Annotated in this window: 46 protein-coding genes and 17 pseudogenes (2 of these 63 only partly in view); 31 read left to right on the top strand and 32 right to left on the bottom strand. The window is 69.1% G+C overall.

Annotation, left to right across the window (positions count from 1 at the left end; all coding sequences use genetic code 11):
- From IE177_RS19605 to IE177_RS19590, 4 genes are all read right to left on the bottom strand, one after another.
- Positions 1–1,412 carry the 5' portion of an MBL fold metallo-hydrolase gene (locus IE177_RS19605; protein ID WP_190016635.1) on the bottom strand. Its footprint begins 19 nt before the window's first position, so 1,412 of the gene's 1,431 nt are visible here — the first part of the coding sequence; the start codon lies at positions 1,410–1,412; its stop codon lies off the left edge, out of view.
- Positions 1,413–2,642: 1,230 nt separating this feature from the next.
- Positions 2,643–3,530: a KPN_02809 family neutral zinc metallopeptidase gene (gene ypfJ / locus IE177_RS19600; RefSeq protein ID WP_190016634.1), complete on the bottom strand. Its 888-nt coding sequence runs from the start codon at positions 3,528–3,530 to the stop codon at positions 2,643–2,645.
- Between the two features lie 94 nt (positions 3,531–3,624).
- Positions 3,625–3,750 (bottom strand): hypothetical protein, encoded by a 126-nt coding sequence (locus IE177_RS35470; protein WP_268253176.1) that lies wholly within the window; start codon positions 3,748–3,750, stop codon positions 3,625–3,627.
- A gap of 235 nt (positions 3,751–3,985) precedes the next feature.
- Positions 3,986–4,204 (bottom strand): hypothetical protein, encoded by a 219-nt coding sequence (locus IE177_RS19590; protein ID WP_190016632.1) that lies wholly within the window; start codon positions 4,202–4,204, stop codon positions 3,986–3,988.
- Between the two features lie 412 nt (positions 4,205–4,616).
- Between IE177_RS19590 and mscL the strand changes: the two genes are divergently transcribed.
- Together mscL and IE177_RS19580 are read left to right on the top strand one after the other, a co-directional pair.
- A complete protein-coding gene (gene mscL, locus IE177_RS19585) occupies positions 4,617–5,060 on the top strand; it encodes a large conductance mechanosensitive channel protein MscL (RefSeq protein WP_190016631.1) in 444 nt (147 codons plus the stop codon).
- A 331-nt stretch (positions 5,061–5,391) separates the two neighbouring features.
- Positions 5,392–5,646: pseudogene (locus IE177_RS19580) on the top strand (transposase); the annotation flags it as partial.
- 15 nt (positions 5,647–5,661) lie between these two features.
- On the opposite strand, the gene IE177_RS19575 reads toward IE177_RS19580, so the two are convergent.
- The gene (locus IE177_RS19575; RefSeq protein WP_190016630.1) at positions 5,662–6,093 is read right to left on the bottom strand and encodes a hypothetical protein; all 432 of its coding nucleotides are present in this window, start codon (positions 6,091–6,093) and stop codon (positions 5,662–5,664) included.
- Between the two features lie 137 nt (positions 6,094–6,230).
- A pseudogene (locus tag IE177_RS19570) lies at positions 6,231–6,317 on the bottom strand (IS5/IS1182 family transposase); the annotation flags it as partial.
- 53 nt (positions 6,318–6,370) lie between these two features.
- Here IE177_RS19570 and IE177_RS19565 point away from each other — a divergent pair.
- Positions 6,371–6,673 (top strand): annotated as a pseudogene (locus IE177_RS19565) (ATP-binding protein); the annotation flags it as partial.
- 16 nt (positions 6,674–6,689) lie between these two features.
- On the opposite strand, the gene IE177_RS19560 reads toward IE177_RS19565, so the two are convergent.
- Entirely contained in the window at positions 6,690–6,932 is a 243-nt protein-coding gene (locus IE177_RS19560; RefSeq protein ID WP_190016629.1) for a hypothetical protein, read from the bottom strand.
- Between the two features lie 246 nt (positions 6,933–7,178).
- Between IE177_RS19560 and IE177_RS19555 the strand changes: the two are divergent.
- The 3 genes and pseudogenes from IE177_RS19555 to IE177_RS19545 form a co-directional block, all read left to right on the top strand.
- A pseudogene (locus tag IE177_RS19555) lies at positions 7,179–7,427 on the top strand (carbonic anhydrase); the annotation flags it as partial.
- A gap of 183 nt (positions 7,428–7,610) precedes the next feature.
- Positions 7,611–8,846, top strand: a complete 1,236-nt coding sequence (locus tag IE177_RS19550) for a PP2C family protein-serine/threonine phosphatase (RefSeq protein ID WP_190016856.1) — start codon at positions 7,611–7,613, stop codon at positions 8,844–8,846.
- A 432-nt stretch (positions 8,847–9,278) separates the two neighbouring features.
- Entirely contained in the window at positions 9,279–10,589 is a 1,311-nt protein-coding gene (locus IE177_RS19545) for a PP2C family protein-serine/threonine phosphatase (protein WP_190016628.1), read from the top strand.
- A gap of 139 nt (positions 10,590–10,728) precedes the next feature.
- Here IE177_RS19545 and IE177_RS19540 read toward each other — a convergent pair whose 3' ends face one another.
- A complete protein-coding gene (locus IE177_RS19540; protein WP_190016855.1) occupies positions 10,729–12,219 on the bottom strand; it encodes an alpha/beta hydrolase family protein in 1,491 nt (496 codons plus the stop codon).
- Positions 12,220–12,885: 666 nt separating this feature from the next.
- Positions 12,886–13,256 (bottom strand): annotated as a pseudogene (gene tpg / locus IE177_RS35060) (telomere-protecting terminal protein Tpg); the annotation flags it as partial.
- A 261-nt stretch (positions 13,257–13,517) separates the two neighbouring features.
- Here tpg and IE177_RS19535 point away from each other — a divergent pair.
- The 3 genes and pseudogenes from IE177_RS19535 to IE177_RS19525 form a co-directional block, all read left to right on the top strand.
- Positions 13,518–13,940, top strand: coding sequence for a TipAS antibiotic-recognition domain-containing protein (locus IE177_RS19535; RefSeq protein WP_190016627.1), 423 nt, complete (start codon positions 13,518–13,520; stop codon positions 13,938–13,940).
- A gap of 127 nt (positions 13,941–14,067) precedes the next feature.
- A pseudogene (locus IE177_RS19530) lies at positions 14,068–15,158 on the top strand (IS630 family transposase).
- Between the two features lie 106 nt (positions 15,159–15,264).
- A pseudogene (locus tag IE177_RS19525) lies at positions 15,265–16,060 on the top strand (winged helix-turn-helix domain-containing protein); the annotation flags it as partial.
- A 161-nt stretch (positions 16,061–16,221) separates the two neighbouring features.
- Here the strand turns inward: IE177_RS19525 and IE177_RS19515 are convergent.
- Both IE177_RS19515 and IE177_RS19510 read right to left on the bottom strand, forming a co-directional pair.
- Entirely contained in the window at positions 16,222–16,713 is a 492-nt protein-coding gene (locus IE177_RS19515; protein ID WP_190016626.1) for a DUF4259 domain-containing protein, read from the bottom strand.
- A 179-nt stretch (positions 16,714–16,892) separates the two neighbouring features.
- The gene (locus IE177_RS19510) at positions 16,893–17,414 is read right to left on the bottom strand and encodes a hypothetical protein (RefSeq protein WP_190016625.1); all 522 of its coding nucleotides are present in this window, start codon (positions 17,412–17,414) and stop codon (positions 16,893–16,895) included.
- Here IE177_RS19510 and IE177_RS19505 point away from each other — a divergent pair.
- The 4 genes from IE177_RS19505 to IE177_RS19490 all read left to right on the top strand — a co-directional run bounded on the left by IE177_RS19505 (position 17,391) and on the right by IE177_RS19490 (position 18,811).
- A complete protein-coding gene (locus tag IE177_RS19505) occupies positions 17,391–17,627 on the top strand; it encodes a transposase (protein ID WP_190016624.1) in 237 nt (78 codons plus the stop codon). The two genes, IE177_RS19510 and IE177_RS19505, sit on opposite strands and share 24 nt — an antisense overlap.
- 10 nt (positions 17,628–17,637) lie before the next feature.
- Positions 17,638–18,075 (top strand): SMI1/KNR4 family protein, encoded by a 438-nt coding sequence (locus tag IE177_RS19500; RefSeq protein ID WP_190016623.1) that lies wholly within the window; start codon positions 17,638–17,640, stop codon positions 18,073–18,075.
- A gap of 212 nt (positions 18,076–18,287) precedes the next feature.
- Positions 18,288–18,434: a hypothetical protein gene (locus IE177_RS19495; RefSeq protein ID WP_190016622.1), complete on the top strand. Its 147-nt coding sequence runs from the start codon at positions 18,288–18,290 to the stop codon at positions 18,432–18,434.
- Positions 18,434–18,811: a transcriptional regulator gene (locus IE177_RS19490; protein ID WP_190016621.1), complete on the top strand. Its 378-nt coding sequence runs from the start codon at positions 18,434–18,436 to the stop codon at positions 18,809–18,811. The genes IE177_RS19495 and IE177_RS19490 overlap by 1 nt, the downstream gene beginning before the upstream one ends.
- Positions 18,812–18,845: 34 nt before the next feature.
- Here IE177_RS19490 and IE177_RS19485 read toward each other — a convergent pair whose 3' ends face one another.
- Positions 18,846–19,244 carry a MarR family winged helix-turn-helix transcriptional regulator gene (locus tag IE177_RS19485; RefSeq protein ID WP_190016620.1) on the bottom strand — a complete coding sequence of 133 codons (399 nt, stop codon included), beginning with the start codon at positions 19,242–19,244 and terminating at the stop codon, positions 18,846–18,848.
- Positions 19,245–19,278: 34 nt separating this feature from the next.
- Positions 19,279–19,590 (bottom strand): hypothetical protein, encoded by a 312-nt coding sequence (locus tag IE177_RS19480; RefSeq protein WP_190016619.1) that lies wholly within the window; start codon positions 19,588–19,590, stop codon positions 19,279–19,281.
- A gap of 288 nt (positions 19,591–19,878) precedes the next feature.
- Here IE177_RS19480 and IE177_RS19475 point away from each other — a divergent pair, with 288 nt between their 5' ends.
- The 3 genes from IE177_RS19475 (at position 19,879) to IE177_RS19465 (ending at position 22,948) form a co-directional block, all read left to right on the top strand.
- On the top strand, positions 19,879–20,499 hold the full coding sequence (locus IE177_RS19475) for a hypothetical protein (RefSeq protein ID WP_190016618.1): 621 nt from the start codon (positions 19,879–19,881) through the stop codon (positions 20,497–20,499).
- A gap of 622 nt (positions 20,500–21,121) precedes the next feature.
- Positions 21,122–22,096 (top strand): GlxA family transcriptional regulator, encoded by a 975-nt coding sequence (locus tag IE177_RS19470; RefSeq protein WP_190016617.1) that lies wholly within the window; start codon positions 21,122–21,124, stop codon positions 22,094–22,096.
- 138 nt (positions 22,097–22,234) lie between these two features.
- On the top strand, positions 22,235–22,948 hold the full coding sequence (locus IE177_RS19465) for an MBL fold metallo-hydrolase (RefSeq protein ID WP_229816186.1): 714 nt from the start codon (positions 22,235–22,237) through the stop codon (positions 22,946–22,948).
- Positions 22,949–22,957: 9 nt separating this feature from the next.
- Here the strand turns inward: IE177_RS19465 and IE177_RS19460 are convergent.
- Positions 22,958–23,797: pseudogene (locus IE177_RS19460) on the bottom strand (IS110 family transposase); the annotation flags it as partial.
- 1,473 nt (positions 23,798–25,270) lie between these two features.
- On the opposite strand from IE177_RS19460, the pseudogene IE177_RS19450 reads away from it, so the two are divergent.
- From IE177_RS19450 to IE177_RS19425, 6 genes and pseudogenes are all read left to right on the top strand, one after another.
- Positions 25,271–25,540: pseudogene (locus IE177_RS19450) on the top strand (helix-turn-helix domain-containing protein); the annotation flags it as partial.
- Between the two features lie 464 nt (positions 25,541–26,004).
- Positions 26,005–26,628 carry an RNA polymerase sigma factor gene (locus IE177_RS19445; protein WP_190016615.1) on the top strand — a complete coding sequence of 208 codons (624 nt, stop codon included), beginning with the start codon at positions 26,005–26,007 and terminating at the stop codon, positions 26,626–26,628.
- Positions 26,621–27,937 carry a DUF5667 domain-containing protein gene (locus IE177_RS19440; protein ID WP_308431578.1) on the top strand — a complete coding sequence of 439 codons (1,317 nt, stop codon included), beginning with the start codon at positions 26,621–26,623 and terminating at the stop codon, positions 27,935–27,937. Before IE177_RS19445 ends, IE177_RS19440 begins: the two co-directional genes overlap by 8 nt.
- A 202-nt stretch (positions 27,938–28,139) precedes the next feature.
- Positions 28,140–28,424, top strand: coding sequence for a hypothetical protein (locus IE177_RS35785; RefSeq protein WP_190016614.1), 285 nt, complete (start codon positions 28,140–28,142; stop codon positions 28,422–28,424).
- Positions 28,425–28,472: 48 nt separating this feature from the next.
- Complete coding sequence (locus IE177_RS19430) at positions 28,473–28,907, top strand: hypothetical protein (protein ID WP_190016613.1); 435 nt, start codon at positions 28,473–28,475, stop codon at positions 28,905–28,907.
- 36 nt (positions 28,908–28,943) lie between these two features.
- Positions 28,944–29,717, top strand: a complete 774-nt coding sequence (locus IE177_RS19425; RefSeq protein ID WP_190016612.1) for a GNAT family N-acetyltransferase — start codon at positions 28,944–28,946, stop codon at positions 29,715–29,717.
- 635 nt (positions 29,718–30,352) lie between these two features.
- On the opposite strand, the gene IE177_RS19420 is transcribed toward IE177_RS19425, so the two are convergent.
- Complete coding sequence (locus IE177_RS19420) at positions 30,353–30,628, bottom strand: hypothetical protein (RefSeq protein ID WP_190016611.1); 276 nt, start codon at positions 30,626–30,628, stop codon at positions 30,353–30,355.
- Positions 30,629–30,872: 244 nt separating this feature from the next.
- Between IE177_RS19420 and IE177_RS19415 the strand changes: the two genes are divergently transcribed.
- Positions 30,873–31,481, top strand: coding sequence for a recombinase family protein (locus IE177_RS19415; protein ID WP_308431582.1), 609 nt, complete (start codon positions 30,873–30,875; stop codon positions 31,479–31,481).
- A 501-nt stretch (positions 31,482–31,982) separates the two neighbouring features.
- On the opposite strand, the pseudogene IE177_RS35050 reads toward IE177_RS19415, so the two are convergent.
- The 3 genes and pseudogenes from IE177_RS35050 to IE177_RS19405 all read right to left on the bottom strand — a co-directional run.
- Positions 31,983–32,182 (bottom strand): annotated as a pseudogene (locus tag IE177_RS35050) (telomere-protecting terminal protein Tpg); the annotation flags it as partial.
- A gap of 12 nt (positions 32,183–32,194) precedes the next feature.
- A pseudogene (locus IE177_RS19410) lies at positions 32,195–33,202 on the bottom strand (DUF8841 domain-containing protein); the annotation flags it as partial.
- Between the two features lie 208 nt (positions 33,203–33,410).
- Complete coding sequence (locus IE177_RS19405) at positions 33,411–37,184, bottom strand: nSTAND1 domain-containing NTPase (RefSeq protein ID WP_190016610.1); 3,774 nt, start codon at positions 37,182–37,184, stop codon at positions 33,411–33,413.
- A gap of 607 nt (positions 37,185–37,791) precedes the next feature.
- On the opposite strand from IE177_RS19405, the pseudogene IE177_RS35780 reads away from it, so the two are divergent.
- The 4 genes and pseudogenes from IE177_RS35780 to IE177_RS35775 all read left to right on the top strand — a co-directional run.
- A pseudogene (locus tag IE177_RS35780) lies at positions 37,792–37,953 on the top strand (DUF4158 domain-containing protein); the annotation flags it as partial.
- Positions 37,954–38,617: 664 nt separating this feature from the next.
- Positions 38,618–39,325 carry a site-specific integrase gene (locus IE177_RS19395; protein WP_229816145.1) on the top strand — a complete coding sequence of 236 codons (708 nt, stop codon included), beginning with the start codon at positions 38,618–38,620 and terminating at the stop codon, positions 39,323–39,325.
- Between the two features lie 22 nt (positions 39,326–39,347).
- Positions 39,348–39,833, top strand: a complete 486-nt coding sequence (locus IE177_RS19390; RefSeq protein ID WP_190016609.1) for a hypothetical protein — start codon at positions 39,348–39,350, stop codon at positions 39,831–39,833.
- Between the two features lie 151 nt (positions 39,834–39,984).
- Positions 39,985–40,416 (top strand): annotated as a pseudogene (locus IE177_RS35775) (Tn3 family transposase); the annotation flags it as partial.
- On the opposite strand, the gene IE177_RS35035 reads toward IE177_RS35775, so the two are convergent.
- Complete coding sequence (locus IE177_RS35035) at positions 40,339–40,863, bottom strand: hypothetical protein (protein ID WP_229816144.1); 525 nt, start codon at positions 40,861–40,863, stop codon at positions 40,339–40,341. The pseudogene IE177_RS35775 and the gene IE177_RS35035 overlap by 78 nt on opposite strands.
- A 119-nt stretch (positions 40,864–40,982) precedes the next feature.
- Here IE177_RS35035 and IE177_RS19375 point away from each other — a divergent pair, with 119 nt between their 5' ends.
- The 3 genes and pseudogenes from IE177_RS19375 to IE177_RS19360 all read left to right on the top strand — a co-directional run.
- The gene (locus IE177_RS19375; RefSeq protein ID WP_190016607.1) at positions 40,983–41,852 is read left to right on the top strand and encodes a DUF2975 domain-containing protein; all 870 of its coding nucleotides are present in this window, start codon (positions 40,983–40,985) and stop codon (positions 41,850–41,852) included.
- Complete coding sequence (locus IE177_RS19370) at positions 41,852–42,112, top strand: helix-turn-helix domain-containing protein (RefSeq protein WP_190016606.1); 261 nt, start codon at positions 41,852–41,854, stop codon at positions 42,110–42,112. The genes IE177_RS19375 and IE177_RS19370 overlap by 1 nt, the downstream gene beginning before the upstream one ends.
- A gap of 147 nt (positions 42,113–42,259) precedes the next feature.
- Positions 42,260–42,459, top strand: a pseudogene (locus IE177_RS19360) (IS5/IS1182 family transposase); the annotation flags it as partial.
- 17 nt (positions 42,460–42,476) lie between these two features.
- Here IE177_RS19360 and IE177_RS19355 read toward each other — a convergent pair.
- From IE177_RS19355 to IE177_RS19335, 6 genes and pseudogenes are all read right to left on the bottom strand, one after another.
- Positions 42,477–42,785, bottom strand: a pseudogene (locus IE177_RS19355) (transposase); the annotation flags it as partial.
- A 286-nt stretch (positions 42,786–43,071) separates the two neighbouring features.
- A complete protein-coding gene (locus IE177_RS19350) occupies positions 43,072–43,788 on the bottom strand; it encodes a response regulator (RefSeq protein WP_190016850.1) in 717 nt (238 codons plus the stop codon).
- A gap of 225 nt (positions 43,789–44,013) precedes the next feature.
- Positions 44,014–45,444 (bottom strand): annotated as a pseudogene (locus IE177_RS35465) (SAV_2336 N-terminal domain-related protein); the annotation flags it as partial.
- A gap of 4 nt (positions 45,445–45,448) precedes the next feature.
- Positions 45,449–46,441 (bottom strand): AAA family ATPase, encoded by a 993-nt coding sequence (locus tag IE177_RS19345; RefSeq protein ID WP_190016605.1) that lies wholly within the window; start codon positions 46,439–46,441, stop codon positions 45,449–45,451.
- A complete protein-coding gene (locus IE177_RS19340; RefSeq protein ID WP_190016604.1) occupies positions 46,438–48,603 on the bottom strand; it encodes a VMAP-C domain-containing protein in 2,166 nt (721 codons plus the stop codon). The genes IE177_RS19345 and IE177_RS19340 overlap by 4 nt, the downstream gene beginning before the upstream one ends.
- Positions 48,603–48,917 carry a trypco2 family protein gene (locus tag IE177_RS19335; protein ID WP_190016849.1) on the bottom strand — a complete coding sequence of 105 codons (315 nt, stop codon included), beginning with the start codon at positions 48,915–48,917 and terminating at the stop codon, positions 48,603–48,605. The genes IE177_RS19340 and IE177_RS19335 overlap by 1 nt, the downstream gene beginning before the upstream one ends.
- Before the next feature lie 1,102 nt (positions 48,918–50,019).
- Between IE177_RS19335 and IE177_RS19330 the strand changes: the two genes are divergently transcribed.
- Complete coding sequence (locus IE177_RS19330; RefSeq protein WP_229816143.1) at positions 50,020–50,454, top strand: hypothetical protein; 435 nt, start codon at positions 50,020–50,022, stop codon at positions 50,452–50,454.
- Here the strand turns inward: IE177_RS19330 and IE177_RS35030 are convergent.
- The 7 genes and pseudogenes from IE177_RS35030 to IE177_RS19295 form a co-directional block, all read right to left on the bottom strand.
- Entirely contained in the window at positions 50,451–50,927 is a 477-nt protein-coding gene (locus IE177_RS35030) for a hypothetical protein (protein ID WP_229816142.1), read from the bottom strand. The two genes, IE177_RS19330 and IE177_RS35030, sit on opposite strands and share 4 nt — an antisense overlap.
- A gap of 337 nt (positions 50,928–51,264) precedes the next feature.
- On the bottom strand, positions 51,265–51,489 hold the full coding sequence (locus IE177_RS35770) for a YozE family protein (RefSeq protein WP_190016603.1): 225 nt from the start codon (positions 51,487–51,489) through the stop codon (positions 51,265–51,267).
- 158 nt (positions 51,490–51,647) lie between these two features.
- Positions 51,648–52,025 carry a hypothetical protein gene (locus IE177_RS19315; RefSeq protein ID WP_190016602.1) on the bottom strand — a complete coding sequence of 126 codons (378 nt, stop codon included), beginning with the start codon at positions 52,023–52,025 and terminating at the stop codon, positions 51,648–51,650.
- 98 nt (positions 52,026–52,123) lie between these two features.
- Positions 52,124–53,820: pseudogene (locus IE177_RS19310) on the bottom strand (putative type IV secretion/conjugal transfer ATPase); the annotation flags it as partial.
- A 621-nt stretch (positions 53,821–54,441) separates the two neighbouring features.
- A complete protein-coding gene (locus IE177_RS19305) occupies positions 54,442–54,786 on the bottom strand; it encodes a hypothetical protein (RefSeq protein ID WP_190016601.1) in 345 nt (114 codons plus the stop codon).
- Entirely contained in the window at positions 54,783–55,328 is a 546-nt protein-coding gene (locus IE177_RS19300; RefSeq protein ID WP_373305121.1) for a conjugal transfer protein, read from the bottom strand. The genes IE177_RS19305 and IE177_RS19300 overlap by 4 nt, the downstream gene beginning before the upstream one ends.
- Positions 55,329–55,731: 403 nt before the next feature.
- Positions 55,732–56,695, bottom strand: partial view of an MFS transporter gene (locus IE177_RS19295; RefSeq protein WP_190016600.1) — the 3' portion only. Its footprint extends 41 nt past the window's final position; 964 of the gene's 1,005 nt are visible here — the last part of the coding sequence; its start codon lies off the right edge, out of view; the stop codon is at positions 55,732–55,734.

The raw sequence follows: 56,695 nt of genomic DNA, 5'->3' as shown, positions 1-56,695 counted from the left end.
TGACCGAGCCGGGAAGACTCCGGCAGGACCAGACGACGGGCCTGCCGGACGTTGGAGGAAGATCTGGACAGGACCGTCCCGTAGTGCAGGACGGGAAGCATCGACAGTCGCCAGGATGTGAGGTCTACGTTGCGCACGGATCCCCGTGCGTCGAGACCGTCGTGGGCAGAGCCGAGGACAGACGCCTCCAGGAAGCGGATGTAGTCGGCCTGGGCGCGAAGCTCCCGGGCGGAGGCGACCGGCCCGTGCCCCGGTACGAAGATCGCGTCCGGGTACCGCTCGGCCAGTTCCTCGGCCGAGGCAGCCCAACCCTGCAGATCGGCTCCGCCCCGGCCGGTGTCGAAGAACGGGTAGTGGCCCACGCAACCGATATCGCCGACGGCCACGATCTCGCGTCCGTTCCGCTGGAGACGAACGGCCAGATCACCCGAGGTATGGCCGCGTCCCAGGCTGTGAATCGCTACCTCCTGGTCACCGACTCGGAGCGTGCGGGTACCCGTGACCGTGTTCTCCCCACGCGGCACGCCGTCAGGGTGCCTACGCCAGAACCCACCGTCCCGTTGGTGCATGAGATCGGGAACGCCGGTCTCGGCGACGATCCTGGCCTCAGGGTGTTCGACGTTGCCGAAGGTGTGGTCGTAGTGGTGGTGGGTGTCGATCACCATGGTGCACGGCGCACCAAGCTCGCGGCTGATCCAGCGACGGAGCATGCCGCTGAACGGCGGACACTTGGGATCGACGACGAGCACCTGCCCCTTCGACTCGACCAGCAGGGAATTGCCGCCTCCGCCGATCACCGCCCAGACGCCCGGAACCAGTTCTTGGTGGCTCATGCGCAGTACGTCCGCCGCGCCGAGCAGATCGCGTGCCGCAGCCAGCGGCCGCCACCGGCGCCCGGGCAGGGTGACAGGGTCGAGCCGGCCATGCTGCCGGAAGCGGGCCTCCAGCAACCGGGCGCCCTGCAAGGACGCGTTCTTCACGAAGGTGAAGTGAGCGAGCCAGAAGGACCTCATGGTCCGAAAGGCTGGACCCGACGCCTGCTCCCAGGAGGAGAAGCGGCAGCGACCGGGCCCCGTCTCCTCGATGGTGTAGGTGTGCCGGGCCAGGAAGCCGGGAAAAGCGGTGACCTCCCAGGTCACCTGCCGGCCTTCGGTCACCTCCACGAGGGTGGCCGCGGCGGGCATCCGATAGGGATACCACCAGCGCAGCGGTTCGAACGCCCAGACGAGCCGACCGCCCTTGACCAGGGAGGTCGTGCCCACCCACGCCATGCACGCGTTCCAGCACGGCCAGAGATCAGGGCGTCGGAAGACGTCCCACAACACGTCGGCCGGGACTGCCACCTCGACCGTGCCCTCGATGGGTCGCATGTCGTCGGCACGGGCCTTGGTGTGTGGAGAGTACCTCTCCATGGGTTCTACTCCCTCGGCTGACTGTCGTCCCTTGGCCGGCCTCCGCTCCGCAGGTGTTCCTCAGGCCGGGAGACCAGGCGAGAACGTCCTGGAGGTACACGTCCCAGAGACGGCCCACGAAGAACTGGCCGAATCTTCCCGGTGCGGCCAGCCGGCCCCTGACCGTGTCCGACCGAAGGTCAGGGTCAGGTGAGGCAACCCCCAGTCCGAACCCAGTCGCTGCGCCGCCCCGCGCATCGCCCCGGTTTTCGGCGTGCTCCGGTGGGGCTCGTGCTTGTCGGGTGGGGCTGGGCCACCAGCGCCCTCTTGACCCGCTCGTCGTGCGGAACCAGTTCCTCGGAGCTGATCGGCAAGTACTCGCCGCTTCCCGCTGCCGAGTCGTCGCGAGCGAACCCAGTCTCGGGTTCGCGCAGCAGGGCGTTGGCATACATCAGTGACCCGCCACCAGAAGTCTCCGCGCAGGACCAACAAACGTTCACGCCCTCTCATTTTCACGCAGCCAGTCGCGGCGCGCACGTCGAGCAAGCGCCCACGCCCAAGGCCTGAGCGCTTTCCGACTGAACTCTGAGCTGGCCAGGCGCAAGTGACGATGGCTGGACGACATTCGTGATGCACGTGGTCTAGCAGCGGATCTTGCGCAGAAGTACCGCCGCCTGAGGCGGCACCCGACCCTGAGGACGCCCGCTGAACCCCCCAGGACCGCCACGCCCTGTCGTGTCGGTGATCTTGTAGCGCAGGAGAACCTTCCACAGTGGGTGAGACGCCAACGCCGGTCACTCACGGTGAGCGGCATTTGAGCTACGTCGATGTCTGTGCGGACGCGGTGTGCCCGAACAGGGTGTCGCCACCGCCCGGCCGCATCCCGGGCTACGTCGACAGTCACCTCCGTCACGATGCCGGGCTGCACCAGCTGCACGTCCAGGGCTCGCTGCGCCCCGCACCCCGCGCTGAACGTCCACCCCTCCCACGGATGCGCACTCGCGGCCACGGGAGGGGTGATCAGCTCGGCGAGGGCGCAGCCGGCGGTCTGGGACCCCCGCCTCGGCGGGGGGTGCTCCGTCCCCCCGGTACTTGCCGAGGACTCGGGCAGGCCATGTTGGGCCCGTCGGCTCCATCGAGGCCGCAACAGGCACCGCCGCGTTTCTCAGGAAGCAGCCCCGGGCATGCTGTCGCGATCTGCCCAGCAGCGGCGGCCCACAGCCGGGCGTCGTGCCGTGGTTGTCAGTGCGGTCAGCTGAACGTGTTGCAGCTGGCAACGCGGCCGGAGCGGTAGCCGGTGGAGAACCATTGCTGGCGCTGGCTCGCGGAGCCGTGGGTCCAGGTGTCGGGTGTGACCTTGCCCTGGTAGCGCTGCTGAATACGGTCGTCTCCGACGGCGGCGGCAGCGTCCAGCCCGCGGTTGATGTCGTCCTTCGTCAAGTTGGTGATCAGTGGCTTACCGCTCTTGGGGCCGGGGGTGGTGGTGGCGTGGTGGGCCCACACTCCGGCGTAGCAGTCCGCCTGCAACTCGAGTTTCACCGAGCCGCTGTTCTGGCCCTCTCCGCTGCCGCGGGAGATCGTTCCGCTGAGGTCCTGGAAGTGGTGGCCGTATTCGTGCGCGATGACGTAGGACTCGGCGAACGGGCCGCCCTTGGCGCCGAACCTGCTGCTCAGGTCGTTGAAGAAGGCGAGGTCGAGATAGACCTTGTCATCGGCTGAGCAGTAGAAGGGGCCGACGTCGGAAGTCGCGTTCCCACAACCGGTGTTCACACTGCCGGTGAACAGGAACGTCGGGGCCTGCTGGTAGGGCTTGCCGGCGGCTGTCTCCGTCTGCTTCCAGAATGCCTGCACGCTGTCGACCACGGCGACGATCCGGCACTCCTCCTTGCGGTTGGCGTCGGCACCGGTCCGGCAGTCCGCCGCGAGGTCAGCGGCTGACTTGCCGGACGAGGACGTGTCGCTGCTACCCGAGCCGAAAATGCCGGGGTCGACACCCAAGAGCACGGACGCGACCAGCACCACGAGCCCGACCAGTCCCCCGCCGATGGTCTTCCCGCCGCCCGGGATCCCGCCCAGCGCACCTCCCCGACCGTCCTCGACCTCGGACGTGTCCAGAGCAGCATCGTCGTCGAATTGCATACGTTGACCCTCCCTCGAGCAGCGCGCCGGGCCGCCCCGCGTCGTCCAGCTCGCCTACCCCGTACGAGGACATCCCCATCCCGTCCTCTTCCTGCTAGCCAAGAGCCGGGACGAAGACGGGACCGGCAAGGACCCTCTCGTGCTGCATGCTGGTCACCATGAGTACGACCAGTACGGCAAGCACGGCGGCCGCGGCGTCGAGGACGTCGGCGACCAGCATCTGCCGGAGGACATGCCGCCGGCTCACCACCCCTCGGACGCTGTCGTACCGTCATTCCGCCGCCCGGTCGGCCAGGAGCGGGACGATCCACAGCGTCCACCAGGACTTGACCTGGGTGCCCCGCGGGCTGAAACGGGTATCTGTCGGCTGTTCGGGCACACGAGACGTCATGCACGGACTACATGCGCGTCCCACAGCCGAGACACCGCCGCCCGGTCACGATGGCGCCAAGCACTCACGCCGAGGCCGGCGCACCGGCCGCCTGCGCCGCCGCGTCCTCGTCTACCGGGCAATCGACTTCCTGTCCACGCACATCCCGGACGAACCCGGCCCGGGCGACGAATGCCTGCTCCTCGTGCACACCCGCCAGGTCGTCGGCCAGGTCCGGTACCGGATCTGCACTGACTGCGCCCAGGGTGTCATCACCGCGGTCGTCATCGACGAGCGCTTCCACAGCACCGGCCTGGGCACCCGCGCGCTGTCACACCTACGCTCCCGCCATCCGGGACTGACCTGGCTCAGCACGCTGCACAAGCGCACCACCCGTGATCTCCTGCGCCGGATGCGCATTCCCACAACCACTTCTGCCACGCCCTGCCCCCACGCTCACCAGACACTCTCTGCTTCGGCCGGCCCGATACTCACCAGCGGCTGACCTCAACGCTCAGCGGTCACAGCGAACCTGCAGCGCAGCAGGTCATGGATGGTTGGCCGTCGTCGCGCCACTTGGTGAACTGGTACATCACCGCGCCGCGCGGCGGAGCCGGCATGGGTGAGGAGCGGCAGGGCATCCGAGGTGCAGGTGGTGGGCTGACCGCGCTTTCGGTGCCGCCCGTCGACGTCAAGAGCCTCTTAGGGGTGAGAAGGTGAAGGGTTTCCGCAGCTTCATCCTGCGCGGCAACGTGGTCGACCTGGCCGTCGGCATCGTCATCGGGGCAGCGTTCACCGCCGTGGTGAACGGCTTCGTCAGCGCCTTCCTGACACCACTGGTCGGGCTGGCCACCGGCGCCACCGGCGACGTGAGCCGCAAGACCTTCACCGTAGGCGCCACCAAGTTCCCCTACGGCGCCTTCGTCAACGCGGCGATCAGCTTCCTCCTCCTCGCCAGCGCCCTGTACTTCCTGGTCGTGCTCCCGATCAACAAGCTCCACGAACGCCTTGCCCCGCACCAGGACGTCCAGGCTCCCAAACGAGACTGCCCCGAATGCCTCAGCCCCGTACCAGCCCAGGCCCGACGCTGCGCCTCCTGCACCGTCTCCCTGCCCGCCGTACCCGCTCAGGCGGGGGAGACAACCCAGCGCGCCGGGTGACTCGACCTCCATGGCCCGGCGTGGGTTGCCGGGCCCGTCGCGGGCACGTCCGTGTGACCGGAGTTACCGGCGGTGTCCGATGCCGAACCGGCTGCGTGGCTTCACGGCCGGCGCTACGGCGACCGCGCTCGCCGACGAGAACTGACGTCGCTGACATCGAGCAGCAGGGCTGCCCTGCCCGGACCCGGCGGCCAGCGAGCTCCTGCCAGACGGCACCGAGGTGAAGCTCGGGGGAGCGGGTTCGGGGGCACTGAACGGCGAGGCCGAGTGGAAGGCAAAGTTCACCGAACTCGCTGCGGCTCTGGACACCTTCGTCCCCGAGCCGATCCGCTACGACCACAACATCTACCGCGATCACGGCCGCGAACGTGGCTACGGGCCAGCCATCGCCCGCCGTGGAACACGGCACGGCACCGGACTGGGCACCTACCGCTGGGGGATCGGGAGAAGCTTCGCGTGGCTGCACGGCTTCCGGCGCCTGCGGATCCGATGGGAAAGCAGAGCCGACATCCAGGAAGCGTTCCTCAAACTCGCCTGCTGCCTGATCACACACCGACAACTCAGCTCATTGCGTCAGCCGTTGTGAAGGAGACGGGAGTGGCTACCCCGGAGGCAGCGCGCGCTCCCTGCGGTTGCGCTTCTCGATAGCCGCTCCCACCCAGATGCACCAGGCGACGCAGCTTGCCAGGAGGAGGAAATAGGTCATGAATCCGATGCCGTCGCCGACGAGCACCAGCGCCAGTGCGGGGGGCCCGAAAACGATCAGCGGGCCGATGACCCACCAGGTCAGATATGTGCGCAGGATCTCCCCACCGACCAGCGGCGTCTCCTCGTGCACCGCGTAATGGGTGACCGAGGTACTGCCGTTCCCGTACTGTGTGTAGGACGAGTCGCCGACGGTCAGGCGATGCCGACGCAAGGGGATCACTGGCAGAAAGAGCAGCACGGCCCACTGGGTGGCGTGGTGGCTGCCGTCACGATTCGGGTAGCTGAAGCCCCGATACGTGGTGCCGAATCCGTTCCACGTGGACATCCTTCGCATCCTCCTCGCCGTCTCCGGCCTGAACTGTCTCACGTGTGGTGGGATTTGGGGATCGGATCAGACGTGATCCGTACGTCGTCGGACCTGTCCAAGAACCCTCGGGAGAACCGGCGGAAGGCCAAGTACGCCGGCGGGATCGCGTCGAGTAGGGGCATCAGCTGGGTGACGCCGTTGCGGTTGCCGCAGGTCAGTAGGAACGCGAACGGGCTGTGTCCGGCAACGGCGTGCGGCCCGGACACCGGAAGCGGCGCTCACGCTGCGGCAGCACCTCACCCAGCTGGTGGTGAGCGAGCTGGTCACCAACGCCCGCAAGTATGCCCCCGGCCCAGTGCTGCTGGACCTGCGGATCACCGATGGCGCGGTCGAGGTCGTGGTGTGGGACTCGGACCCTCAGCTGCCCATCGCCCGGGCCGCAGACGTCGGCCGGGTCGGACAGCACGGCCTGGAGATCGTCATGGCCATCGCCCAGAGCTTCGAAGCGCACCGCGAGGCGGTCGGCAAACGCATCACCGCCCGCATCACCCTGGCCGACGACCCCGGCGGCGTCATTGCCGGACACCGGCCCCTGTAGAACGCCCGGCCTCGCCTCATGGCGCCTCGATGTCCTGCGCGCACCGGCCGTCGTGCACACAAGCACCTTGCTTGATGGCGATCCAGCGGATGCCGAGCCAGAGAGCCGTCAGGCCCGCCCCGGATGCGACCATGCGCAGGCCCCACACCCACCACCGCGATCCCTCCCGAAGCGCTGCCCAGGCCACGAGCAGCAAAGTCAGCGGTATCCCGAAGAACAGTCCTAACGTGATCAGGAAGCCCCAGCCTTCAGGCGCCATGCCACCTGCATCCCCCGGTCATCTCATGGTCACCCCACACTGCGCGGCGAGGCGCTCTCGGCAGTGGAGGAGACCGGAGAGAGCGCGAAATCGTGGTGCGGAGCCGTGGTGCGGCGCCCTGCAAGTGATGTGGTCGCCGTGATGTCATGGGCGTGGCCAGGGTCTGGCTCGTCCGCTGTGCTCCGGGCGATCCTGCGTCACCGGCTCGACCGCGGCCTGAGCGACTTGTTCGTCGTGCGCACCGCGGACGTTGTCGAGCGGGTCACTGCGAGCGTGCTGGCAGCCCGCGCCGCCGGACGCGACCAGGCCGAAGAGATCCTGGCCGAGCACATCGAGCACACCGTGGACTTGCTGCTGGAACGTTCCCGCGTCCTGGCCGAGATGGCGGCCGCCGGCTGCCTCGGCGTGGTGGGGCCGTCCTACCGGCTGGCCGACGGCAGCGCACAGGTCGTCGCCTCTCACGGCCTGGATGCGGCGGTACCCGCCGCATCCTGACCGCTCCCGGCCGTGGCTGATCAGCCGATGAAGGGGCCGCGGCCGCAAGGCCATCCTCCACTCAGGGCTGAACCCAGTGGCAGCCGCAACGAGCTGCAGGCTGCCGGGAGCGCCGGTGCACGGTAGAACGGAGGGGTGAGGGACGAGGACCTCCCCGGTGAGGACGCGCGGCCGCAGCGTGTGGTGGGGCCGGCGATCGACTACGAGGCGTTGTTCGCCGCTACTCCCAGTCCCTATATGGTGCTCGGCCCGGACATGGTGATCGTCGCTGTCAACGAGGCAGCGTGCCGGGTGACCGGTCGCACGCGGGAGGATCTGCTCGGCCGGTACCTGTTCGACGCTTTCCCCGAGAATCCGGCGGACCCGGAGGCCGAGGGGGTGCGGAATCTTCACGGCTCCCTGCAGTGGGTGCTGCGCTGGAAGCAGCCGGACACGATGGCACCGCAGAAGTACGACATCCCCGTGGCAGGCCAGCCCGGTGTGTTCGAGGAACGGTGGTGGTCCGCGATCAACACCCCGGTCCTCGGGCCGGACGGGCAGGTGAGGTGGATCATCCACCGGGGCGAGGATGTGACCGCGTTCATCCTGTCCCATCGCCGCCCAACGGAAGGCAGGGCGCACGGCGACAGGGAGGCGATGGAGGTCGAACTCTACGCGCGGGCCCGCGAACTGCAGCGACTGAACGAGGAGCTGCGCCAGGCCCATGCCCGGGAACGCCAGGTCGCGGTCACCCTGCAGGAGGCCACGCTCCGCTCACCTCATCTGGCCCGGCACCAGGACATCGCGGTGCGCTACCTGCCCGCGACCGGGTCGCTGAACGTGTGCGGCGACTGGTACGAGGTGGTCGACCTGCCCGAAAACAGATTCGCCGTCGCGGTCGGCGACGTCGTCGGCCACGGCCTGGAGGCCGCAGCCGTCATGGGCATGCTGCGCAGCGCGCTGTCCGCCTGCACCCGGGCCGTGGACGGCCCCGCCCGTGCTCTGGACGTCCTGTGCCTGTACGCACGCGATGTGGAGGACGCGCTGGCCACCACCGCGGTCCAGGCAGTCGTCGACCCCCACGCCCGCCACATCACCTACAGCAGCGCCGGCCACCCGCCCCCCGTCCTGCTCCACCCGGACGGCACCTGCGACGTGCTCGACCAGGCCACGGACCCCCCGCTGGGCGCCCGCCCCGAACACCTTCCCCGCCCCCAGGCGAGCCTGTCCTACACCCCCGGTGACACCCTCGTGCTCTACACCGACGGCCTCATCGAACGCCGTGACGAGGACATCGACACCGGCCTGCACCACCTCATCAACGCGCTTGCCCGACGTCCCCGCTACAGCCCTGAACGCCTCGCCGACGCCCTCCTCGCCCATCTCGGTGTCAGCAGCGGCGCCCGCGACGACATCGCCCTGGTCGTCCTTCGCCTCTGACTCTGCGTCGGGCACTCCCTCCCCAGCTGTGACCGCCGCAGGTTGCCGGGCCGGCCGGATGCTTCCGGCTGGACAGGCCATGCGCCCGGTGACAGGGCTGTCCGGCTCTATCACCGGATCGAAGTGACGAGACTGGTGGGGGAGCGGAGGAAGCCCCATGAGCGACCGCAAGGTTCAGGCAGAGTGGCTGATCGATGAGTTCTTCGCCGGCAGAGTTCCGGGAGGAAGCGACGACCAAGGTCTTGATCGGGTCTGCTGATCAGGCCGCCAGGCCCACCTCGCTGTTCTTCCTCGCCGGACGGGTCAGAGGCGGTCAGCCAGCGAGACGATCAAGGTCTGCGCATTCTGGACGGACGCCATCCCGGGGCCGCCCTGTCGCGCCCTGTCGCGCCGTGTCCGGTCCTTTGTGGGCCTGGTGGGAAGGAGGGGGGTATGGACGATTTCGAAGTGGACCAGGTGGTTCAGCGGGCACTGGACCGGCTGACTCTTCTGGCGGAGACCACTACCGCCATGACCAGCACGCTCGATTCGTATGCCGCGGTCCGTCGGGTGTGCCGCATCCTGGTGCCCCAGCTGGCCGACTGGTGTGCGGTCGACCTGCTCGACGAAGAGGGCCGCCCCCGCAGGGTCAGCGTCGTCCACCGCGATCCCGGTGTACTGCCGGTCGGCGGCTTGACCGGTGTGCTGCCCGACGTCCCGGAAGTTCCGGCCGGTCCGCTCTCACGCGTGCTCCTCGGCGCCGGCCCCCTGCTGGTGACCGCAGCCGACATCCCCAGCCCCGACATGGCCGCCGACCCGCTGCACGCCCGTCAGCTCGAGATGTTCGATCAGCTCGAAACCCATACCGCCGTCGTCGCCCCGGTACGCGCTCGCCGACAGGTCCTCGGCGCTCTGACCATCGGCCGCTCTGCCGACCGCGCGCCTCTCACCTACGACGACCTCGCCATGGTGGAGGACCTGACCCACCGCATCGCTCTGGGTGTGGACAACGCCCGCCTGTACCGCGAGACCCAGCACATCGCCGAACGCCTCCAGCGCTCCCTCCTGCCCACCCTCGCTCAAACCGGCCCGCTGCAGCTGGCCGCCCGCTACGCGCCCGCCGCCACCACCGCCGAAGTCGGCGGCGACTGGTACGACAGCTTCCCCCTGCCCAACGGCAGCACCACCATGATCATGGGTGACGTCACCGGTCACGACCTACGCGCCGCGATCACCATGAGCCAGCTGCGCAACATGCTGCGCGGCATCGGCTGCGACCGCCAAGAGCCCCCCGGGCACATCCTGCGCCGCCTCGACCTCGCGCACGACGCCCTCTACCCGCAGGCCACAGCCACCTGCCTGTACGCCGTTCTCGACGAGAACGGGCGCGAAGGCTGGAAGATCACTTACTCCAGCGCCGGGCACCCGCCGCCCTTGCTGGTCACCCACGAGGGCGACACCCGCTACCTCGAAGGCGGCCGCGGTCTCCTCCTCGGCGTCGACCCTTCTCTCCCGCGCCACCACGCGACCGAGACTCTGCCCGCCCGCTCCACCGTGCTCATGTACACCGACGGCCTCATCGAACGCCGTGGCGAAGACCTCCATCACGGCATGACCCGCCTACGACAGCACGCCGCGGCCCTCGCCCGCGAAGACCTCGACACGTTCTGCGACGAACTCATTGCCGGCATGGCCACCGACCACGCCGACGACATCGCCCTCCTCGTCGCGCGAACACCCGCCACGTCACAGCCACCCAGGTGACCCCCTAGCCGGTCGTCTTCGCGTCACGCCAGGACGGCCGCAACCCTCGACGAGGCCGCTCGGCCAGCGCTGCGAAAGCCTCTCATGCTGTCGAGATTCGCCGAGGGGCTGGGCCAGCGGCTGCTTGCTGCCCGGCTGATCAGCGGCTGTTGTCCGGGTGGTAGACGCTGAGGTCGCCGTAGGCCGACAAGATGTCAGCCATGTCACCGGGTTCGTGCCGCAGGGTGGTGTCCAGGAAGGCCAGAGTGGTTGCGGCGACAACGTGTGGGCTCTCGGTGCGGCCCAGGGAGCCGACTATCGAGGGCACAGGCGGCAGGTACAGGGGGCCGTCCATGAAGGTGAGGTGTGCGGCACCGGGGATGGTGAGCCGGTAGCCCGTCGCGGTGCTGAGCTTGAGAGCCTTGCTGAGGCGGGGTAGGTACCGTGGGTCGGTTGACGGGGTGATGGCCTGGGTGAGCGCGAGCGTCGGCTGGTGCAGAGAGGGGGAGGTGGGGCCGTGAGGGTAGCCGTCCAGATCGATGACGGCGTCGAACCGGCGGTCCTGCCGTGCTGCCTGCAGAGCGGCGGCACCACCTATGGAGTGGCCGGTGACCGCGACCCGACCGGTGTCCAGGCGTCCGGTCAGCGGGCCGGTGATCTCACCTCGGTCCATACGGTCCAGCTGGGTGAGAACGAAACCGAGGTCGGCGGCCCGGACAGCCGTCCAGCCAACCGCCAGTTCCTCGTCCTTGTCCCGATGCCCGGTGGAGGCGATCTGGGAGTGGATCGTTCGGCCGTTGGCAAGGACGACGGCGGCGGAGTCGTATGGGTGGTCGAGGGCGGCGACCACATAGCCGTGGCTGGCCAGTTCCTCCGCCCAGGCGGTGTTCTGGGTACGCACTCCGCCCGACCCGGGAGAGAACAGCACGACCGGGAACCGTCCGCCCCCGCCGGCCACCGGGGCGTTGAAGACCGAACGGCTGTGGGCACGCGTGACACCGCCGACCAGGAAGCCAGGCAAGCCGACCTGGCGGGCGAGGGCAGCGGAAACGGTGCGCGCCTCAGGCTCCGTGCGTCCGAGGTACTGGGCCCGCTGCGCGCCTTGGGGGCTCTTCTGCGCGGGATACCAGAGCTGGACCACGACCGTGCGCCGGTCGTGGGGATCGGTGGTGAAGCTCTCGGGGCGGCGCTGGTCGGTCCACTGCACCACGCGGGTGCCGACCGCGAAACGGCCCGACGGCTCGGGGAAGACGGGTACGGGAAAGGCCCAGGCGGTCACCGGAGCCGTGGCAATCAGACCGACGCAGGCCACCGACCCCGGCAACGCCAGCCACCATCGGGCCCGCCACGCCGGCCGGCCGGTACGGTGTCGCAGCAGCGGAGCGAGGGCGAACGGCAACGCGAGTGCGGCGCCTGCCAGAACCGGCAGCATCTGCCAGCGGATCCCCACCACAAACAACACGATCGCGGACAGCAGCAGAACCGTCCCTGCCGCGATCGTGACGCGTGGGCGGGCAGCGGCAGGAAGCCAGCGCGCCACCACCAGTGCGACGGCACACAGCAAGGCGAGAAGCTCCAGAGGGGACATGTACAGCCCCGCGACGATCTCGGTCACCTGGCCATCCTCAGGGCGTGACACGTGAGGCCACATCGATCCCGGGTCGCCATCGCATACGACTGAAGTCGCAATCCAAGGCATGTTCAGGTGCGACCACAGTCGCACCCAGGCATCTCACACGGGCCCGTTGTTCCGGGAATCCCTTCGCGCCGCCGAACAGCGACGCACCACACGCCACGACTCACGCCGTGACGCCCACAGCACCGGTCGGATGGCCTGTGGCCGATACGGTGCCGCCGGTGACGGCGACTCTGACCGGCGGACTGTTGTCGGCCGATGCGGCCGACGCGCGCCCCGGTGAGCATGCCGTGCCTGTGCAGTCGCGCACCTCCTCTCAGCTGAGGCGCTCTGCCGGGCGGATTCCCGCGCGACATCCACCCCTATCGCGAACGCGGCGTCCAGCCACACCGCTGGTAGTTCGCCGCGCTGCTCAGCCGATGGCGCCGACGGCCGCGATGACGGTGGTGCCGGGCTTGCCCAGTTACCCGAGGAAGCGGGCCACCCGCTGGGGAGTCAGTCGGACCACCCTGCTGGATCCGCACAGTGGCGAGGCGGTGCTGACCGCACCACAGGCTGCTGCGAACCCTCGGCTCCGTACTCGCCGATCGGCAGACGGCTCGATGAACGCCCATTCCTCGTGCGCCTCGCGCTCGCCCCCGCGGTCGCGTCGCCGCCCGCCACGTCCTGCTCCGTGCCCGGTTAAAGCTCGAATTCGAGGATGATCAGGTCGGTGAGTTCGACTTCGAGGCCGTGGGCGCGGGGGCCGTTGTCGCGGAAGCAGACCCTCGCCGAGGGCTTCGGCGGCGATGCGGCGGAGCCGGTCCTCGGTGGCGCCTTCCTCCCCGGCCGTGAAGAGGCGGGCGGCGTGTTGTGGGGGGCAGGGCGAGGGGGAGGTGGCGTACGCGGGCGTCGTCGGTGCAGCTGGGGGCGGCGGTGCAGCCGAAGCGGCCCTGGACATTGATCACGATGCCGCTCGTGGTGGCCGCGGCCTGCTTGGCGTTGGCCCAGATCTGCGGCTGCCGGCGGTTGCGGACCTCGCGTTCGAGGCGGTCGGCGAGTTCGGGGCGGGGGGTTTGTTGGCGCGCGAGGTCGCCGCGGGAGTCCGGGCCGCGCGGTCGAGTGGCTGGACGCCCCGCTCATGGCTCGCCGTTCGAGCCGCGCCTTTCCGCCGCCGGCTGACCGGGACGGAGCGCCGCAGGGTCCAAGAAATGGTTTGCCGACCCAGTGGCTGTGTGTCACCGTTCGGCCTGGACCGGCAGTTGATCATCGGCGGCCGGTCGATGTCGACATGTCGGCGGCCTCTCGTGGATCCACCGGAGAGGTGACGAACGATGGGAACCGGTGCCGTGGGGAACAGTTACGAGGACGAGTGTCGCCGGTCGTTGGCCCAGGAGCAGGCGAAGAGCCTTGCCGAAACCAACGACTGGGAACATGTGGACAGGGAGCGGGTCCACCAGGACTGGGACGTCCTGTACCGGGAGATCACGGCTTTCCTGGACGGCGGCTCCCTGCCTGGGGATCAGCAGATCCAGGAGCTCGTCCGCAGGCACTTCGACATCGTCAGCCGGTTCTACACCCCCTCCAGGGAGGCTTACGTCGGCATGTCGCTCTTCTACGCCGAGGACGAGGCCATGAGGGCGTTCCACGATTCCTACCACCCCGGGTTGGTGGAGTTCCTGGGCGCCGCGATCAAGGTGTTCGCCGAGCAGGGGAGTGGGTTCGCCCCCAGGGCAGGGGCCGAGGCTTCGGCGTAGTTGGGCGACACGGCCAGGACATGCATGGGCGGGTGCTGTCCGGACCGGGGTCCGGGCAGCACCCGCCGAGGGGTGAGGCGGGGTTCAGGCCTAGTGACCTGAGTCAGAGATTGGTCGTTAGTCGGGTATGAGTCGTCCGGGTCCGAAGATTCCGCCGTTGTTGGTCACCGATGCGCAGCGTTCGGTGCTGGAGGGTTGGTTACGTCGCCGTACGACGGCTCAGGCTCTGGCTCAGCGGTCGCGGATCGTGCTGGAGTGCGCCGAAGGGCACTCGGTCATGGAGGTGTCCCGCCGGCTGCGGATTGCTCCGGACACGGTCCGCACCTGGCGGCGCCGCTTCATCGAGCGGGGATTGGACGGCTTGTGCGACGACCCGCGGCCCGGCGTCCCCCGGAAGATCACCGATGCCGACGTCGAGCGGGTCATCGTCAAGACGCTCGAGGAGACGCCGAAGAACGCCACCCACTGGTCGACGAGGTCGATGGCCGCGGCCACGGGAATGTCGCAGTCGACGGTCTCGCGGATCTGGCGGGCGTTCGCCTTGGCCCCGCACCGGTCGCAGACGTTCAAACTGTCCGCCGACCCGCTGTTCATCGACAAGGTCCGCGACGTCGTCGGGCTTTATCTCGATCCGCCGGAGAAGGCCCTGGTGCTCTGCGTGGATGAGAAGTCCCAGATCCAGGCCCTGGACCGGTCTCAGCCTGTCCTGCCGATGATGCCTGGCGTCCCCGAACGTCGCAGTCACGATTACGTCTGGGCTGGCACCACGACCCTCTTCGCCGCCCTCGAGGTCGCCACCGGCAAGGTCATCGGCTCCCTGCACCGCCGCCACCGAGCGGCCGAGTTCAAGAAGTTCCTCGCGAAGCTGGACAAAGAAATCCCGGTTGACCTGCAGGTTCATCTGATCCTGGACAACTACGCGACCCACAAGACGCCCGACATCAAACGGTGGCTGCTGGCCCACCCGCGGTTCCACCTGCACTTCACGCCGACCAGCGCATCCTGGCTGAACCTGGTCGAGCGATGGTTCGCCGAGCTGACCCAGAAGAAGCTCAAACGCGGCGTCCACCGCTCCGTCCAAGCCCTCGAACGCGACATCCGGGCCTGGCTCGCCGACTGGAACGAGCAGCCCAGACCCTTCGTCTGGACGAAGACAGCCGACGAGATCCTCGACAAAGTCGCCGCTACTGCCGACGAATCTCTGACTCAGGTCACTAGTAGTGCTTCGTTAGGTTCTGGCTCTGGTTCTGCTTGTGGTTACTGACCTTCAAAGCGTGGTGTCGTAGGGGCTGACGCCTCATGATCCCTGCGGTATGCCGACCGCATGAGGTATGTGCAAGGGGGCGGACTGACCGACGAACGGCGGGCCTTCCGCGAGAAGTTGAGGATGGAGGCGGCCGAGCGGTTCAGGCAGGGCGACGAGAACCCGATCATCGCTCACGACCTTCCGGTCAGCGTCCGGTCGGTTCAGCAGTGGCGCAGAGCCTGGTCGCAGAACGGGTCCCGGCCTCTGGCCTCCAGGGGTCCGGCATCGCTGCCGCTGCTCAGGGACGAACTGTTTGCCGGGCTCGAGCGGGAGCCGGCCAAGGAGCCGGTGGCACACGGCTGGCCGGACCAGACCTGCACCCTGTCGCGGATCAAGACGCTGATCGGGCGCCGTTTCCACAAGAGCTACACCGTGCAGGGAGTGGCCGCCCTGCTCAAAAGGCACGGCTGGAGCCGCCAGGTCCCCGCCCGGCGGGCGATCGAGTGGGACGAGAACCTGGTGGCCGCTGGGTGAAGGAGACCTGGCCGAGTGTGGAAGGACCGTGGCGGCGCTCGACGCCTGGCTCGTCTTCGAGGACGAGGCCGGATTCTCGATGACGCCGCCGACCACCCGCCCCTGGTCCCGCCGCGGCCACACCCCGGTGATCCGCGTGCAGGGCCGCTCCCGCCGCCTATCGGTGGCCGCCCTGGCCTGCTACAAACCCGGCGAACCCTCGCGGCTGATCTACCGGCCCTGCCAGGACGCCCGGCCCGACGGACGCAAGAGCTTCTCCTGGAAGGACTACCGCGACCTGATCCAGACCGCCCACCAGCAGCTCGGCGGCCCGATGGTGCTGGTCTGGGACAATCTCAACACCCGACAGCGCCCGAACGCCGGGAGTCTAACGACCGGTGATCAAGGGACGGACCGCTTCTGCCGCACTACGGTGGCACCCCACCACGGCGACGTCATTTCTCGTGAGCATCTGCAGCACTAAGATCACCAACCGTCGCCCAAACTGCTGATCAAACGCTGCTACTTCACGGGTTCTGGCACAACTTCTGTGGTCTGTAACTGTGGGTCACCGGTCAGATGTCGAATAGGGCTTCTTCTTGTGGCGGGAGTCGGGGGGTCGAGGACGTCACGAAGGCGAGTGACATCTCGGCGCCATTTCGGCCCGTCTGCAGCCTCGTCCCACAGCTCTGCGCTCTCAGACCGGTCTGCGACCACTCGGTCCAGGGCGTCGACGGCAAGCGTTCGAAGGTCGGCAGGCAACACCGGCAGCGGCTCCGACGGGCCGTAGTTCGAGCACGCGGGCTCGCCGTCAGGGTGCTGTGCGACTACCAGGGCTGCTGCGGCCACTGCTCGCTCGGCGTCCGGGGTGATCAGGTAGTCCGCGGGTTCGGCAGCGCGTTTGAGGACTCTGCGGATCATGGCCTCGCGTTGTTCCATGGGCGCCTCGTCCAGGTCGCCAGCGAAGTCGGCGGCTGTGTCGTTGTCGAAGGGACCAATTCCCCAGGTGCCCATTGGCTTCGCCTTCCGGTTGTTGACGCGGGGATCGTCGCACCCACCACCGACATTGGGTCGCTAGGAGAGCAGGACGCGCTTGCGTAGGAGGCTGAAGCCGGCGCGGCCGAACTTCTGGCGCTTGAGCATCTTGATCCTGTTGACATGCCCTTCGACCACACCCGAGTTCCAGGGCATGGTCAGGCCAGCGATGACGGCGTCCGGTCGCGGTCCAGTCTTGCGGCGAGGGTGTGGAGGCTGGGGAGGTCGTCCTGCCGGACGGCGTCGAGCCAGTCCGGCAGACGTTCGCGCTGGCGCTCGGTCAACATGGTCGCGGACGACCGAACATGGCAGGTGAGGCGGCGATCTCGGGGCAGTTGGCCGAGACGGTCTTGAGCTGGAGCTGTTTCGGACTCGCTGAGCTTCTCGGGGCGGCGGAGGATCCATCCGGCAACGGAGCGGGGCGAGGGCGGCCGGGCTGCCACCGGCCGTGGCGATGTCCGCTTGAGCTGCAGGTAGGCACGAACGCGCCCGTAGCTCCCCTTGTAGCCGAGGGGAACGATCTCCTCCCACAGCTTCCAGGCATTGGTGCAGCCCTCGCTCCAGCGGTCGTCGAGGTAGGGCTTGTACTCGTCCAGGATCGCGGCCCGGTTCTGCCCCAACCCCGCGCGGCACACACGACGTTCAAGGACGTCGTCATGACCGTCACGCTCCGAGTCCACCGCGCCCGCAAGACTCGCTCCCTCCGTTACACCGGCCGCATGGGCCGGCACCGCTGGGTGGTCGAGCACCTCATGTCCTGGCCGAACGGGTGTCGTCGCCTGAACCGACGCTACGAGCACAAGGCCGAACGCTTCCTGGCCTGCGTCGGCATCGTCGGCATGCTCATCTGCTACCGCCGGTGCGGCACAGGGGCCCTGAAGCTGGTCGGCTAAGCTCCGGATCATGTGGAGACAGGCAGCGACAGCGGTCTTTCCCGACGTGGGCTTTCGGAGACCGGTCCAGGCATCCGAGCTCGTCGCGGCGCAGACGCGACTCAGGCGAACGCTGCCGGCCGAGCTCAGGCAATTGCTCCTCGAAAGCGATGGGGTAATCGGACACCTTCACGTGGATACCATCTGGCCCCTCGATCAGATCGTCGAGAGGAACCTGCTCTTCTGGTCCGACCAGACGTTCACGCAGCTTTACATGCCGTTCGACGCCCTTCTCTTCTTCGGGGACAACGGAGGCGGTGACCAGTTCGCGTTCGTGCAGAAGCCCGAGCGTCCAGACATCTTCGTCTGGGAGCACGAGAGCGACAGTCGTCGGTGGGTCGCGAACAACCTGCAGGACTACCTCGGCCGTTCGCTGCGAGCCGGCGGCGACGACTGGTATCAGCAGTAAGGCGGCAGGCCTCCGGCGACTACAGCTTCAGTCGTCGGACTCGAAGCCCGAAGTCCCCGCACGGGCAATGATGTCGCGGACGGCCTCGGGGCTCGTGATGACAAATGCAACGGCCGTCTTGAGTAGCGCGGGTCGGCGATCTCCGTAGCGACTGCATCTGCCGACCCACCCGGGACCCGGGGACCGCTCCACCCAATGGGGCAGTAAGCGCGATGACCTGCACGCCGCTCGATGCGCACGTGCCGTACTGGCACACCCTCGTGGGCCTGGTGGTGCTGACCCTCGCCGTACTGGTGTCGCGCAAGACGACCGTCCTGCAGCGACGGCTGCCGGGGGCGGCATCCAAGGGGGAGGCGTGATGGCCGACGCCGCCATCGACCCGCTGCTGGTCGACCCCACCCGTCTGTCGATCGTGTCGCTGCTGTCCTCCTCCCGGTGGGTGGAGTTCGGATTCGTCCGCGACACGGTCGCTCTGTCCGACTCGGCGCTGTCCAAGCAGATCAGTAAGCTCTCCGATCACGGTTACGTCGAGGTCGAGCGCGGCTACGTCGGTAAGCGACCCCGTACCTGGATCAGCCTCAGCGAGGCCGGAAGGGCAGCGCTGCTGGACCACGTGGCCGCCCTGCAGGCCATCGTCGACCGCTCGCAACAGGCCGGCGAGTCCCGCGACGAGGGAAGGTCACCCCCACGGGCCCCCGGTCCGCCGCGCCCCGCCGGTCGCCCGGCGCCCGCTTGAAAGCGCAGCCGGGCAGGGCAGGGACGACAACCTTTCAGCGCTCCGCGGGAGCCTCCACCACTGTTTCGCAGACGTCGGCAAGCGCCTGCAGCTGTTCGCGCGAGAGAACGTCGACGAGCAGGCGACGCACACGGGCCACGTGCAGGGGCGCGGCCTTGCGGACGGCCTGCAGGCCCTCAGGGGTGATGATCGCGAAGGCGCCGCGGGCGTCGGTGGCGCACTCTTCCCGGCGGACCAGTCTGCGGCTTTCCATCCGGCGGACCTGGTGGGACAGCCGGCTCTTCTCCCAGTGGGCGCGCGAGGCCAGGTCCTGCATGCGCAGACGGTGGTCCGGCGCCTCGGAGAGCGGGGCGAGCACGCGGTAGTCGGCCATGGAAAGACCGATGTCCATGCGCAGCCCCCGGCTGATCTCGGTGTCCAGAAGCTGACTCATGGCGATGTACGCCCGCCAGGCACGGTCTTCCAGATCATCCAGCCATGGGGGTTCGCATTTGGTAGGTGCCGTCGGTGATCCAGAACAGCCGATCGCGGATCTCCTGCACGAGGTAGCCCTTGGACCCGATCTGCGGGCCTCGGGCGGTGGACGGCACGGGGGCGAAGGTGCCGCCGGCCGCCGGGGCGTCTGCGGCCGAGGCCGTCCCGGACCCCAGCAGCGGCTGGAGCAGGGCGGCGCCGGCGGGGACCGAGGCGGCCAGAGCCGAGTACTTCAGGAGCGTCCGCCGGTTCGGCCGGGCGGCCGAGGGGGTGACGCGAGCGCTCTGCTCGTCAGGGGTGGACATCAGGGGCTCTCCTTGTGGCGACGAGGCGCGCGCCTTTGGTTGACGCATCACCTAGTGGTGCAAGACCGTAGACCTGTGAAGTTGAAGCGTCAACTAATAAGCGCCGGGCGCCGCGCGGGCGGCGGCCCCTGAAGCCCCGACATGCGGCGAGCGGTAGTGGGTGGACCGACGGGGCCGACGACATCATGGGCAGGTCATGGGAGTCCCATCGAGGAAACTGGTGGTCTTACGGGCACCGACGGGAACATGAGAGCCGGTTCACGCGACGGAGGGCCGAGGCAGGCCGCCGTGTCCTTCGTGACGACCGAGCACTTCACCTTGCAGGGAGCACGGGCGGCGACGATCGCCGAGTCGACCAGCCGGGCAACGCTCTTCCTCGGCACGATGTCTGCCGGGATGGTCGCTCTGGGGCTGGTCGCCACAGCGACCGCCATCGGCGCCGCGTTCTACACCTTCGGGCTGATCTTGCTGTCAACGCTGTCCTTCATCGGCTTCGTCACCTTCGACCGGGTGCTCCAGTCCGGGATCGAAGACCTCCGGTACGCCCGGCGGATCGAACGGTTGCGTTCGTACTACCTCGACGTCGCACCCGAGCTGGCCGACTACATGGCCAGTGTTCCGCCCTCGCGACGGCTCGCCCTGCAAGGCCTGCACGGCGGAGGCTGGCAGGTGTTCCGGACCGTCGCGGGAATGATCGGCGTGGTGACCTCCGTGCTGACCGGCTCGGCTGCGGGCCTGCTCGCCGTGCTCGCCTCCGGCCGTTCGGTGGTCGTCGGATTCGCCGCGGGCGGGGCGGTGGGACTGGCCGTACTGGCGACGCTGATGCTGTATCAGTACCGGACGTGGGGGACGGCCGGGCAGGAGCCTCCCTCCGGCCGGGAAGCGGGAGGACCGCAGGCGGACCAGTAGGCCTGCACTCCTCGACGCTCCGGCGAACACCGGATCCAAGCCCGGTCGTAGTGGCACGGGCCTTCGCGCCGTTGCCCGCGCTCTGCCGATGCCCGGCGGTCGCGGGCAGGCGGCCGGCGACGGTGTCCGCGCGGATGGGAGGGGAAACCACGAGTTGCCGGTGGTCTGCCCAGGGGACGGCGGCCACCCCCCGAGCGGGTCGTAAGGCCGCTCCCTGCCCGGGGTGACGGCCGGGCCGGGGAGCGGCGCGGCGTCAGTTCCGCCCGCGGCGGGGCTCGTGCCGTTTGCCCTGTTGTTTCCCGGACGAGAGCGTGACCAGGCAGCGCGCAAGCGTCCGGCGTTCCGAGGGGGAGCGGTTGGCAGAGAGTGACGGCTGGGCTGGTAAGGGGCTGGGACTGGGCGGCCGACATCCGTCGGGCGCCTCGATCAAGGAGCCGATCCGGAGAGGACGGGGACCTGACCCAAGCGGGCTGTGGCGCAGTGGCCCAAGGGGCAGGAGGCGCCTGGACCGGGATCAGTTTGCTCGAAGTTCTGGCTTTGCCGCCGGCCCCCCTTCCCGATGGCCTGATGTGACAGATCCTGGTCGTTGCAGCCATGTCGGATCGGGCGGCATGATCGGGGCATGTCCCAACCGCACCGCGTCGTGATCGTCGCCTTTCCCGGCATCGAGCTGCTGGACGCCACCGGACCGGCCGAGGTGTTTTCCGTCGCGTCCCGGGTCGGCAGAGGTGACCGGTCGGGCTACCTCGTGCGGATCGCGACGGCCGACGGCGCCCCGGTGACCACCTCCAGCGGCGTGCGGCTGATGGCCGACCTGGACTTCGACGACGTGCTCGGCCCGATCGACACCCTGCTGGTGGCGGGGGCGATCGAGCTCGTAGACGGAGGCGTGGAGCCGGTGATCGACCACCAGGTCGCCAGCTGGCTGCGGCGTGCGGCACCTCGGGCCCGGCGGATCGGGTCGATCTGCGCGGGGGCGCACCTGCTGGCCGCCGCGGGGCTGCTGGAGGGCCGGCCCGCCACGACGCACTGGCTCACCGCGGGCCGGCTGGCCGCCGAACACCCAGGCGTGCGGGTGGATCCTGATCCGATCTTCATTCGGGACGGGCGGGTGTGGACCTGCGCCGGCGTCACCTCGGGGATGGACATGGCGCTGGCCATGGTCGCCGAGGACCACGGCCAGGACCTCGCACTCGCGACCGCCCGGCTGATGGTGATGTACGTCAAACGCTCCGGTGGGCAGAGCCAGTTCAGTGTGCCGCTGTCCGTCCAGGGCTCCTCGGACGACCGGATCGACGAGCTGCGCAGATGGATCGCCGAACACCTTGCCGAGGACCTGTCCCTCGAAGCCCTGGCGGCCCGCACGCACCTGAGCACGCGTCACTTCACCCGGTTGTTCCATCAGCGCACCTCCACGACACCGGCTGCCTATGTGGAGGCGGCCCGGTTGGAGGCGGCCCGGCGGCTGCTGGAGGACAGCGACCGCAGCCTGCCCGAGGTCGCCGCCGCCAGCGGCCTGGGCTCCGTGGAAACGCTGCACCGCGTCTTCCGTCGGCGGCTGGGTACCACTCCGGCCGAGTACCGCCGCCGCTTCTGACCCTCACCACCCGCACCGCCTGCCGGCCACCGGGCACGCTCGCGCACCGGCCGAGCTTCGCCATGCCCGCACGCGGCACCCACCAGCACACTCCAAAGGAGAACCGTGTCCCGCACAAAGGTCGTCCCGATCCCGGTCATGGGCCGGCACAACATCAACGCCTACCTGCTGCTCGGCCGCCGCCCCGTCATCGTCGACGCCGGAACCCCCGGCAGCGGCCACAAGATCCATGATCGGATCACCGCCCTCGGCGTCGATCCCGCCGACGTCTCACTGATCGTCATCACCCACGGCCACATCGACCACTTCGGCTCTGCCGCCGAACTGCACCGGCTCACCGGCGCGCCCCTCGCCGGCCACATCGCCGACCTCGGACCGTATCGCTCGGGCCGGGTCCGCGAACCGTATCTGCCCACCGGCCTGATGGGCCGTCTCATGGCCCGCAACCGCAATCTCCACGTTCGGGCCGAGCCCTTCGAGCCCGCGGTGCTCGTCCGCGGCGAGACGAGCCTGGAGGACTTCGGCCTCGCGGCGCGCATCATGCCCACCCCCGGCCACACCGCCGGATCGGTCTCCGTCCTCACAGACGACGGTGACCTCGTCGCCGGCGACCTGGTCGCCGGCTCCCTCATGGGCCTCATCCCCGGCAGGCCCGCCAATCCGCCCTTCCACGACGACCCCTGGCAGAACCTCGCCAGCCTGCGCGAGATGCTCGCCCTCAACCCTGCCCGCCTGCACGTCGGCCACGGCACCGCGCTGGATCCCGGTCGGGTACGGCGGTGGGCCGAGAGGGAACACGACCGCCTCGCACGGCTCGACGCGGCCGGACGCCTTGCCACGCGCGGTGAGTGAGGCACCAGTTAGCGGCCCGGCAACCCGGACGGGGGCTCCCGGCGTCGACCGGCAACGACCCGCCGGCCCGGCCAGCAGCCTGCGCTGGTCAAGCACGGCCGTCAATGAGGCGGCCAGGCTCGGAACGATCAGCGCGACCGCCTCGGTCCCCGGAACGGTCACGGTCTGCTCGTCCAACGCGGCGAAGATCTCGTCGACAAGCCGCTCGGCCATCCTCGGCGCCTTCGGCCGCAGCAGGGTCACCAGCCGCCGACGGCCGGCCTTGCGGATCTGGGCCGGAGATCCGAACCGTTCCAGCAGCGTGAGGACGGCCGGGTGCTGCAGCCGCGGTCCCAGCACTCGTTCCAGCGAAGGGTGGATCTGGGTCAGCAGGCCACGCAGCCGGTTGGCGACCCTGGTTGCCTGGCCGGCCAAGTCGTCGTCGAAGCCCACGATCATCCCCAGCTCGGCGATCGTCTCGTCCTCGCCGTCGATCGCTCGCAGCGTGTGGGGCATGGCGGTAGCGGCGTCGGCGATGATGAACGCGTCCCTCGCGTCGGTCTTGGCCTCGCCGGGGTAGAGGTCGGCGATCCGCCGCATCGTCAGCCCGGGCAGGTAGGCGACCGGGCAGCCCATGTCCCTCGCCACCGCCAGCGGCAGAGCTCCGATCGAGGCCGGCTGGTCGGCGACGACCAGCACCGTTCCGTGCTTGGCCTGGAGTTTTGCAAACAGCTCGCGGAGCTTGGGTTCGGTGTTGGGCAGGCGCTTGTCGAATGCCTTCTCCCCGGCTGGGGTGACGGCGGTGGCGTAGCGTTCGCCCTTGCCGACGTCCAGTCCGAGGACGACGTCGATGTCGCCGATGTCGATCACGTGCAGGCCCCTCCATCACGCCTTCGTCCGGCCTTGCCAGGGCACCGAGCTGCTACATCCACGTTACGGAGAGCTCATCCGGCCCGGGTGAAGCCGGTGCTCAAGCCCCTCATCAGCGGTCCGTCGATGCCTCCGGACCCAGTGACACCACCCCCCGGATCATCAACAACAGGAGGGAGAAGTCATGCCGGACCCGAAGGCCGGAGGCCCTGTTGCGGAGCCACGAAGACGGTAGCGGGGGGCTCAAGGAGGATTGCGCGGCTGCCACGCTTCTGCTTCGGTTCAGCCCGCGCCTCTGAGGCCGGGCGGTCCTGAGTGCACCTGATCGACTGAGCAGAAGCCCAGCCGCTGCTCAACGTTGACGGCGTCCGCCCGGATCGGCCCCCCGGGGGGGAGAGAGACGTCGCCCGGTGCCGTCACTCACGCGCATGGTCAGAGCTGCTGATGCAGCCACCAGAAGGTAGGGCGACGGAGCCGTCCAGAGTGCTGGACAGTCCGGCCCGGCTCGTCCTGTCCTGGAATCCGGGCGTCGTCGCCTCGTGCACACCCTGGTGGGCAACGGCTGTATGTGACGGCAGCCACGCCCCACTTCGTCGCTTCGGCAGCTCGCCGCCTTGTTCGGGTCTCGAAGTCGGAGGCGGAGCGCATCATCGATCACCTCGGGCCGCAGTTCGCCTCCAGCCCGAAAGAGGTTCGCCAAGTGAGCTGTTCCCCGCGACTTGTCTCCCGTGCCCCACCGCCGCGGGGGCCGGGGAGCCGGTCAGCACCCGGACTCGAGTTGGTTCGCAGTCACCAGGTCACGGGAAGTTCTTTCAGTCCGCGATGGTGGAACGAGGGCAGCCATTCCACCTCGTCGGCAGGGACCGCAAGGAGCAGCTCAGGGAATTGATCCAGCAGGCGCGAGAGAGCGACCTCGGCTTCAAGGCGCGCCAGGGGGGCGCCGAGGCAGTCTCGCGTTCTGCCTCGCCCATCGCAGGGTCGTAGTTTTCGGGCATGCCGATGGCCAGGTCGCGGTATCCGTCGCCGTTGAAGTCGTCGACCAGCTTGGACCCGGCTGCGACTGCCGAGTCGGCTGAAACGGCCATCAGGCTGCCGGTCAACGAGGCCGCCACTGCGGCTGCCACGGCGAAACGAACTGAGTGACGCACGAGAACCCCCTGCACAACCGCGGACACCCGGGCGGCGTCTGCGCACTGAAACGATGGCCCGCATACCCGTGTCCGGCCGGTCGCTACTTGATCACGGAGGGCCAACGAAGGACAGACCCTCCACTGGCACCGATGGTTGTACGGGCTCCTCGGGAGGTCGTTCCGCAGCAGGGAGAACAGGGACGAGGTCGCGTCGCCGCCCCGCCACGTCCTGCTCCATGCCCGGTTACAGCTCGAATTCGAGGTCGATCAGGTCGGTTACTGAGGTTGAACTCGTGGTGTCGTAGGGGCTGACGGGCGGCAGTCTCCTGCGGTATCACCGGGCATGCGGTACCCACAAGGGGGCGGGCTGACTGCCGAACGGCAGCAGTTCCGCGAGGAGTTACGGCTCCAAGCAGCCGAGCGGTTCGACCGGGGCGAGGCGAGTTCGTTGATCGCCAAGGACCTGCGCATCAGCGTCCGGTCGGTGCAGCGGTGGCGGCAGGCGTGGGACGAGGGTGGTCCGCGGGCCCTGCGATCGCGGAACCCGGCGTCCCTGCCGAGACTGAGCAAGAGGCAGTTCACGCAGTTGGAGGCGGAGCTGGCCAAAGGGCCGTAGGCGGTCCTCGAGCGGACCCGGGCGACACGGACGGGCTTTGTGCCCTCGGCGTGCGCTGGTAACCCGGTGCGGCGATCAGGTGAAGGGCCGATCATTTCTTCGAATGCGAATGTCTCGTCAATCAGGGGTCGTCGTTCCTCTTATATGCGTCAGGGTTACCTCCCCCAACGCATTGAAGGACGGGTCAACGTGCACCATCTCGCCCCGGGCGTGACTGTGGTGTTCAGTCTTCTGGCGCACAGACGGATGATCGGACACTGGGTCCGCGACCGCTCACGCCAGCGGCTGAACTGCGCTGTCTTGCGGGAACTCGCCCACACGGGCGGCACGATCCGGGAGGAACACCGCTCACGTGGCGGCACCCTGGTCTGGGAAGTGAAGCTGCCGCCCAACAAGCCCGTCCCTGATCCGCGCACGCAAACCACCCGGGCAGATCGGGCGCGTCGGCCTCGGCCCGCGGTGTGCCGCACCAGCACCACAAGGCCACCGAGGAGTCGTGCTGGCGCCGGCGAACCGGGCAGCGGCCGGTGATCGAAGAGAGTTCACCCGAGGTGGACAGCAGCGGTTCCAAGGACCTGTTCGATGAATTCTTCAATGACGTCTACGCAGATGCCGTGCTCTACGTGTCTATGCGAGCGTCGGCCGGCGATGTCGGCGACATCGTCGGGAAAGCATTCAAGGCGGTGTTTGAACACTGGGGCACGATCCAGAAGCCCCGCGCATATTTGTACGTCACACTCCGAAACGGAGTCTTTGAACGACACGAGGAGATGAACAGGGAAGCTCGTCTCCGCAGGGACTGCGTCGCCTCCCGGCCCCCGCAGACTTACCCGGATCCCGCAGACCTCGTTGAGTCCAAGGAGCAGTTCCAGGAGGTGCTCAACGCCCTGCAGCAACTTCCCGAGCGTATGCGCGAGATCGCCCTGCTGACGTTGGACAACTACAAGCCTCGTGAGATCGCCGACCAGCTCGGCATCACCCGCAGCACCGTGACCACCCAGCTGACCGAAGCCAACAGGCGGCTCCGGAAAATACTCGGGATCGAACAACGCAGCGGCGGAACGCGCAGGGGGACCCATGACTGAGCATGCGCACCACGCACAGCCCGACGAACAGCTTGACCCATTGGTCGCCGACCGGCTCGCAGCGGCTCAGGCCTACCTGCGCGCCCACTCGCCCCTGCTCACCCCCGAGGCCCAAGCATCGATGCTCCAGCGGGTCAAGCAGCAGGCGGCTGCGGAAGAAGTAGCCGTCCCGGAACTGGCCTCTGCCGCACCCGCAGCAGTTCCTGCCCGCATCCGGTCGCTGTCCACCGGGGCACTGCTTCTTGAGACCACCGGCACCCTCCTTACACAGCCCCGCCTACGCCGAGCCGACGGCTTCGCCGATGTCCTCGAGGATGAAGGCACCCAGACGGGCGCCGGCGAGCGGCACGGCTCCCGCGTCGCGGACCGGCCTGCGGATTCAGAACAGGGAAGGCTCCTGGCCCTGGCGAACAGCCTGCAGAACGTGCCACGGCCGACGCTGGATCCCGAAGTCAAGACCGTGCAACGTGCTCAGCTGATCGCCGCCATGGAGGCCGTCGCCGACGGTAGCCTGACGGTTGCCCCGGGGCGTGACGGCGGCAGTGGGGCACACCGGGCCTCAGGCCGGGGTCTCGGCAAGCTCAGGCCGCGCTCCGCGTGGTCGCGCAGGCTCGCCGCCGGCGGACTCTCCGTCGGCGTGGCGGCCGGCGCCTTCGGCGGCGTCGCCGCCGTGAGCACGGATGCGTTGCCCGGTGACACCCTCTACGGCCTCAAACGGGGCATCGAGGACATGCGCCTCGACCTCGCCGGCGACGACGCCGACCGCGGCAAGGTCTACCTCGACCTCGCCTCCACCCGGCTCCAGGAAGCTGGCCGCCTCATGGAGCGCGGCCGGGGCGGCGAGCTCGACGACGAGTCCGTGGGCGAGATCCGCAAGGCCCTGTCGGGCATGCAGCAGGATGCCGCCGAGGGCCACCGCCTGCTCGCCGCCGCGTACCGTAAGGACGGCTCCCTTCAGCCCATCGAGACGCTCTCCGCATTCTCGAGCAACCACCGCAAGGACTGGACGGAGCTACGCGGCAAGTTGCCAGCCGGGCTCAGCAACCTTGGAGACAAGGTCACCTCCGTCTTCGATGCCATAGAGCAGGAAGTGGCCCCGCTGCGAACGTTTTTGTCGTCCAGCACTGGCGTCAGCCACCGTGACGCCGGGCGCGCCCACGACGCTGCCATCCGCTCCACCAGTAGTACGCGGGAGGCTGCGTCCCCGGCCAACTACGCCACCGGTTCCGCCGACGTCTTCCTCCCATCCTGGCGGCCGGATGTGCTTCCCGGTCTTGGCCTCGATCGGGAGGACGACAGCAACAGCTGATTACTAGGGAGTCTTTCCGATCACCCGATCGTTGGACTGGTCGTGAGGGATGGGGAGATATCTGATGCCGCTTGGTCGGTGATCGATCCGTTACTGCCGCCGGCGGGCCGTGCCCGGGGTAGATGGCGCGATCACCGCCAGGTGCTGGTGGGTATCGTCTTCAAGTTCCGTCCGGTGTGCCCTGGCGGCACCTGCCCGAACGGTGCGGGCCTGGCAGACCGCGCAGGGGCGCTTCGCCCGCTGGGCCGCCGACGGCACCTTCGACCGGCTCCTGGCCGTGGCCCAGACACGGGCCGAGGTGGACTGGCTGGAAGAACTCAAGCAGCAGGGCGCCGTCACTGCCACGGGGGACGGCGCGGGCGCGGTCGGCGGCAACGTCTCCTCTCGTGCTCCAGCGCCCGGCGGTAGGCGGGAGCGCCCCTTCGCTGATCGCCGTGTGAAGCTTTGGCGCAGCAAACGGTCCTGGGCGCCGGGAGCGAGCCGGTGACGGCACCGATCGCCGGAGGTCCACCAGTCGACGAGCGCGCGTGAGCAGTTGCTGGCGCGCTCGTGCGTAAGCACCGAGCCCGGCTTCAGCCAGGTACGCGCCCGCAGCGAACCGGACGGGGAGCGTCCCTTTCTCCGTGACCTCGCCCCTCTCCAGGACGACGTCCATCTGCGGTTCGCGCTGCGCGTCGCTGCGCCCTATCTTCGGATCGCCCTCGCCCGGGACGCGGACGGACTGAATGCCTGGGTCCACGACACCGAGCGGTCCTGGGCCGTGCTCTCGGCCATCGGCGACGGCCGCACGATCGCCACCCAGGGCGGCCCCCGACGCCTGGCCGACGAACTGGAGGCCGCCTGGGACACGTGGCCGGAGGTGGGCAGACCCGCCCTGTACGACTTCGGGATGACCGTCACGGACAGCGGCACCACCCAGTACATGTGGGTCAACGACGCCGACGGCGGCCCTCGTTGGCCGATCATCTGAAGCACCACCGGGACTTCCCGCCGATGCTTGGCCGTAATGGCGCAGTTCAGTGTTTTCGGGGAGGCCCTGATGGGCCGCTCCGGGGTAGATGCCGGCTGGTGGGCCGAACTCGACCGCCCCGCCACCCAGGTGGCCCCGGACGCCGCTGGGGCCGTCCTCGGCGTCGTCTCCTACGCACTGCGTCCAAAGGACGCCCACGGCGTGATCCTCTGGCTGCACTGCCGGGAGAACGAGACAGTGGCCCGCGCCCTGCTCGCTCACGCCGTCACAGAAATGGGCCCGCGTCCCCTGGACGCTTTCCACTTCGCCACCGCCCTGACCCTGTGCCTGGAAGCCCTCCCGGCACGGAACCGTCCCGCCACCCACGCCTCTCTCACGGCTGCCGGGTTCGCCGGAACGGATCTGTGGCGGTACATGCACCGCACTCTGCCCGCCCCGGAACTGCCGTGCGTGGACCGCTACTACACGACGGAGCCCGCCACTCCCGATACCCGCCGTCTCATGGTCACCGAGCACGGCCAGACCCTCGCGGACGCCACGATCGGAACCCCGGTACAGGGCATCGGGGTGCTGCGGTGGATTGGTGTGGAGCCAGCCGCACGCGGCCGGGGACTGGGCCGCGCCCTCCTCGGCACGGCCCTGGACGCTCTCAGCGGCATGGGCGCCACGGAGGTGATCCTCGTCGTGGACGATGACGCGCCCTCCGGCGACGACCGGGACCGGACCGCCGCCAAATCACTCTATGACTCGTCAGGGTTCGAAGAAATCGACCGTCTGTACTCATTTCACCAAAGCTTGATCCTGGCGTAGCCGGGCCACCAGCCCCTGTCGGCGAGCCACGCCGGGTGCGCGAAGGCCAGACCGCGCACGAAGGTGTCCCAGACATTCGCGGCAAGGGCCTGCGCACCGCTGAACATGCCGCCCCCGATCATCCGCACGCACTACTGCCACAGCTCCCCCTCTCTAGGGCTCTCCCTGCTTCCTGACTGACCGGGCTACAGCTCGAACGTGGGGTCGATCAGGTCGGTGAGTTCACCTTCGAGGCCGTGGGCGCGTTGGCCGTTGTCGCGGAAGTAGACATCGCCGAGGGCCTCGGCGGCGATCTGGCGGAGCTGGTCCTCGGTGAGACCGGCCCTTGGGCGTGGAAGAGACGGGCGGCGTGGCGGCGCGGCAGCGCGAGGGGGAGGTGGTGCACCCGGGCGTCGTCGGTGCTGCCGGGCGCGGCGGTGTAGCCGAAGCGAACCTGGACATCGATCACGATGCCGCCGGTGGTGACCGCGGCCTGTTTCGCCCTGGCTCTGGCCTGCGGCACGCGGTCGGCGCCCGGAAAGGATCGTCCGGGCGCCGACCGCGCAGATTTCAACGGCCGCGGCAATGTCCGGCAGGCCTGGCCAGGTAGCCGGGCCGGACTGCCCGGCCCGGCCAGACGCCCGGGCCGTCAGCGCCTACGAGTTCAGGTTCACCATGAGGTGCCAATTGGTGGTGGTGGTGCTCGGCTTGCAGTACCAGTCCGAGTAGATGGAGGCCTTCCCGTCCGCGTGGCACGCCGAATAGGTCCTGTAGGTACCGACGTCGGTGTACGAGAGGGGCCCCGCCACGAGCGTCGATGCCGTGCTGGTCTGGGGAGATGCAGGGACTGCCTGCGCGGCGGTGGCGGCGGTGCCGCCGATGAGCAGGGCGGCGGCGACGGCGGCCCCGGTGAAAGCGAGTCGAGTACGCATTCTTCTCCTCTGCGCGGAATGGTCAATGTCGGTGATCTCCCCGACCGCTGCCCGGCCAGGGGTGATCCGCAGCGCCCAGGTGGAGGCGCTCGGCGTCCGGAAAGCCCTGTCTGAGCGCTTGCCTGACCAGGTTCAGCGGCTGCGGCATTGTTTGGCAGGCCTGGTCAGGCGGCCAAACAATGGCCGGACGCGATCTCCCCGGGGGATGGCGGGGGCGTAGGTTGGCCGTCCGGTCCGGGAGAAGATCAGCACCTGGGTCCGCGTACGGCCCAAGTGCGAGGAAGCGCTGCGGACGGCGCGGGAGGCCAAGGCGCACTCCCCGCACTGCCGGGTCATCTTCACCGTGTACGAGATGAAGCGGCTCGGCCGCGACGCCGGCGAACTCACCGCCCTGGCGGACCACCTCACGGCCCACGGCCTGGTCCTGGAGATGCTCGCCGGGCCCCTGCCCGGCATCTACGACCCCACCGGGCCGCGGAAGCTGCTGTTCGCGTTCTTCGCGGCGATGGCGGAGACCGAGCGGGAGAACATCCGGCAGTTCGCGTTGAAGGGGCCCGACACCGCGGGCCGCAAGGGCAAGCACGACCGCCGGCCCCCGGTCATCACCGACGACATGCTCCACACCGTGCTGCGGTGCCGGACACTCGGCGAGTCCGTCGAACAGATCCAGCCCGACCTGTTCATCCCCACCGGCAAGCGCAAGGGACAGAACCGTTCGGTGGCCAGCATCTACCGGGCGCTCGCCGAACACGCCAAGCGCGAGGCATACCCCGAAGCCGTCGGGCCGGCCCCCGCCGACTTCGCCGCCCTCCAGGCTGACGAAGTCCCCGGACCCCCGCCTCGCTCTCACTGACCGAGCGTCACTCTGATTACAGGGAGCTACCTGTCACTTCACCGTAGCTTTGGGAGAACAGGGCCGAGCCGGCCGGAGCTGGGCCGCTCGCCGTACTCCCGCCGTCACGGATGCGGCGGCATGAGGAGACCGCACCGCCCGGGGAGTGGTCGAGGGGGAGCAGCTGCTACCGCGATGTGGCCGGGCCCGTCGTGGGCGCTCCGCTCAGCGCGGCGCCGCTGCGGTGACCGGTCCGGCGAACCGTTTCATCGGCACCACCCGCACCGTCTTCGAGGGATGGACCGACGATCTCGACATCGACGGGATCCACGTCTTCGCCTGTTCCCTCTACCTCGCCAACCATCCCGAAAGCGCACGGTTCTGGGGGGGGCGCCGCGGGCGCCGGCCACGGCGCGGCCGCCTACTGCCTGCACCTGCAGCACCTCACCAACGGAGAGCTGAGGGAAGCAGACCTCTGGTGGGAACGCGTCTAAGACGCCCTGGCCGACGCGGAGGGCGACGCTCCGGCCGGGGCCTTTTGATCCGGTTCTTCACATACCGCTCGATGGTGCGCTGGCTGATGCCGCGCAGCTCGGCCACACGCCGGGTACTGCGCTGGTGCTGGCGGACCAGGTAACACATCTGCGCCCGGCGGACTTCGGGACCGGACGGGTGAACGTGCCCTGCACCGCCTTGTAGAGTCCTTCCCCCACCGTGACCATGTCGTACTTTCCCTACTCTCCGGTGCCCTTGGCGGTGACCTCGCCGGTCTTGATGTACCGGGCGAGGTTGGTGACGTGGCCGTCGCCGGCGAGCTGCTCGAGCACTTTGGCGCCCCACAGCACGCTTTGGGTGCCCTCGTGCCTGACCATCCCGGGGCTGACGCCGAGCCGGAAGCCGCCGGGCACCGTCTTGCCGTCCCGTCGTAGGGCAGGACGTCAAGTGGGCTGGGTCCGTCGGCGGCGTAGACGGCGCAGTCCGAGAGGACCGCGACCGGGTACGGTGGCCGCAGCCAGATGCAGCATCTTGCGGTGCATGGCGATCCGTGCCCGGGAGATCACGGCGGCGCGGATGTCGGGCCGCCAAGTCGGACGGACGAGAGCGGGCCAGGCCTGTCCAGGCTTCCAGCCGCCGCCGCGCGCCTACTCCCGCAGCTTGCCGATGTCGCCCTTGACGGTCATCTTGACCGCGTCCACGACGATCCTCAGCTCCGGATCACGGCTCTTGTAACCGCCATCGCCTCCAGGAATTCGGCCGGGGACAGCTTCTCGCCCATCCCGAGATCCGACATGGTCGCGACGTAGGCATCACGCAGCCGCTTGTACCAGCCGTCCAGGAACCGGCCGCTCTCACGACGCACCCAGCCCTCGAGCGGGGTGACGTCGTAGCCGAGCTCGACGGCGTAGGCGACTGTCGGGGTGGCGTACCAGACCGGGCCCATCCGACGCTGCCCGCTCGGCGTGAACGGGCTGGGCAGCAGATCACCGTCGAGGTGGCGCCACTGCTTGCCCACCTTCGCCCAAGCCCGTCATGGCGGGGGAGCCGACCGGCGTCATCACCCGCTGCGTGTACACGCCCAGCACCCGGGCTAGCTCCGCCGGCTCAAGCCGCGCAGCATGACCGCACGCGCGACCGTCCAGGGCGTGCCAGGACGGGATGCACAGCTGCACGCACCTTCGGCGGCTGCCCTGGGCCGGGCGGTAGAACCGCGCCCACAGTCCCAGCCTCTGCCTGGTGATCTGTCAGTCGGCAGGCTGCAAGTGCATGACACACCAGTCCCGTGCGGCCTTCACCCTGACCGCCTCGTCAGCGCTGTTCAGCAGCTGGCTATAGGCGGCCACGAGATTGCCGCTCCGGTCCGCCTCCGGAAGGGCGTCGCGGAATGGAAACCTGCGCGAACGTGCCGTGGGCCCTGACCGTCCACAGACGCATGCCGCGGCTCCATCTGTCTCAGCAAGCCGGGCGATACGGCACTGCGGGTATGTAGGTCTTCCAGTCGACTCGGGACAGCTCCCCGGCGCGCTGACATACGGCAGCTGCGGCCTTCTCCGGGGCGATCGTGAACTTTTGCAGGACTACGCGGTTTCCCGCCACGTACAGAGTCTGCCTGTCCGGGCTGAAGGCCATGGCCAGGATCGTGTCGCCCGCGCCGGGTAGGGCGGAGCCGTGCCGGTTCCGGGAAGTCATGTCCCACAGCCGAGTCGCGCCGCGGGTGCCGGCCACGGCCAGCGTACGGGCATCAGGGGAGAAGGAGAGGGCTGAGACGGGCTCCGGAGGGCTGCCGGCGTCGCTGGGCGTACCGGCGAAGACCGCGAGGCGCCGTCTTGCGTGTCCGTCCCATACGGTGACGCGGCCGGATGCGTCGCCGACCGCGAGGTACCGTCCGTTGCTGCTGAAGGACAGAGTACGGATCGTGTCCTGCCCGAGCGTGCGGCGGGTGATGCGGCCGGACGGAAGGTCGACCAGCTGCCCCGACGAGGTGGCCAGGAGCCTGCCGTCCGGGCGAAGGGCGAGCACGTCCCCGCCGACGCCGTGGAGAACCTGGGTCCTTCTGCGCAGGCCGACGTCCCAGATCTCGGTCCACTGATCGTCCGGCACCAACTGGGCGTCGGTGACCATGTGATCGTCTCTGGCCCGCGGTACATAGAGGGTCTTTCCGTCTGGGCTGAGTTCGATGTCCGTGACGGGCTTCGTGTTCCTCCCGGCGTTGGAGAGCGTCAGCGTGGTGCTGTGTCGGGGGCCATGGACGGTGACGGTCGCCTGCGGTCCTGTGCCGGTGACGCCGACAGCATACGACCGGCCACCGGGTGTCAGTGCGAGGAGAGCGGCGCAATGCCTGTCCACCTGCTGTCGCGCGCCGGCCTCAGGGCAGGGTACGTTCGCGCCGGCCGGGCTCTCACCCTTGCGGAGGCGGTGGAGCCGGACACGGACGGCGCTGCCGGACGGCTGTGCGGTGGCCAGGACACCCGCTTCGGCACTGAAGTACGCATGGCTGACCGGCCGGTCGACCCAGGCGGAATCCACTGCACGTCCGAGGTCGACAGACCTGACCGTTGAGCCGGTCACGCCCGAGAGAAAGCGGATCACCCGCCCGCCGGGAGCCCAGCGCAACGACGCCGCTGTCTCGCTGATGAGGGGATAACGGAAGACGGGGCGGGACGGGCCGCCGAGCCTCCACATGAGGATCGCGTTGTCGTCGGTGGCGGCCAGGAACCTTCCGTCCGGGCTGAGGGCCGCCTCGGCGATCCCTGAGTGCTCGACGCTGTGAAGCAGTCGGCCGGAGCCGATGTCCCAGACCCGCACGTTCGTACCGCTGATAGTGAGCAGAGAGCGGTTGTCCCGGCTGAAGACGAATCGCAGTCTGTGGCAGTGCAGCCGCGCACCGGACAGTTTCGCGGCAGTCAAGTCCCGTCGGGCGTGCAGGTCATAGATCTCCAGGCGTGCTGACGCGCTCCGGCACACAGCCAGCAGGCGGTCGTCAGCACTCACCTTCCCCACGAGGGGTCCGTCGGTGAGAGTGCCGGCACGCCGCTCGGCGAGCAGGCGGCCGCTGCCGACTTCCCGCAGTTGCATGCTGCGGTCCATGCCGTAGACGATGACGGTCCGCCCGCTCGGGTTCATCTGGCCCGTCTTGTTGCGGAGCGCTGGCTGGCTCGTCATCCTCCCGGCCGGCAAGTCCCACAGCCGAACGCCATCGCCGCCGTTGAGCACAGCCACACCTGACTCGACGCTGACCTCGGGGTAGTCCTCCGCATACGTGCCGAGCCCCTTGTAGGAGGCCACCTGCCGGTGAGTGACGAGGTCCCACTGCGTCACCCGGTGCCTGCCGACACTGATCACGGTCCGGCCGTCGAGGTCGAGGAAGCGGCCGGCGGTCGGATCGTCATCAGGCACTGCAAAGGCGTCCTGTTCCTTCTGCCATGCAGCGGCCAGCAGAGCGGAACGGGTTTCCGGAAGGTCAGCGATCTTCCAGGAAGCCAGGCTGAGCAGCATCGCTGTCCGGGGATCCTCGAAGCGCATGCCGCTGGCCACCTCGGCGATCCGGCGGGCCTCGGACCGTAGCCGTTCTCGCTCGTGAGAGTTGCTCTGCTGCCAGGCGATCAGGCCGGCGGTGACCGCGAGCGCGAGGAGAACAGACAGCGCACACACGAGTGTGCGCAGGCGGCGGGTGGTGTGGGCCGCGGCCCGCTGTTCCTGGTCGCGTGCGGCGAGACTCGCGGTGAGGAAGGCCTGTTCCAGGATGGTGAGCTCTGCGGGGTGTGCGCCGTCGAAATGGTCTCGGGCGGTGGCGAGGCGGCTGCCGCGGTACAGGGCTCCGGGGTCGCGGCCCAGTTCCTGCCAGGCACGGGCGGCCTCGGTCAGCTTGCGGTGTACGCGCAGGCGTTCGCGGTCTTCCTCGATCCACTGGTGCAGCCTGGGCCAGGCGGTGATGAGGGCTTCGTGGGCGATCTCGACACCGGTGTCGTCGAGGGTGAGCAGGCGTGCGCGGGCGAGGGTCTCCAGGGCCTCGACGGTTGCGGTTTCCTGACGGTCGGTGGCTTCGAGTTCCTCCCGGTCGGCGGGGCGACGGGTGTCGGGGGTGCCGTCGCCGGGCGCGACCAGGCGTAGCAGCACCCGCCGGGCCGCTGCCGCCTGGGCGTCGGTGAAACGGCCGTAGAGGTCTTCGGCGGTCTGGGCGATCGCCCCTTGCAGTCCTCCGGCCGCCTCGTAACCGGCCAGGGTCAGCGTCTTGCCACGGCGGCGCCGCCAGGTCTCCAGCAGCACGTGCGAGAGCAGCGGCAGCCCGCCTGGCGCGTCGGCGACCTCGTCGACGAGACGGGCGGTCAGGGCGCGCTCCACGGTCAGTCCGGCGACTGCGGCCGGTTTGACGACGGCCTCACGCAGCTCCTCGGGAGTCATGGGGCCGGCCAGCAGGTTGGCGTCGCGCAGCGCGTCGGCGAGGGCGCGGTGCTCGGCGCAGCGGCCGTAGAAGTCGGCGCGCACGGCCAGCAGTACCCTGAGGTGGCTCTCGGGCTGCTGAGCGGCGAGCAGCAGGTCGAGGAAGCGGGCGCGCTCGGCCGCATCCCGGCATAGAGTGAAGACCTCCTCGAACTGGTCGACGATCACGAACGTGTCCGCGCCGCTTACCGGGCCGGATCCGCGGACGTCGAGAAGAGGAGCATGGGTGCGGGCCGGGCGCTCTCCAGGGGTCAGGATCCGGATCGCGGCCGGGCGCAGGCCCACCTCCCGGCAGCTCTGGAGGGAGGGGACGATGCCAGCGCGCAGCAGGGAGGACTTGCCGCTGCCGGACGGGCCGAACACCGCCGCGAGCCGGCGGCGGCGCAGCAGTTCCAGCAGGTCGGCGGTGAGCTTGTCGCGTCCGAAGAACCGGCCGCTGTCACCGGTCTCGAACCTGGCCAGCCCCCGGTACGGCGGATCCGCACCCTCACCGCTGGCCTCAACTCCTCGGCCTGCGGCGGCCTCCTCCACCGCCTGCTTCCAGCGCGCCTCCCACTCGGCCGCATCGCCCCCGCACGCCGCTGCGTAGGCCAGGGCCACCGGCAGTGTCGGCAACTGCTCGCCGGCGGCCGCCTGCGACAGCGTGGTGACCGAGTAGTCCGCCCGCTGGGCCAGCGCCCGGTAGGTGATCCCGCCCGCCTCCGCGCGCAGCTTGCGCAGCTCGTACGCGAACCTCTGGACCGGACCCGCCCCCGGATCCACCGGCACCTCACGACGCCCCGCCACACCGCCACCCCCTGGAAGCTGCAAGGTCAACGGTTACGCTAGGCACGGCTGCTGCTCCCCGGGAGATCGCGTCCGGCCATTGTTTAGCGGTCGGACCAGCCCTGCCGAAAGATGCGCGGGCCGCTGAACTCATTGGTGCGAGCCCCGATGGCCATCCGAGCGGCGGACCGCCGACCGGGCCGGGAACTTGCTACGGGGGGCTCTGTGATCGGCGTCCGTCATGCCGAGATGCCGCCGGATGCCAATCCGCAGTACGCCCCGCAAAGCGGCACACCGTCCGCTGGCCTCGGAGGATCAACCCCAATGCCAGCTCGGCCGCATCCATGTGCTGGCTTGCGACTTTCCACCACGGGGCTTGGTCAGGAGAGTCCGGTGCTCGTCAGCCTCAAGGAGAATCCTCCGTAAGGCGTACAGCTCGGCGAGTAGTTTCTCCCCGGCAGCTCTGCCCTGGGTCTCGATCCTCTGCTCTCGCATGGTCCTCGTCTGGTGCCGCTGAGTGATCAACGTGGCCCACAAGGACACTACGGCCCCAACCAGCGTCCCCATCACCTTCTTCGTGCCAGCTCCAGAGGCCGGGAGCCCCATTGCGGGGCCACGAAGAAGGTAATTGGGGAAGCAGAGCCGCTACGAGCATGCCTGGGAGATCCGGGACACCTTCGGCTACCGGGAGTTCGGCCAGGCCGAGCCGGAGGTGCGGACGTTCCTGGCGGCGCGGGTGTGGGCGTCGGCGGAGGGGCCGCGGGCGCTGTTCGACCAGGCGGTGGTGTGGCTGGTGGAGAACCGGGTGCTGCTGCCGGGGATCACGACGCTGACCCGGCTGGTGGCCGAGACGCGAGCCCAGGAGATGGCCGAGCTGTACCGGACGCTGGACCAGGCGGTGCCGGAGGCGCTGCGGCAGGCGATGCGCGACCTGCTGAAGGTGCCGCCGGGCAGGCGGGTCTCGGAGCTGGAGCGGCTGCGGACCGGGCCGGTGCGGGTGTCCGGAAGCGCGATGCGCGAGGCCTTGGACCGGGCCCGTGAGGTCCGGGCGTTCGGCGCCGGCCTGGTGGACACCGGCGGGGTGCCGCCCGCGTGGATGGCGGCGCTGACCCGGTACAGCCTGGGCTCGAAGGCGCCGACCATGCGGGACCTGGAGGAGAGCCGCAAGACCGCGACGATGCTGGCCACGGTGCGACACCTGGAGACCGCGTCGATGGACGATGCCCTGGACCTGCCCACCACAGCTTCGTCGCCTACCAACTGCCCACCACCAGCGAGATCGTGCCCGTGCTCCAGGACACCCCGTCCAAGCTCGACCAGGAGCGGCTGCTGCTGGTCTCACCAGAGCTCGGCGAGGTGCTCACTGCGATCATTCATCGCGTCCGGCGCGGGCAGCAGGCGCCATGCCCCTGGTCTCCGCCTACGACAGTTCGGAACGGCTCTGGAGTGCACCGATGCCGTTCCTCTTCCAGCGCCGCTGCGGCCCGGAGGACCGGGCCATCCCGCGCAACTACATCTACACCTGCCTCAACGACGCCCTCGCCGCGAGCGGGCTGACCGGGCCCGGCAACGAGCAGCTGCGATACACGCCCCACGACGTGACCGACGCCCTCCGCTCCGGTCCGCCCCCGCACATCGCCGCCCGCATCTGCGGCCACCGAACGGTCGACACGACCCTCGGCTATGCCGCGATCTATCCCGAGGACGTCATCAACCACCACCGGTCCTTCATCGCCCGCCGCCGGGCGCTGCGACCCGGGGAGGAGTACCGCGAGCCCACCGCACAGGAGTGGCAGGACTTCCTCGCCCACTTCGAGCTGCGGAAGGTCGCCCTCGGCGTCTGCGCACGCGACTTCGGCACCCCCTGCGTCCATGAACACGCCTGCATCCGCTGCCCTGTCCTGCGGCCCGATCCCGAGCAGATGCCCCGCCTGGAGGAGATCCACGCGAACCTGCTCGACCGGCTCCAGGAGGCCAAGGAATCGGGATGGCTCGGCGAGGTCGCCGCGATCGAGGCCAGCCTCGCCGCCGCCGAGCAGAAGCTCGCCGCCATGCGCGACCTCGCGGCCCGGCACACCACCGTCCACCTGGGCATGCCCGACCTCCGTGGCGTCGTCGCGCGCATCGACTCCGAGCAGCGAAACGAGGATGCGAAGGGGTAGTCCTGAGCACTACAACGAGGGGATGACCGTCTTCCTCTGTTCAAAGTGCGGCACCGCGATCACGCCGGAGCTGGCCGAGCTTGCCGCCGTCCCTGAGATCTCCGACGACGAGCGCGACCGGGACAAGGAGACACGCCGGGCGCCTTCCACCGTTCCGCGGGGCCACTACGCGATCGATCCCGAGCCCTGGGGACCTCCCTACGTCGTGCAGGACGATCAGGAGGACCCGAAGCCAGCTCAGTCGCGCGGACCTGTGGTCTGCCGTGAAGAAGGCTTCGTCATCTCGGCCGGCAGCCGACACACAGTGCTGGTGCACCCTGATGACGCCGCCAGCCTTCAGCCACTGCCCAACTGGGAGAACAGCAGTGGGTGCTGCGGACCGACAGGCGACGAGGGTCTCAACCGGGCCTGCCCTTGCGGCGCTCCGGTCGCGACCCTCGCGGCCGACTGTTTCGGGCCCTTCGAACTGCACCTCGACCCCGTCCGGACCTACGCGTTCTCCCAGTAAGACTGCGAAGCGCGTGCGGACGACATGCACGACACGCCCGACGGAACCCGTCCACTCAACTTCTTCACGACTACATTCCGTGGTGAACGACGGCTCACAGGCGGGACCTGCCGCCGAGCTGGGCTAGTTCGGATAAGACCAGCTCGGCGCTCTCGGCCTCGCGCTCAACGCCGTCGTGCTGTGGAACAGCCTCTACCTGGACCGGGCGGCCAAGCAGGTCCTCGGTGATGGCTTCCCCGTCACCGAGGACCTGCTGGCTCGCCTGTCACCGCTGCAGTTCGACCACATCAACTTCCTCGGCCGTGTTTTTCCGCCCGCAGCAGGCCGGCCGCAGGCCGCTACGCCAACCCTCGACTGGCGGGGAGGACGACGGCGAGCGATAGGAGCGCCGATCGCGCGCTGGAAGGGCTGCGCGGATATCCGGTCTTACGAAGGGCCGTGCCCGGAGGGCGGCGGCATTCCTAGAGGTCTTGTTCGGACCGCGCATTGCGGGGTCCCACGCTTCTCACGGGATGAACTTCACCTCTGGGAAGGCCGCGCTCGGGCCGTCGAGCAGATGTCCCCGGCGGTGTCGCAGGTGTAGGTCGAAGAACGCGAGCGGGTAGGTCTGCTGGACCCGGACCGCCCGAGCCGGATCGAGGGTGCCGATCATGTCCTGGATCTGCTGGCTCGTCATGCCGAGGACTGTGCGCATGCCCGGCGCGATCCACGGTGAGACGAGCTTGCAGCCGGCCCCGTTGGAGACCGACTTGATCCAGGCAGCCTTCGCTCTGGCGTACAGGCTGATGACAGTCCCGAACCCGGGAGGCAGTGCGGGTACCGCCGCTACTACCGACGCGATCAGCTCAGTGGCCTCCGCTGCCGCCTCGGCCGCCGCCGCGTTGAGGTGGATCTCGAACTTCCACCAAGACGCGTGGAAGTTCACCTCGAAATCACCCAACTGTGCCTTGGCGATCGGAGTGACTTCCTCCAGCGCCGACGGCTCCGCACACTCGTGGACGACCTGTACTGCGGCCTCTTCCGGCCCCATCCTGCCCCCTAACGTCATCTGCTACGGGGCACACGGCCCGGGGCGGTTGCGGCATTCCTCCCCTTCTGCTGCGAAACGCATGCGGGACAATCGGCACCTGGCGGATTACTTCGGTTTGGGTGGCAGAGCATCACGGTGTCGCGGCTCCCGGTCAAACGTCACCCCCGATCGCCACCTGGTGGTATGTGGGCGCCCTCGGCCGCGCTGCGCGGTGGGCCGAAGCCAATGGCCGACTCTACCGCGAAGGACAACAGGCGCAGGTGCTCGACGGCGAGACGCTGATCGCCAGGGGCAGTGCCGGGGTTGCTTTGCACATCCACAGGCCATATCGTTTCTCGATAGCATCGATAATCGATATGACAGGCGAGGACTCCATGACCGAAGACCGGAAGATGCTCGAGCCCATGACCACGGTCGTGTCCGTGACCCTGCGCATTTTGTTGGTCCTTGCGATAACAGGACTTGTCGTCTCGGTCGTACATGGCAGTTGGGGAGGCTCCAGTGTCTGCATCGCCGACGAGTCGAGCAGCAGTTCAGCCATGCCCGGCGGCTTCGCCGCCGAGAGTGGGGCGCAGGTCGACTCGATTCCGCGCTACTGCGCAGAGGCGCCCGGCGCACACCTGCGTATCCTGGACGCGCTCAGCAGTCTGCCGTCGAGCTTGCTCCTGATCAGTGGCCTGTACCTGCTGCACCGGTTCTTGCGGGGTGCGGCGCGGGAGGGTGTTTACACCGTGCGTACGGCGTCTCGGCTTCGCCTGGTCGGCTGGTGGCTGCTTGTCGGTAGCCTGGTCGTCGAGTTCGCCGAGGCGAATGCGAGGGCAGCCCTGCTTGCGGTGCTGGCCAAGGACGTGGACTTCTCGGCCGGGACCGTGCTGAGCATGTGGAACTTTCCGTACCTGGCTGCTCTGACCGGTCTTGGTGTTCTGACCTTTGCACGGATCACTCGCCAAGGAGTGTCCATGCGTGAAGACCTCGAAGGGCTGGTCTGATGGCTGTCGCGGACGACCACGAAGGTCATGACATCGAAGTGCACCTCGACAGGCTGCTCAGTGAGCACGGCATGACCCTCACCGAACTCGCCAACCGCGTCGGCGTGACCAACGTTAATCTGTCCGTGCTCAAGAACGGACGCGCCAAGGCGATCCGGTTCACCACCCTCACCCGGATCTGTGAAGTCCTGCAGTGCCAGCCAGGAGACCTGCTCAGTTATCGCCCAGGATCCTCGGACGGACGCCCGTGCAAGCCCTGATCCTCAGGACCGCGAGCTACGGCGCCCCATCACGCCCTGAAAAGGGGGACCTGACAGGCCCGAATCCTGTTGATCGGGGCAAGTACGGCTCGAAGATTCAGTTGGTTACCGAGCGGACCGGTCTGCCCCTGTCCGTCGGCATCTCAGGTGACCCTGGACTCCACGATCGTGCGTGCCCACCGGCACGCGGCCGGGGCCCGCAAAAAGGGGCCCCGGCAGACGAACCCGGCGACCACGCCATCGGCCGGTCCCGCGGCGGACTGACCATGAAGATCCACCTTGCTGCCGACGGCCGCTGTCGGCCTCTGGCATTCGTTCTCACTGCAGGCCAGGCCGGCGACGCACCTGGGCAGTTTCGTTTGGATCACCGGACGGACCAGAGGAAGATGCCCGCGATGTGCAGTCCGGCCAGGTAGATGGTGGCGGTCTTCTCGTAGCGGGTGGCGATGCCGCGCCACTGCTTGAGGCGGTTGATGCACCGTTCGACGGTGTTGCGCTGCTTGTAGGTCTCGCGGTCGAAGGCCGGTGGTCTGCCGCCCCGGCTGCCGCGACGTAGCCGGTGTCCGCGCTGGTCCGCGGGAATGGGGATCACTGCCCGGAAGCCGCGCTTGCGCCGATGTTCGCGGATAGCGCGGGAGGAGTACGCCTTATCGGCCAGGACCAGGTCCGGCCTGGTGCTAGCTCAACGGCCTTCGAGGGCCACGATGGTCCGCCGGTGTACGGCGGGCCGCCCCGATCTTCCACCCCGGCACATAGGGATCCCATGCACAGCCATACCGGCACCACCTCCCACCCGCCGATCGTCGTCCTCTGCGGATCCACCCGCCTCTGGAACGAGTTCAGCGAGGCTGCTCCCACACGTCGAAGTCGCACCAGGCCTGCTCGACCAGCAAGCCGGGCCAGTGGACCGGGAACGTGGAGCGGGGGCAGTGGCGTAATCACGCGTGGCACGGCTCCCTTCACTGGTCTCGATGATGTCCCGGCGAATGTTGGGAAGCCGGGGCGCCAGGTTCTTCCTGTAGTTCCAACGCGCCCTGCAGCACCTGGCGCAGGCTCCTAATTGCGCGTTCCAGGCGGGCTGCTGTGGTCCTCACCGTCGCGCTCAATGCTTGTGCCTGGAGCTGTCCGGTCAGGTCGCGTGCCTGCGCCTCGACGTCGCACAACCGGGTGGACAGCTGCGTCAGCAGATCGGTCGCGGCCGCGGTGCGCAACAGGGCTTCCTGTTCGCGCAATAGGACGTTCTTCTGGTGCATGCCAACGAAGACGGCCACCTTGGAGCGCAGCACCCAGGGCTCGTACGGCCGCGAAACATAGTCCACGGCACCCGCCGCATAATCTCGGAAGGTGGCGTGGGGGCTTGTTTTGGACGCGCCGACGAAGATGATAGGGGTGTCGCGAGTCCGCAAACGGCGCTTGATGTGTGCGGCGGTCTCGTAGCCGTCCATTCCCGACATGCGGGTGGCGAGCATGACGAGGGCGAATTCGTCTTCGTTCCGGTTCAGGACGTTGAGTGCTTCCTCCCCCGACGAGGCGCGGACGAGTGTTTGGTCGAGCGCGGACAGAATGGCCTGCAGGGCCAGCAGGTTCTCCGGCTGGTTGTCGACCAGAAGGATCTTGGCCTTCGTGTTCGGCGCCGAGGGCGGCGCGGGGGGCCTGGTGTCCGTGTGCTGAGCCATAGGTGGTTGTGCGCGGGCGCGCTCTCGGGGTTCCGGGGGCGCCGGGGCTGGGAGAGGTTGGTCGGCGGGCAGGGCGTCGATGTGCGTGGCGACGCCGAGGCGTTTCAGGAGCCGCTGTTCTAGTTGGGCAAATGATGTTTCAGGTGCGTCGACGGCGGCGGCGCCTCCCGGGTGCGCCACCCAGGCGGTGAAACTCGGTGAGTGCCGCACGCACCCTGCCAGGCGGTCGGCGATGAGGCGTGTGGTGCGCAGTAACTCGCGGGCAGGGAGTGTGCCGAGGAGGATGCGTCGTGCGTCGTCGGAGAAGTCGAAGAACTCCGGCTGCGGCAACTGGCTGGAGGTGTCCGCGGCGGTGTTGTGCATGAGTCCGCCGAGAAAGACCTCTACGAGGTGTCCGGTGTCCGTTGGAGGGCCCAGGGCTTCCTGCACCATGTGCATGACGGGTGGGGTGATGGGCGCTACGGCCGCGAGGTGGGAGGCAAGTCGATATGCCTCCGGGCTGGCCGCGTCGCGGAAGCTGAGGACGGCTTCGGTGTCCGGACCCTGCCGGGTTGCGGCACACCAGGGTTGGTTGACGGACTGCCCGATGTCCCACAGCGGCAGTACTGCGGTCGCGCTTGGTGAGGCGACTAACCGGGCCCAGTCGCCGACGGCGGCCTGTGTGGGTTCGAGTACGGGGACGGGGACGGAGTCGAAGCCGACCAGATCTGCTGGCAGTTTTGGGTCGGTGATGTGCCAGGCGGTGGTGGGACCGCCTCTGCGGACACTGGTGACGTGCCACGGCCGAGTCGTGATGCCCGAGTTCGCCCAGAGCCGGGCGGGCAGGGCCTGCAGGATCGCGGTGGGTTGCCGTCGGGCCCACAGGGCCGCCGCCTCGCTCATCCGGCCGTCCCACCAGGCGTCGCCGACGCCGTCACTGATCACGAGGACAAGGGTGCCGCCGGTGGGGTCGCAAAGCGCGGCCGGCGGAAGGTAGGGACCTTGCTGCCGGTAGGGACGGTTGCTCAGCAACGGGGCTTGCGCATCACGGGTGTTCAGTCCGAATACGCGGACGTCGTGAAAGGCACCGGCTCGTTCCATCAGTGTGCGGATCTCGGAGGCCAGACGCTTCCAGAGAACCATGGACACGCCGTCGTCGATCAGCAGGGCGAGGGAGAGCCAGCGGGTACGTGCTGGACTCGTCACGGTCTCAGGTAGACCTGTCTCGGCCATGGCGTCCACCGTCCGTGCCACGTCCAGTTCCTGACGGCGCCGATCGGGGAGCCGCTGCCGTAGCGGCCGTAGCGCCTTGCCGAGCGTGAGATGACGGTTGGGCAGGACATGGGGGCCCGGGGTGCGGACGGCGTGTGCCCTGTGCGGGACTGGCTCCGGCCTGCCGCTCTCCTTCCCCCGCGGGGCGGCGTGCAGGGGGAACAGGCGGTGGGAGGCAACGTCCGGCGGCGGATACGGGCCCGGTTGCTCGGGATCGTCAGCGCCGGGGGCCCGGGGCTCAATCTGCTCGGCGGCCTGCCGTGAGGAGGCGGCCGGGGCCGGACGTCGCGCCAACGGAGCGATGCCGACCGGCAGGTTGCTGGCCAGCCACAGGACATCGAGGAGTTCTTCGTCGGCGAGGTCGACGCCGCTCCTGGCCAGGATCTCTCTCAGGCGTCCGAACATGCCTTCATACCGCCCCGCCGAGTTGATGCAGAACGGCGTCGAGCAGTCGGCCGGCGTCCAGATCGATGCCGCCCTTGCGCAGGAAGACCGCGTTGAGGAGCTGATCGGTCGCGAGTTCTCCGGGCGCGCGGCGGCCGAGGAACTCCTCCAGCAGGTCATCGATGTCGTGGAGCGCCTCGTGGCCAAGGTGCGCGGCGACGATGTCGCGCAGCCGCGTCTCGTCAGGCTCGGGCAAGTCGAGACGGACGCACCGTCGGAGGAAGGCGGGCGGGAACTCGCGTTCACGGTTGCTGGTGATGACCACGACGGGGTACTCACGGCAGCGGACGCGGCCGCGAACCACCGGGGCTGGCGCGTCCGGGTCGTCGGTCCGGACGTGGACCGTGGAGTGCTCTTCGGGGAGTCGGCTGAGCTCCGGAATCTCGAACTCGCCCTCCTCGAACACGGTGAGTAGGTCGTTGGGCAGATCGACGTCGCCCTTGTCCAACTCGTCGATGAGCAGGATCCTTGGCCGGTCTCGGGCCAGCAGCGCGTTGCCCAGGGGGCCGAGCCGGACGTACTGGCCGATGCCGGGTTCGGAGCCGTCCGACCGGCGGAGGTTCGCTTCCCGCAGCCGACCGATCGCGTCGTAGTGGTAGAGGGCGTCTTGCAGGGTCGAGCGGCTGTTGACTGGCCAGTACAGGACGCGGCCGAGGGCGAGCTCGTGGGCGATCGCGTGGGCCAGGGAGGACTTTCCGGTACCGGGGTGCCCCGTGACTAGCAGAGGCCGGCGCAGGTGGAGAGCGGCGTTGACGATATCCGCGTCGTCGGGGTCGATCAGGTACGGGCGGGGCCGTGCGGTCTGCGAGCCGTCGGGCTCCTCCGGGTGGAGCCGGCGCCACGGCGGTGCGGGCGGGAAGGCGACGGCGTGGGATGCTCCATCGCCCCGGAAGAGCCGCCAGTTCCTGTCGCCGGACGGGGTGGAGGGGGCGGTGGCAGCGGATTCTGCGGCAGTCATGACGCGTGGGCTCCTTTGGGAGGGTCCTGCAGGGGCAGCGATTCGGGCCGCGGTCGTCGGCCCTGCTCCTCCCATACGAGTGCGGGGCGCGCTGGGAGCGTCTCCGGCTCGTCGAACGCCGCCCCGCGGAAGACGCGGACCCGCTCGGGCAGATCACCGAGCGGGCCGGTGGGGTCCAGCTGTTGCAGTCCGGCCGCGTCCGCGGGGCAGTCGGCCCGTCGGTCCCAGAGGACGACTGGGACGCCGAGCGCCAGGCAGAGTTCGAGCAGTGCGTCCCGCTGTTCCGGGGCACAGTGGAGCACAACCTGGGTGGCGTCACGGTGAGTGGTCTGCAACAGCCGCCTAAGCCGTGGGAGAGTGACACGTTCGTCGTCGACCACCAAGGGGGCTGTGTGTCCGCTCTCCCAGCGCCGTCGATGCTCACGTTCTCTGCTGCGCACCAGCTTGCTCATCTCCGGGCAGCTCAGGGTGATGCAGAACTCGGCGCCGATCGGCTGGTCGGGCACGAACTCGTTGGGTGCCCCGGGGTTCCATTCGTCGATGGGCAGGTGGAGGCTGTCGCGGGCCACCAGAACCGTCGCATGGGGCGCGGCCGTCAGGCCCAGTTCGTCCGCGACGACCTCGACGGCGTCGCGCACCTGCCGGGCCACTTCCTCGGGTGTCTTCGGCGCGCTCTCCTCCTCGTGGAGGGAGGTGTGCGTGCCGTCGGGGCGTGCGAGCAGGATGCGGCAGTAGTAGCTATCGCGCGGTTCGGTCCGCGCGCGGGAAACTTCGACGACAACGCGGGAGAAGGGGGGCGCCTGCCGGGCGGCCCAGCGGCCGGCGTCGGTGCGGCGCTCGGCAAGCGCCGCCGGATGGATGCCGGTCCGCGCGGCCACCTGATCGGACCATCTGCGCAGCTCCGCGCCCGATTCCTCTCCCAGGGCGGCGGCCACGCATTCGGCCAGACGGAGCAGGGCCGGTACGGGCGGTGTGTCGTCCGGTACGCGTCCGCTGTCGGAGATGGACTCCAGGTGCTCGACGACGTGTTCGAGGTCGTCGGCGCAGAGATGCGTGCGGTTCAACGGGGCGGGCAGCCAGGCGTAGCGCAGGACCTCGCGGGCGGCACGAGGTATCAGCGTGGGCTGTTCCTTGCAGATGCCGCGGAGCAGTGCCAGTAAGGTCTCGCACTCGTCCAGGGACAGGAGCAGGCACAGTCCACCGGCACGGGCGCGGGTGAGGACGTCTGTCAGACGGATGCGCTCGTCCTCGCCGGTGAGGGCCAGGACCAGGGTGCTACTCAGGGAGGGCAAGGCCCGGGGATTGGCCGCCACGAGTGCCGCGAGGTCGGCCATGGTCGGTTCATAGCTGTGGGGGACGGTGTATCCGAGCCGCCGTGCGAGGGCGCGGACATGTACCGTGTAGGTGGTCCGGCCACCGAGCACCGACCACAGGAGGCGCTCGGTCTCCTGCTCGGCCGGGCTGCGTTCCGTCGCGGGCTGGGCCGTCGGGAGCGGGGCGCCAATCTCCGTCAGACAGGGTGGACCGTCGGCGTACCGTTGCAGGAGGGCCTGGAAGCCGTCGTCCTGGACGAAGCAATGCGCTGGGATGGCCCGCAGACGGCGGTTGCCGTAGGATCGGTCGTCGCGAATCACCAGGCCCACCAGGTAGTCCTCGCAGAACACTGCGGTTCCCGAGGCGCCTCCCCAGGCCCTGCGACCGTCGTCGCGGAGGTCGGGCGCGGGCTCCTGGTCGAGCACGTAAAGGCCGCGAGCCCCGGAGGACAGCGGAGGCAGGACGCCTCGGAGGTGTTCGGCGTCACGGCCGTCTTCCGCGGATGCCAGCGGAAAGCCCAGTCCCTCGTAGCGCAGCGGGGCCCTGCCCACGGGGTGGCCCCATCGAACCGACCCCGGTAAGTCGATCTCGTCATGTGTGAGCAGCAGAGCGACGTCCAGGTCCTGCGGATGGATCCAGATCAGCTTCGCTCCGGTGCGTAGCGTCTCGCCGCGGCCTGGGTGCCCCACTCTGACCTGGATCTCCTCCCAGTAGGAGCTTCTTTCGCCGTCCTGGAGGATGTGTGCCGCGGTGAGGACAAGGCGGGGTGCGACGAGATAGCCGGAGCCGACGCGATGGCGCAGCCGCGTGGTCCCGCTGCGGATCAGCACCAGTCGGTGCGGGTCCATCACTCCTCGTCCCAGGACCCGGTTTCGGTGTCGCTGATCTCTGGACTGGAACCGCCGCGGGCCCGGTCCCGGACTGAAAGTTTCAGCGTCAGTCTGTGGGTGCGGACGGTGGAGTGTTCACCGCCCGCGCCGACGGTTGCCACGCCGAAGCTGACCTTGCCGTCCCCCTTGCCGCTGTTGCGCAGCTCCAGCTGCAACTCCAGTTCGGCCTCCTCGATACCGAACGCGAATTGCTGGTCTGCCCCCAGATCCTGCGCCCGATAGAGCTCCTGCCGCAGTTCCTCGATCGCCGCGACAAGTCCGATCCCCGCCATCCGCACCCCCAGCGCGCACTGTGCCTGCGGAGTAGTCTGCCAAGGTTTTGAGGCCGGGCGCCCGGGCTTCGGAGGAACGGGCGGGAGAAGGGCTTCGGCACCCTCCCGGTCCCCGGCCTCCTTCCGCATCACCGCCCGGCTGTATAGGGCCTCGGTGCTGCCGTGGTCGGCGGCGCGGTGGCGGAGGTAGTGGGTCCATTGCAGGCGGTGGCGGGCTTGTTTGCCGTGGACTGGTCTGGCGAGTTCGACGTAGGCCTGTTCCGCCCACTGGAGGGCGCTGGCCGAGGAAGCCCAGGCCGCCGTCACCGCGCGCGTCAAGGCTCAGGGCAAAGTCCGCTTCAAGGTGGAGGCAGCCGTACGGAAGAAGGCCCGTCACCCAGAGCCAGCGGCGGCGTAGGGGCCTCTCGTCATCGGAGGCTCGAAGGACACCGCAGGCCCCGATGCGGACGACGGCACCGTCGGGGTGCTGGTCGGGATGGCGGCGGGTAGCTCTCAGGGATGGTGAAGAAGAGAAGAAGAGGCCGGGCTCGCCCACCGGGCTGACACGGCTGACGAAGCAGAAGCTGGTCGACGGCTTACCCGGGCCGGGCGGTGTGCGGATCCGGTACGCGCAGCCGGAAGAAGCCATCACGCCGTGACAAGTCGATGGGTGTGATTCCGAGGTTCATAGTTGGTGCGGTGTGGTGGCTTGAGCTGAGGTGTTGAGACGTCCTTGAGAAGGGAGCGGGCGCTTGCGTGCGATCTCTCGGTTTCGGGACAGTGGGGTGAGAGGCAATGGGAACTCGGTGTGTTGTTGCTGCTCGGTGGCGGTTTCGAGGCGTGGGACCACTGTCCTGGGTGTGAGAGAACCAACGGGGCATTGCTGTCTCGGGGTGTTATTGCATGCGGGGTGACGCTGTCTCAGTTTCGTGAGTTCTGATCTGCTGGCCGATGGGTGTTGGTGGCTCGGTGGTGTGGCTCAGCAGGAGCAGGAGCCGGCGCCTCGAGGGGCGGGTGGGAGTTCGGGCGGAGCTTTGCCGGCTGTGTCGGTTCGGGCGTTGCGGGGACCGGCGGTGCGTCGTCTGCTGGCCCTGCGCCGGGAGGGCAAACTCACCACGGGCAGGTGAGGTCGGCGGCGGGCGTGCTGGGGGTGCGGGAGCGCGCGGTGTGGCGGTGGCTGGCGGCCGCCGAGCGGGACGAGGCTGCGGCTGCGGCGCCGGGGGAGCGGACCGCGTATCCCGGGCGGTTCACGGTTACTGACGAGGTCCGGGCTCTGCTGGGGCTGTGGAAGGGCAACGTCGCGGCGGTGCATCGTGAGCTGACCGCTCGCGCGGCCAGGGGCGAGGGGGATCCACCTCCGTCGATTCCGCCGCTGCACCGGGCGGTCCAGCGGGATCTGACGCCGGGGGAGAGGGCCGGACTCGCCGGTGGCGAGCGGGCGGCGCGCAAGCACGATGTGTTCCTGGCCCGGCCGCGCCCCTGGCGTAACCAGGTGTGGGAGACCGGCCGGGCCCGTGCACCGGGGTGCCTGCAGTACCCCGGTGCCGCCCGGCGCTAGTCCGGTCGGCGGTCGGCGAGGTGGCGTTGGAGGTCGAGGTGGCGGAACTGGTAGACGGCTCCGACGCGACGGAGCACGGCGCGCTGCTGGTGGGCGTTGGCGAGGAAGGCCATCAGGTCGCGGGGGGTACCGTGGCGCAGGGCCAGGTACCAGCACGTGATCGACAGGGCGGGTGAAGCGGTGTGTCGGAACGCCACCAGCACCCCAGAATACAGGCCGAGGGCGAGCAGCCCCGCCAAGGTGGAACCCAACTCGCTCCAGGGAACGCCGGCGAACGCCGACGGGCCCCGGACGGCGAATCCGACGACGAGTAGACCGGCCATCAAAAGCGCCGCCAGCAAGGGGAAGCCGACGACGAGGGTGTGTGCGGCCCTGCGGTCGCGCTCCAGCAGGGACAGCGGATGCAGCGCGACCATCATGTCCGCGTCCTTGGTCGCCTTCCAGCCGAACCCCAGGAAGACGGCGAGCAGCACCAGCGGAACGACCAGTACCGCGGTGCCCGGAGGCCACCGCGCCGCAGACGGCGGCCGTCGCCGCGACCCCCGGCCACGAGACGCGGATCCGGTCGGCGGGTGCCGTCTTCGGCACGAGGAAGGCATGCAGGGCGCCCAGCGCCCACCCTCCGGCGACGACTCCGACCACGGCGGCCTGCCACCAGGGCACGTCGGAGGCGGGGAGCACGGCGAGGGCGACCGAGAGTGCCACCCACAGCGGCAGCCCGAGCACGGAGGAGTGGACGACGCGGGGTGCGGTCCGGTGCAGGGCCCACCACTCGATGTCGGTCGTCGCCTCCCGTCGATTTAGGTGTCATCACCCGGACGCTCGGTCTGACTCGTACTGAGTCCATGCACGCTCGAGCGTCTCGATGGCACCCGTGACAGCGCCGCACTCCTCAAGGTAGTCACGCTGGCCTTGCCGCCCCCTACGTGATGGCCAGTTGGGATCAGCGGAGACATCCCGAGCGAGATCCCCAATGGCGTTGTGCTGGTCGGCATGGGTCTTCAACCACGCAGTGAAGCTCTTCGGCTTGGACATGTGCGTATCCTTCCGCCACCGTGGCCGGGCCAACCCAATAGGGAGCTACAGACCACAGTTGGACGACCGCCCTGCGTCGCCTGCAGGCGTGGTGGAGGCACTTCGATCCCGGTGACCCTGACGCCTGACACCGTCACGGCCGCGTGCGGTCCAAACCCCTAACCCGTGCTACCGCCGGCCGTCTTGGACGAACTGATGTACGCGGTCACCTCATCAACAAAATCGCTGTGGTTCTGGGCCATGGTCGCACCCACATCTAGAGCGCGGGCTTCGAGCCGGTGCCTGGTCGGATCGCGTCTCTCCTCTGCCCTGTCCCAGTGACCGAGGGCATCAGCGTAGTCCTGCAGTGCCTCGCGGACAGCTCCCGAAGGGTTGCGAAGATGCTCCGGGCCGAAGGCCAGGATGCGAAAGTGCGCCTGCGTTACGCCAAGCTGGGCCACACCTATAGCGGCGCGGAGATCATCGCGATCGATGTCGTTTACGACGGCGTGGCAGTAGCCCGGGGTCATCCGAGCGAACGCGTCGTAGGCCTCCATGAAACCCACCAGCGCATCGACGCGGCGCTGAAAGAGCCAGTCACGCTGAGCATGTTGCGTCTGTAGCTCAAGGTGACGCGTCGCCTCGAACCCAGCCTGGAGACCTCGGCGCGGGCGGCGTCGATGATCTGGCAGCGGCCCGCGGCGGCGGTGCGGGCGAAGCTCGCCCATTCCCGTACCGGGGTGCGGTCGATGCAGATCGCGACCCCGCCGCGCGCCCATACCGCCTCGGAGATGAGTTTCTCCATGACGCTCTTGCCCGCGCCGAGGTCGCCGACGATGCCCATGGAGGCGGAGGCGTCCTGTTTCGGCGCGTTTGCGACATTGAACATCACGGGGCGGGTGGTGCCGCAGTCCAGGTCGATGCCGAGGAACATGCCGTTGGGGTCGCCGACCTCGCAGGCGGTGAAGGCTCCGCCGAGCGCCCAGTCCTCGCTGACCTGGTGCTGGGTGAACTCCCGCACCATGGCGGGGCGTGTGGTGCCGGGCAGGCCGAGGGTGAACAGGGTCTGCTGCAGGCCGGTGGGGCGCACGCCCGGTAGTCGGCGCCGGCGAGGAGCGAGGCCAGGGCCCGGGCGCGGGCGTCGCAGGTGGCGGCACTCGGCCCCCACACGGTCAAAACCGTCACCGACTGGACCTCGACCTCCCCGGTGCGGGACAGGCGGGCATCCAGCTCGCCCAGGTCGCGGGCAGCGTCGGTGAGGGAGGCGGGCATACCGGTGGGGCGGGCGTCGTACTGGTCGGCCTGGTCGACCAGCTCATTCTTCTTGCGTCGTACCTGGTCGCGGGCCTTCTCCGCCGGCACCAGGGTTACATCGATGGTGTAGTCGACGGGAAAATCCAGCGTCTCCAGCTGCGCGAACAGGTCGGCGGCGTCCTCGCTGACCGCGGGCGGGCACTCGGCGAGCGCCAGGTGCGCCTGGTAGCCGACCCCGGCATCGGATTCCACCTGCAGCCACCGCCGCCGCAGCGGCGATGATGCCTTCCCGCGCCACGACGCCGTGCGGCCCGCACGGCCGATCCGCCCCCCACCGGCCAGGCCCTCGGTATCGAGCGCGGGGTCGGTGCCGCCCTCCTGCAGGCGGACCTGGCCGAGGTCGGCGTAGCTGGGGGAGTGCAGCACACCGGCCCGCAGCTGCCCGCCGTACAGGTCGCTGCTCTCGGCGTCGGTGAGCAGCGGCTCGTGAAGGCCGCGGTGCAGGGCGTGCTGGATCATCCATACGATCTCCGCCGGGCGGAAGGAGACACCGCCGGCGAGCGCGGCTTCCACCCGCACCGCCTGCTCGCGGTAGGAGGCCACCTCGCGGCGTGCCACGGGCGCTGCCCGCATGCCCAGCATCGGTGCGACGTCGGCCCACACCGCGCCGAGCGAGGCGGCCACCTGCCCGCCGGCGCCCTCGATGCGCAGGGGAAGTGCCAGCCACAGGGTGCGGCGGTGCATCTCCTGCCCGTCCAGCAGGTCCAGGGCGGCCTCGACGTTCTCCACCCACGGATGCGCCCCGTCGCCGGGCTGGTCGCCGGGTTCGATGCCGTCGATCATGCGCAGGGCGATCTCCCCGGGGTCGATCTGGGCGCACAGCCCGAACAGGCGCGGCGCCCCGGTCAGGGAGCGGACCAGGTGCGTGATCCTGGTGAGCTGCTCGTCGCGGACCGCGGCCGGCACGTAGGTGCCCTGGACGGTTCCCTCTCGGCGGCCGTGCTCGCCCGACCCGGGGTGCAGCCGGTACAGCGCCCACACACTGCCGTGCGTCGACCACACCAGGTGTCCTGCGATATGACGGATCGGCAGCCTCACTGCATACCCCCCGCCTGCTCGGCGAGCGCCAGCAACCGCTGGACACCCGACACCGGCCGCGCCCGCGAGACCGGTCGTGTCTGCGATACCGGCGGCGCCTGCGGTTCTGGGCGTGCCTGGTGTGTTGGGCGTGCTTGTGGTGTCGGGCTGGGCCGCTGGGACAAACGGGCAGCCGGGCTCGGCTGGGCTGTGGTGCTGGCTGCAGGCGGACGGCGCGGGCCGCGGCCGGGTGAGCGGGGGCCGCCTGATGCTGTTCGAGGGTGAAGCCGCCGAGCAGGGGGCGGCTGGTGCGGTCCCGGGCGGCTCTGCCGCCGATCCGGCCGCCCTGCGGCTGCCACGCCAGGAGCATCCAGCCCAGCGCAGCCGGCAGCGGGACGCGTCCCTTGATCTTCGGCCGGCGTACCGCCCAGACCGTCAGGGCCCACGCCACGATCGGTGCCGGGCGCAGCCACGACCACCAGCTGATCGTCTTGGCCAGTAGGAAGCCGCCGCCAACCGCGACCGCGATCTGGGCGGGCGTGTAGGGGCCGAGGGGGATCCTCCAGTCCGCGATCTTGCCCAGCACCCACGGGTGGCGGCGGGCAGCCGTATAGAAGCGGCCCACCCGCCCCGCCGCCGCGCTCACAGCTCACCGCCCGTGCCGGCGGGCACACCGGTGGGGGGCGAGCCGGAACCGCGCATCACGATGCCGGGAGCGGCGGGTGCGCCGTGGGAGGGGTTCTTCACCTCGTCGGTGAACACATCCGCCAGGTCCGCGCGGGAGTTGTACAGCCCCAACGCGATGATCATCAGCAGCAGGGCGCCGATCCCCGCCTTGAGGCTGAACTTCTGGACCATGATGACGACGACCATCACGATCAGCCCGGCCTGCAGGCCCTTGGTCGCCCAGCCCTGGAACATGCTGATCCAGCTGTTGCCGAGGTCGTCCAGCTTCCCGGCGAGCACAAGGCCGTGCACCGTGTTCACCGGACACCCCCGCCCTTGACGGCCCCCCACTGCAGTGCCGTGATTTCCCACCGGTGGGAGCGGGCCGTCAGGCCGAGGTCGTAGGACAGCGGCCAGCGCCCGGCGTCGTCTTGGGCCTCGACGCGGACGCGGACACCGACCGTGGTGCCGTCGGCGGGGACCTTCTGTGCGGCCGCCCCCTCCTGCGCGCCCCACACCTCGCGGACGGTGACCGCGCTGTACGGGGCAGGCGAAACCGGCGCCAGCCGTACCCCGGGCGCCAGGTAGCGCTCCACCTGACCGGCCCCCGTCAGATACGCGCGGAAGAACCCCTCCACCGCAGACGACAGACCACCGTCCAAGGGAACGCTCACCCTGTACGACGGCCCTCCCGCCGCCGCCCGGGCCAGGCCGGCCACCACACCGGGGGCACCCGTCACAGTGAACGAGTCGCCGCTCGCACCGGCGGCCACGGGTACGACGAAGTACCGCAACCGCCCGTCCACGTACTGCGCAGCCACCGTCACCGCCCACACCCCGCCACCGCGGCGCGCACTGCGCACCGCCGTCACCCATCCCAGCTCCGGCTGCGCACCGGCGACGGGATCGGGCAGATCGACGTCCGGCGCGAGCGACCGCGCAAGCCGCGCCTGCGCACTGCCGGCGTCCCTTGCACTGCTGCGCAGCCACGCGCCGCCCCCCGGGGCCCCTGACTGCTGTGTTGGAGGGCGCTGGGCCGCTCGGCCCGCTGCTCCTACCCCCGGTCATGCTCGCCGCTGGTCATTCCACCGGGGGTCCCGCCACCCCTTTGCGTCGTAACGCAGTTGCCGCTGGTGCCAGACCCGCTGCGGCAATGACGCGAGGAACTTTGCACGGAGGGGGGCGATGATCAACGACGGCACGACAGGCACATCTCCTCCTGTGAGCAGAGAAATCGCCCCTGCCCGGGGCGGTGTCGCAGCCTGGTCAGTGAGTGGCGTTCTCGGCGACCGGCTCCTCCTTGGCCGCTGGAGGTTGCGCTGTGGCGGGAGAGCTCAGCAGGGTTGCGGCAACGAGGAGAGCGACGGCGACGAGGCCGGAGCCGATGCGGAAGGCAAGCTGGTAACCACCCGTGAGTGCCGAGGCGGTGCTTGCCCCGTCACCCAGCAGGACATCCGCATGCGAGGTGGCGAGTGTGCTGAGGACCGCGAGGCCGAAGGCGCTGCCGATCTGCTGCATGGTGTTGAACATGCCCGAGGCGATCCCCGAGTCCTGCGGCGTGGCCGCTGACATCGCGAGCGTGGCCAGTGACGGCATCGCGAGGCCGAATCCGATGCCGAGCGGCAGCAGCGCGGGCAGGACGTCCACGACGTAGCTCCCGCCTGCCGGTATGCGGCCGAGCGCGGCGAGACCTGCCGTGATGAGCGAGAGTCCGGGAAGGAGTACGGCACGGGGGCCGAAGCGTGCGATCAGCTTGGGCGAGAGGCCGAGGGAGCAGGCCGATCGCGACCGAGACCGGGAAGATGCCGAGGCCGGTGTGTATCTCGTCGAAGCCGAGCACCTTCTGCAGTAGAGCACGCACAGGAACTGGAAGCTGAACACCCCGGCCACCATGAGAGCCTGGATGCCCATCGCTCCCGAGACGTTGCGCGAGCGGAACACACGCAGGGGCAGGATCGGGTGGGGCGCCTTCGCCTGGCAGGCGACGAACGCGAGGAGTAGGGCGAGTGCCGCGGCGCCAAGGCTCAGCGTGTGTGGGGAAGTCCAGCCGTAGTTGGTGGTCTCCACGATCGTGTAGACGCTGAGCATCAGCGCGGGGGTGACCAGGAGCGCGCTCACGACGTCGGTCCCCTTGCCGAGGCCGACACCGGGCTCGGACGCGAGTACGCGGCCGGCCGACACCGGGGCCACGATGCCGATCGGTACGTTGACGAAGAAGATCCAGTGCCAG

Origin of the sequence: Streptomyces lucensis JCM 4490 (assembly GCF_014650035.1) — a bacterium.
GTDB lineage: Bacteria > Actinomycetota > Actinomycetes > Streptomycetales > Streptomycetaceae > Streptomyces > Streptomyces lucensis.
Note: the sequence above shows the minus strand (reverse complement) of the source record. Positions and strands in the feature narration are given on the sequence as shown.

Coding starts and splice junctions, on each gene's coding strand:
- ypfJ (WP_190016634.1), bottom strand. CDS start 3,530: ATGCAATTCGACGACGATGCTGCTCTGGACACGTCCGAGGTCGAGGAC.
- IE177_RS35470 (WP_268253176.1), bottom strand. CDS start 3,750: ATGCTGGTCGCCGACGTCCTCGACGCCGCGGCCGCCGTGCTTGCCGTA.
- IE177_RS19575 (WP_190016630.1), bottom strand. CDS start 6,093: ATGTCCACGTGGAACGGATTCGGCACCACGTATCGGGGCTTCAGCTAC.
- IE177_RS19560 (WP_190016629.1), bottom strand. CDS start 6,932: ATGGCGCCTGAAGGCTGGGGCTTCCTGATCACGTTAGGACTGTTCTTC.
- IE177_RS19545 (WP_190016628.1), top strand. CDS start 9,279: ATGGACGATTTCGAAGTGGACCAGGTGGTTCAGCGGGCACTGGACCGG.
- IE177_RS19540 (WP_190016855.1), bottom strand. CDS start 12,219: ATGTGGCCTCACGTGTCACGCCCTGAGGATGGCCAGGTGACCGAGATC.
- IE177_RS19535 (WP_190016627.1), top strand. CDS start 13,518: ATGGGAACCGGTGCCGTGGGGAACAGTTACGAGGACGAGTGTCGCCGG.
- IE177_RS19515 (WP_190016626.1), bottom strand. CDS start 16,713: ATGGGCACCTGGGGAATTGGTCCCTTCGACAACGACACAGCCGCCGAC.
- IE177_RS19505 (WP_190016624.1), top strand. CDS start 17,391: ATGACCGTCACGCTCCGAGTCCACCGCGCCCGCAAGACTCGCTCCCTC.
- IE177_RS19500 (WP_190016623.1), top strand. CDS start 17,638: ATGTGGAGACAGGCAGCGACAGCGGTCTTTCCCGACGTGGGCTTTCGG.
- IE177_RS19495 (WP_190016622.1), top strand. CDS start 18,288: ATGACCTGCACGCCGCTCGATGCGCACGTGCCGTACTGGCACACCCTC.
- IE177_RS19490 (WP_190016621.1), top strand. CDS start 18,434: ATGGCCGACGCCGCCATCGACCCGCTGCTGGTCGACCCCACCCGTCTG.
- IE177_RS19485 (WP_190016620.1), bottom strand. CDS start 19,244: ATGAGTCAGCTTCTGGACACCGAGATCAGCCGGGGGCTGCGCATGGAC.
- IE177_RS19480 (WP_190016619.1), bottom strand. CDS start 19,590: ATGTCCACCCCTGACGAGCAGAGCGCTCGCGTCACCCCCTCGGCCGCC.
- IE177_RS19470 (WP_190016617.1), top strand. CDS start 21,122: ATGTCCCAACCGCACCGCGTCGTGATCGTCGCCTTTCCCGGCATCGAG.
- IE177_RS19465 (WP_229816186.1), top strand. CDS start 22,235: ATGGGCCGGCACAACATCAACGCCTACCTGCTGCTCGGCCGCCGCCCC.
- IE177_RS19440 (WP_308431578.1), top strand. CDS start 26,621: ATGACTGAGCATGCGCACCACGCACAGCCCGACGAACAGCTTGACCCA.
- IE177_RS19425 (WP_190016612.1), top strand. CDS start 28,944: ATGGCGCAGTTCAGTGTTTTCGGGGAGGCCCTGATGGGCCGCTCCGGG.
- IE177_RS19420 (WP_190016611.1), bottom strand. CDS start 30,628: ATGCGTACTCGACTCGCTTTCACCGGGGCCGCCGTCGCCGCCGCCCTG.
- IE177_RS19395 (WP_229816145.1), top strand. CDS start 38,618: ATGCCGTTCCTCTTCCAGCGCCGCTGCGGCCCGGAGGACCGGGCCATC.
- IE177_RS19390 (WP_190016609.1), top strand. CDS start 39,348: ATGACCGTCTTCCTCTGTTCAAAGTGCGGCACCGCGATCACGCCGGAG.
- IE177_RS35035 (WP_229816144.1), bottom strand. CDS start 40,863: ATGGGGCCGGAAGAGGCCGCAGTACAGGTCGTCCACGAGTGTGCGGAG.
- IE177_RS19370 (WP_190016606.1), top strand. CDS start 41,852: ATGGCTGTCGCGGACGACCACGAAGGTCATGACATCGAAGTGCACCTC.
- IE177_RS19350 (WP_190016850.1), bottom strand. CDS start 43,788: ATGGCTCAGCACACGGACACCAGGCCCCCCGCGCCGCCCTCGGCGCCG.
- IE177_RS19345 (WP_190016605.1), bottom strand. CDS start 46,441: ATGACTGCCGCAGAATCCGCTGCCACCGCCCCCTCCACCCCGTCCGGC.
- IE177_RS19340 (WP_190016604.1), bottom strand. CDS start 48,603: ATGGACCCGCACCGACTGGTGCTGATCCGCAGCGGGACCACGCGGCTG.
- IE177_RS19335 (WP_190016849.1), bottom strand. CDS start 48,917: ATGGCGGGGATCGGACTTGTCGCGGCGATCGAGGAACTGCGGCAGGAG.
- IE177_RS35770 (WP_190016603.1), bottom strand. CDS start 51,489: ATGTCCAAGCCGAAGAGCTTCACTGCGTGGTTGAAGACCCATGCCGAC.
- IE177_RS19315 (WP_190016602.1), bottom strand. CDS start 52,025: ATGGAGGCCTACGACGCGTTCGCTCGGATGACCCCGGGCTACTGCCAC.